This window comes from Roseivivax sp. CAU 1753 (genome assembly GCF_054482575.1).
Genome location: NZ_JBTLRF010000007.1, coordinates 1 through 55,655 on the forward strand (window position 1 = coordinate 1; position 55,655 = coordinate 55,655).

The 55,655-nt window shown below is 65.2% G+C and carries 52 protein-coding genes, 3 pseudogenes and 1 other annotated feature (1 of these 56 running past the window's edge); of the genes and pseudogenes, 30 read left to right on the plus strand and 25 right to left on the minus strand.

The genetic code is table 11. The annotated features are described in order from the left end of the window. A pseudogene (locus ACXYMN_RS14645) lies at nt 1–397 on the minus strand (transposase); the annotation flags it as partial. Next, nucleotides 3–116 (minus strand) — a sequence feature (AL1L pseudoknot). (Overlaps the previous pseudogene by 114 nt.) Before the next feature lie 98 nt (nt 398–495). Next, a complete protein-coding gene (locus ACXYMN_RS14650) occupies nt 496–972 on the minus strand; it encodes a response regulator (RefSeq protein WP_459014467.1) in 477 nt (158 codons plus the stop codon). 154 nt (nt 973–1,126) lie between these two features. Between ACXYMN_RS14650 and ACXYMN_RS14655 the strand changes: the two are divergent. After that, nucleotides 1,127–1,935: pseudogene (locus ACXYMN_RS14655) on the plus strand (IS3 family transposase); the annotation flags it as partial. 234 nt (nt 1,936–2,169) lie between these two features. On the opposite strand, the gene ACXYMN_RS14660 reads toward ACXYMN_RS14655, so the two are convergent. Next, nucleotides 2,170–3,435 (minus strand): IS110 family RNA-guided transposase, encoded by a 1,266-nt coding sequence (locus ACXYMN_RS14660; protein WP_459014468.1) that lies wholly within the window; start codon nt 3,433–3,435, stop codon nt 2,170–2,172. A 136-nt stretch (nt 3,436–3,571) separates the two neighbouring features. On the opposite strand from ACXYMN_RS14660, the pseudogene ACXYMN_RS14665 reads away from it, so the two are divergent. Beyond that, nucleotides 3,572–3,870, plus strand: a pseudogene (locus tag ACXYMN_RS14665) (integrase core domain-containing protein); the annotation flags it as partial. A gap of 82 nt (nt 3,871–3,952) precedes the next feature. On the opposite strand, the gene ACXYMN_RS14670 reads toward ACXYMN_RS14665, so the two are convergent. Beyond that, on the minus strand, nt 3,953–4,132 hold the full coding sequence (locus ACXYMN_RS14670) for a hypothetical protein (RefSeq protein WP_459014469.1): 180 nt from the start codon (nt 4,130–4,132) through the stop codon (nt 3,953–3,955). 756 nt (nt 4,133–4,888) lie between these two features. Between ACXYMN_RS14670 and ACXYMN_RS14675 the strand changes: the two genes are divergently transcribed. Genes ACXYMN_RS14675 through ACXYMN_RS14685 form a run of 3 tightly spaced genes read left to right on the plus strand, consistent with a single transcriptional unit; the run spans nt 4,889 to nt 9,279 of the window. After that, entirely contained in the window at nt 4,889–5,446 is a 558-nt protein-coding gene (locus ACXYMN_RS14675; protein WP_459014470.1) for a PAS domain-containing protein, read from the plus strand. A 19-nt stretch (nt 5,447–5,465) separates the two neighbouring features. Then, nucleotides 5,466–8,915, plus strand: coding sequence for a chemotaxis protein CheB (locus ACXYMN_RS14680; protein WP_459014471.1), 3,450 nt, complete (start codon nt 5,466–5,468; stop codon nt 8,913–8,915). Further along, complete coding sequence (locus tag ACXYMN_RS14685) at nt 8,899–9,279, plus strand: response regulator (protein WP_459014472.1); 381 nt, start codon at nt 8,899–8,901, stop codon at nt 9,277–9,279. The genes ACXYMN_RS14680 and ACXYMN_RS14685 overlap by 17 nt, the downstream gene beginning before the upstream one ends. 44 nt (nt 9,280–9,323) lie before the next feature. On the opposite strand, the gene ACXYMN_RS14690 is transcribed toward ACXYMN_RS14685, so the two are convergent. The 4 genes from ACXYMN_RS14690 to ACXYMN_RS14705 form a co-directional block, all read right to left on the minus strand. Further along, nucleotides 9,324–10,007, minus strand: a complete 684-nt coding sequence (locus ACXYMN_RS14690) for a GntR family transcriptional regulator (protein WP_459014473.1) — start codon at nt 10,005–10,007, stop codon at nt 9,324–9,326. A 208-nt stretch (nt 10,008–10,215) separates the two neighbouring features. Then, nucleotides 10,216–11,022, minus strand: a complete 807-nt coding sequence (locus ACXYMN_RS14695; RefSeq protein ID WP_459014474.1) for a 3-hydroxybutyrate dehydrogenase — start codon at nt 11,020–11,022, stop codon at nt 10,216–10,218. Then, on the minus strand, nt 11,019–12,536 hold the full coding sequence (locus tag ACXYMN_RS14700) for a class I adenylate-forming enzyme family protein (protein ID WP_459014475.1): 1,518 nt from the start codon (nt 12,534–12,536) through the stop codon (nt 11,019–11,021). Before ACXYMN_RS14700 ends, ACXYMN_RS14695 begins: the two co-directional genes overlap by 4 nt. Beyond that, nucleotides 12,533–13,702 carry an acetyl-CoA acetyltransferase gene (locus ACXYMN_RS14705; RefSeq protein ID WP_459014476.1) on the minus strand — a complete coding sequence of 390 codons (1,170 nt, stop codon included), beginning with the start codon at nt 13,700–13,702 and terminating at the stop codon, nt 12,533–12,535. The genes ACXYMN_RS14700 and ACXYMN_RS14705 overlap by 4 nt, the downstream gene beginning before the upstream one ends. A gap of 91 nt (nt 13,703–13,793) precedes the next feature. Here ACXYMN_RS14705 and ACXYMN_RS14710 point away from each other — a divergent pair, with 91 nt between their 5' ends. Further along, entirely contained in the window at nt 13,794–14,339 is a 546-nt protein-coding gene (locus ACXYMN_RS14710; protein WP_459014477.1) for a helix-turn-helix transcriptional regulator, read from the plus strand. Nucleotides 14,340–14,359: 20 nt separating this feature from the next. Here ACXYMN_RS14710 and ACXYMN_RS14715 read toward each other — a convergent pair whose 3' ends face one another. The 6 genes from ACXYMN_RS14715 to ACXYMN_RS14740 are packed head-to-tail and all read right to left on the minus strand — an operon-like array spanning nt 14,360 to nt 21,623. Then, on the minus strand, nt 14,360–15,076 hold the full coding sequence (locus ACXYMN_RS14715; RefSeq protein ID WP_459014478.1) for a GntR family transcriptional regulator: 717 nt from the start codon (nt 15,074–15,076) through the stop codon (nt 14,360–14,362). Beyond that, nucleotides 15,073–16,362, minus strand: coding sequence for a TRAP transporter large permease (locus ACXYMN_RS14720; protein WP_459014479.1), 1,290 nt, complete (start codon nt 16,360–16,362; stop codon nt 15,073–15,075). The genes ACXYMN_RS14715 and ACXYMN_RS14720 overlap by 4 nt, the downstream gene beginning before the upstream one ends. After that, a complete protein-coding gene (locus ACXYMN_RS14725) occupies nt 16,355–16,876 on the minus strand; it encodes a TRAP transporter small permease subunit (protein WP_459014480.1) in 522 nt (173 codons plus the stop codon). The genes ACXYMN_RS14720 and ACXYMN_RS14725 overlap by 8 nt, the downstream gene beginning before the upstream one ends. A gap of 42 nt (nt 16,877–16,918) precedes the next feature. Continuing rightward, nucleotides 16,919–17,905 carry a TRAP transporter substrate-binding protein gene (locus ACXYMN_RS14730; RefSeq protein WP_459014481.1) on the minus strand — a complete coding sequence of 329 codons (987 nt, stop codon included), beginning with the start codon at nt 17,903–17,905 and terminating at the stop codon, nt 16,919–16,921. After that, complete coding sequence (locus ACXYMN_RS14735) at nt 17,902–19,557, minus strand: hydantoinase B/oxoprolinase family protein (protein ID WP_459014482.1); 1,656 nt, start codon at nt 19,555–19,557, stop codon at nt 17,902–17,904. The genes ACXYMN_RS14730 and ACXYMN_RS14735 overlap by 4 nt, the downstream gene beginning before the upstream one ends. Next, the gene (locus ACXYMN_RS14740; protein ID WP_459014483.1) at nt 19,554–21,623 is read right to left on the minus strand and encodes a hydantoinase/oxoprolinase family protein; all 2,070 of its coding nucleotides are present in this window, start codon (nt 21,621–21,623) and stop codon (nt 19,554–19,556) included. Before ACXYMN_RS14740 ends, ACXYMN_RS14735 begins: the two co-directional genes overlap by 4 nt. A gap of 170 nt (nt 21,624–21,793) precedes the next feature. Between ACXYMN_RS14740 and ACXYMN_RS14745 the strand changes: the two genes are divergently transcribed. From ACXYMN_RS14745 to ACXYMN_RS14785, 9 genes are all read left to right on the plus strand, one after another. Next, nucleotides 21,794–22,564 carry a hypothetical protein gene (locus tag ACXYMN_RS14745; protein WP_459014484.1) on the plus strand — a complete coding sequence of 257 codons (771 nt, stop codon included), beginning with the start codon at nt 21,794–21,796 and terminating at the stop codon, nt 22,562–22,564. A gap of 260 nt (nt 22,565–22,824) precedes the next feature. Then, a complete protein-coding gene (locus ACXYMN_RS14750; RefSeq protein WP_459014485.1) occupies nt 22,825–23,823 on the plus strand; it encodes a formate dehydrogenase subunit gamma in 999 nt (332 codons plus the stop codon). Further along, complete coding sequence (locus tag ACXYMN_RS14755; RefSeq protein ID WP_459014486.1) at nt 23,810–24,460, plus strand: hypothetical protein; 651 nt, start codon at nt 23,810–23,812, stop codon at nt 24,458–24,460. Before ACXYMN_RS14750 ends, ACXYMN_RS14755 begins: the two co-directional genes overlap by 14 nt. Before the next feature lie 10 nt (nt 24,461–24,470). Further along, nucleotides 24,471–25,787: a (Fe-S)-binding protein gene (locus ACXYMN_RS14760; protein ID WP_459014487.1), complete on the plus strand. Its 1,317-nt coding sequence runs from the start codon at nt 24,471–24,473 to the stop codon at nt 25,785–25,787. Nucleotides 25,788–25,874: 87 nt separating this feature from the next. Then, a complete protein-coding gene (locus ACXYMN_RS14765; protein WP_459014488.1) occupies nt 25,875–26,864 on the plus strand; it encodes a permease in 990 nt (329 codons plus the stop codon). A gap of 22 nt (nt 26,865–26,886) precedes the next feature. After that, nucleotides 26,887–27,114, plus strand: a complete 228-nt coding sequence (locus ACXYMN_RS14770) for a thioredoxin family protein (RefSeq protein ID WP_459014489.1) — start codon at nt 26,887–26,889, stop codon at nt 27,112–27,114. Continuing rightward, on the plus strand, nt 27,114–28,031 hold the full coding sequence (locus tag ACXYMN_RS14775) for an MBL fold metallo-hydrolase (protein ID WP_459014490.1): 918 nt from the start codon (nt 27,114–27,116) through the stop codon (nt 28,029–28,031). Before ACXYMN_RS14770 ends, ACXYMN_RS14775 begins: the two co-directional genes overlap by 1 nt. Before the next feature lie 116 nt (nt 28,032–28,147). Continuing rightward, a complete protein-coding gene (locus ACXYMN_RS14780) occupies nt 28,148–28,492 on the plus strand; it encodes a hypothetical protein (RefSeq protein ID WP_459014491.1) in 345 nt (114 codons plus the stop codon). Continuing rightward, nucleotides 28,485–29,114 (plus strand): DedA family protein, encoded by a 630-nt coding sequence (locus ACXYMN_RS14785; RefSeq protein ID WP_459014492.1) that lies wholly within the window; start codon nt 28,485–28,487, stop codon nt 29,112–29,114. Before ACXYMN_RS14780 ends, ACXYMN_RS14785 begins: the two co-directional genes overlap by 8 nt. 118 nt (nt 29,115–29,232) lie before the next feature. Here the strand turns inward: ACXYMN_RS14785 and ACXYMN_RS14790 are convergent, their stop codons facing one another. Next, the gene (locus ACXYMN_RS14790) at nt 29,233–30,414 is read right to left on the minus strand and encodes a calcium-binding protein (RefSeq protein ID WP_459014493.1); all 1,182 of its coding nucleotides are present in this window, start codon (nt 30,412–30,414) and stop codon (nt 29,233–29,235) included. Nucleotides 30,415–30,635: 221 nt separating this feature from the next. On the opposite strand from ACXYMN_RS14790, the gene ACXYMN_RS14795 reads away from it, so the two are divergent. Together ACXYMN_RS14795 and ACXYMN_RS14800 are read left to right on the plus strand one after the other, a co-directional pair. Then, nucleotides 30,636–30,986, plus strand: a complete 351-nt coding sequence (locus ACXYMN_RS14795) for an MbcA/ParS/Xre antitoxin family protein (RefSeq protein ID WP_459014494.1) — start codon at nt 30,636–30,638, stop codon at nt 30,984–30,986. Beyond that, nucleotides 30,986–31,498: an RES family NAD+ phosphorylase gene (locus ACXYMN_RS14800; RefSeq protein ID WP_459014495.1), complete on the plus strand. Its 513-nt coding sequence runs from the start codon at nt 30,986–30,988 to the stop codon at nt 31,496–31,498. The genes ACXYMN_RS14795 and ACXYMN_RS14800 overlap by 1 nt, the downstream gene beginning before the upstream one ends. A gap of 62 nt (nt 31,499–31,560) precedes the next feature. Here ACXYMN_RS14800 and urtE read toward each other — a convergent pair whose 3' ends face one another. The 5 genes from urtE to urtA all read right to left on the minus strand — a co-directional run bounded on the left by urtE (nt 31,561) and on the right by urtA (nt 37,527). Continuing rightward, complete coding sequence (gene urtE, locus ACXYMN_RS14805) at nt 31,561–32,256, minus strand: urea ABC transporter ATP-binding subunit UrtE (protein WP_459014496.1); 696 nt, start codon at nt 32,254–32,256, stop codon at nt 31,561–31,563. Between the two features lie 3 nt (nt 32,257–32,259). After that, nucleotides 32,260–33,000, minus strand: a complete 741-nt coding sequence (gene urtD / locus ACXYMN_RS14810) for an urea ABC transporter ATP-binding protein UrtD (protein ID WP_459014497.1) — start codon at nt 32,998–33,000, stop codon at nt 32,260–32,262. Next, a complete protein-coding gene (urtC, locus tag ACXYMN_RS14815) occupies nt 32,997–34,226 on the minus strand; it encodes an urea ABC transporter permease subunit UrtC (RefSeq protein ID WP_459014498.1) in 1,230 nt (409 codons plus the stop codon). Before urtC ends, urtD begins: the two co-directional genes overlap by 4 nt. A gap of 3 nt (nt 34,227–34,229) precedes the next feature. Further along, the gene (urtB, locus tag ACXYMN_RS14820) at nt 34,230–36,185 is read right to left on the minus strand and encodes an urea ABC transporter permease subunit UrtB (protein ID WP_459014499.1); all 1,956 of its coding nucleotides are present in this window, start codon (nt 36,183–36,185) and stop codon (nt 34,230–34,232) included. A gap of 61 nt (nt 36,186–36,246) precedes the next feature. After that, entirely contained in the window at nt 36,247–37,527 is a 1,281-nt protein-coding gene (urtA, locus tag ACXYMN_RS14825) for an urea ABC transporter substrate-binding protein (protein ID WP_459014500.1), read from the minus strand. A 379-nt stretch (nt 37,528–37,906) separates the two neighbouring features. Between urtA and ACXYMN_RS14830 the strand changes: the two genes are divergently transcribed. From ACXYMN_RS14830 to ACXYMN_RS14880, 11 genes are all read left to right on the plus strand, one after another. After that, entirely contained in the window at nt 37,907–38,755 is an 849-nt protein-coding gene (locus ACXYMN_RS14830; RefSeq protein WP_459014501.1) for an urease accessory protein UreD, read from the plus strand. A gap of 1 nt (nt 38,756) precedes the next feature. Next, a complete protein-coding gene (locus tag ACXYMN_RS14835; protein WP_459014502.1) occupies nt 38,757–39,059 on the plus strand; it encodes an urease subunit gamma in 303 nt (100 codons plus the stop codon). Between the two features lie 12 nt (nt 39,060–39,071). Then, complete coding sequence (locus ACXYMN_RS14840; protein ID WP_459014503.1) at nt 39,072–39,284, plus strand: hypothetical protein; 213 nt, start codon at nt 39,072–39,074, stop codon at nt 39,282–39,284. Then, entirely contained in the window at nt 39,281–39,589 is a 309-nt protein-coding gene (locus tag ACXYMN_RS14845; protein ID WP_459014504.1) for an urease subunit beta, read from the plus strand. The genes ACXYMN_RS14840 and ACXYMN_RS14845 overlap by 4 nt, the downstream gene beginning before the upstream one ends. Nucleotides 39,590–39,642: 53 nt before the next feature. Next, nucleotides 39,643–41,355: an urease subunit alpha gene (gene ureC, locus ACXYMN_RS14850; protein WP_459014505.1), complete on the plus strand. Its 1,713-nt coding sequence runs from the start codon at nt 39,643–39,645 to the stop codon at nt 41,353–41,355. Between the two features lie 67 nt (nt 41,356–41,422). Further along, nucleotides 41,423–41,875 (plus strand): urease accessory protein UreE, encoded by a 453-nt coding sequence (locus ACXYMN_RS14855; protein WP_459014506.1) that lies wholly within the window; start codon nt 41,423–41,425, stop codon nt 41,873–41,875. Continuing rightward, nucleotides 41,859–42,515: an urease accessory protein UreF gene (locus tag ACXYMN_RS14860; RefSeq protein WP_459014507.1), complete on the plus strand. Its 657-nt coding sequence runs from the start codon at nt 41,859–41,861 to the stop codon at nt 42,513–42,515. Before ACXYMN_RS14855 ends, ACXYMN_RS14860 begins: the two co-directional genes overlap by 17 nt. Then, nucleotides 42,512–43,171, plus strand: a complete 660-nt coding sequence (gene ureG / locus ACXYMN_RS14865) for an urease accessory protein UreG (RefSeq protein ID WP_459014508.1) — start codon at nt 42,512–42,514, stop codon at nt 43,169–43,171. Before ACXYMN_RS14860 ends, ureG begins: the two co-directional genes overlap by 4 nt. Before the next feature lie 1,227 nt (nt 43,172–44,398). After that, a complete protein-coding gene (locus ACXYMN_RS14870) occupies nt 44,399–44,995 on the plus strand; it encodes a TetR/AcrR family transcriptional regulator (RefSeq protein WP_459014509.1) in 597 nt (198 codons plus the stop codon). Continuing rightward, a complete protein-coding gene (locus ACXYMN_RS14875) occupies nt 44,992–46,077 on the plus strand; it encodes an efflux RND transporter periplasmic adaptor subunit (protein WP_459014510.1) in 1,086 nt (361 codons plus the stop codon). Before ACXYMN_RS14870 ends, ACXYMN_RS14875 begins: the two co-directional genes overlap by 4 nt. A 4-nt stretch (nt 46,078–46,081) precedes the next feature. Next, nucleotides 46,082–49,162, plus strand: a complete 3,081-nt coding sequence (locus ACXYMN_RS14880; protein WP_459014511.1) for an efflux RND transporter permease subunit — start codon at nt 46,082–46,084, stop codon at nt 49,160–49,162. On the opposite strand, the gene ACXYMN_RS14885 is transcribed toward ACXYMN_RS14880, so the two are convergent. The 5 genes from ACXYMN_RS14885 to ACXYMN_RS14905 form a co-directional block, all read right to left on the minus strand. Beyond that, on the minus strand, nt 49,144–49,329 hold the full coding sequence (locus ACXYMN_RS14885; RefSeq protein WP_459014512.1) for a DUF2783 domain-containing protein: 186 nt from the start codon (nt 49,327–49,329) through the stop codon (nt 49,144–49,146). The genes ACXYMN_RS14880 and ACXYMN_RS14885 overlap by 19 nt on opposite strands. Next, nucleotides 49,320–50,936 (minus strand): FAD-dependent oxidoreductase, encoded by a 1,617-nt coding sequence (locus ACXYMN_RS14890; RefSeq protein ID WP_459014513.1) that lies wholly within the window; start codon nt 50,934–50,936, stop codon nt 49,320–49,322. Before ACXYMN_RS14890 ends, ACXYMN_RS14885 begins: the two co-directional genes overlap by 10 nt. 60 nt (nt 50,937–50,996) lie before the next feature. Further along, on the minus strand, nt 50,997–51,947 hold the full coding sequence (locus ACXYMN_RS14895) for an MBL fold metallo-hydrolase (RefSeq protein WP_459014514.1): 951 nt from the start codon (nt 51,945–51,947) through the stop codon (nt 50,997–50,999). Nucleotides 51,948–52,138: 191 nt separating this feature from the next. Continuing rightward, nucleotides 52,139–52,537 (minus strand): RidA family protein, encoded by a 399-nt coding sequence (locus ACXYMN_RS14900; protein ID WP_459014515.1) that lies wholly within the window; start codon nt 52,535–52,537, stop codon nt 52,139–52,141. After that, on the minus strand, nt 52,534–52,953 hold the full coding sequence (locus ACXYMN_RS14905) for an acyl-CoA thioesterase (RefSeq protein WP_459014516.1): 420 nt from the start codon (nt 52,951–52,953) through the stop codon (nt 52,534–52,536). The genes ACXYMN_RS14900 and ACXYMN_RS14905 overlap by 4 nt, the downstream gene beginning before the upstream one ends. 164 nt (nt 52,954–53,117) lie before the next feature. Between ACXYMN_RS14905 and ACXYMN_RS14910 the strand changes: the two genes are divergently transcribed. Both ACXYMN_RS14910 and ACXYMN_RS14915 read left to right on the plus strand, forming a co-directional pair. After that, complete coding sequence (locus ACXYMN_RS14910) at nt 53,118–55,406, plus strand: bifunctional salicylyl-CoA 5-hydroxylase/oxidoreductase (protein ID WP_459014517.1); 2,289 nt, start codon at nt 53,118–53,120, stop codon at nt 55,404–55,406. Beyond that, on the plus strand, nt 55,403–55,655 hold the 5' portion of the coding sequence (locus tag ACXYMN_RS14915; protein WP_459014518.1) for an SDR family NAD(P)-dependent oxidoreductase. It continues 497 nt past the right edge of the window; only the first 253 of its 750 coding nucleotides appear in the window; the start codon lies at nt 55,403–55,405; the stop codon falls past the right edge of the window. The genes ACXYMN_RS14910 and ACXYMN_RS14915 overlap by 4 nt, the downstream gene beginning before the upstream one ends.

Consider the following 55,655-nt stretch of genomic DNA (forward strand, 5'->3'; position numbering starts at 1 on the left):
GATGGGGCAATCGGCAGATGCTTGCAGATCGGCTCAACCCCGATATCCCTATTCTCTTCGATAAAGGCGATCATGTCCTGGACCGGCGGTCGAGCTCCGCCTGAGCAAAATATGCAGACGCCTATCGCAGGATCTCATTGGCCTGCTTCAGCTCGCGGTTCTCGCGTTCCAGCGCCTTCATCTTCTCGGCCACCTCGGTCGTGATGCCGGTTCGATCGCCACGATCCACCTCAGCCTTCTTGACCCATTCGTTCAGTGTTTGCGGCGCACAGCCGATCTTCGAGGAAATCGACAGGATCGCCGACCAGCGGCTCTCATGCTGTCCTTGATTGTCCAGAACCAGGCGAACGGCACGCTCGCGCACTTCGGGGGAATACTTGTTCGTTGTCTTGCTCATGATGCTCCATCCTACTCAGGAGTTGGAGCCTCCGGCAAACCCGGCGCGGTTCAAACCGAGGATTTTTCAGGGGAGCAGGTCAGTCCGTTTGGCATTATTCAGAGGAACACAGGAAGATCCTTATATTGAAACGGTTTTGGATAACCATCCTCTGTAAGGCTTGCCTGCATCGACATACATTTACGGCTTCGCATCGTGATAATTCGTCGGCAATCGGCCAGCTCTATTCTTGTTACAACCTCCTGTCCATCGAATGGCTTTACGATATAATCTGTAGCGCCTGCTACTATCGCACGCTCCATATGCAACCTGTGATCCAATCGTGAAATCATGATAATCGGCGTATCCTTATAATCGGGAATATTTCGAATTCTTCTGCACAATTCAACTCCGTCAAAGTTGGGCATGTACATGTCGAGTAGAAAGCACGAAAATGATTCCACTCCTTCGGATAAAATCCTGATAGCATCAGAACCAGACGTGGTGAACTCAAAATTGCTATAGACAGATCCAGCAAGCGCCAAGTCGAGCAGGTCCTTCATTAGCGGATCATCATCAACGGCCAGAATTTTCATACTTTTCTCACTAAGGCAGTCATTCTGTGTTCACAGTTAATACTATGAAATTGTCTTTGTTGTGTTCATACTGTGAACAATTTGTCTTTTGACCTGCTCCCCTGAAAAGTCCTCGGTTTGAGGTTAGCCTGTTCTCTGAACGAGGAGACAGACGATGAAGAGATCACTTTTCAGCGAAGCGCAGATCATTGGCATTTTGAAGGAGCTTCAGGCGGGCATGAGCGCGCCAGATCTGTGCCGGAAGCATGGGATCAGTGATGCGACCTTCTACAACTGGCGCCGCAAGTATGGCGGCATGGAAGTCGCCGATGCCAAGCGGCTGAAGGCGCTGGAACCCGAGAATGCGAAGCTGAAGAAGATGCTGGTCGAGCAGTTGATGGACGTTGCCACGTTGAAAGAGATGCTTGGAAAAAACTTCTGTGGCTCGGTTCGAGGAGGAAGGCTGTGGACTGGGCCATGAAGGAAAAGAGCTACTCGCAGAGGCGGGCCTGTGCCCTGGCCGGGATCGATCCGCGCGTCTACCGGCGTGCATCGAAGCGCCCTGCGGACACGGAACTTCGGTTCAGGATGAAGGAGCTGGCATCGGAGCGACGGCGGTTCGGGTATTGGCGCCTGCACATCTCGCTGAAGTGCGAGGGATGGCAAGTGAACTGGAAGAAGCTGTACCGGCTCTACCGCGAAGAATGGTTAACCGTTCGTAAACGGGGCGGACGCAAGCGCGCAGTCGGTACGCGAACTCTTATGGCGATCCCGCAGGGCCCGAACCAGCGCTGGTCGCTCGATTTCGTGTCGGACGCGCTGGAAGACGGGCGGCGGTTCCGGGTGCTGAATGTGATCGATGACTTCAGCCGGGAATGCCTGGCCGCCATCGTGGACACATCAATTGGCGGTGCGCGTGTCGCTCGTGAGTTGGATCGCATTGCCGAGTTACGCGGTTACCCGTGCATGGTAGTCTCGGACAACGTCCTATGTCGGGGAAATCTGGCTGCTTTGGTCAGCAGGTCATGGGACATCCGGAGCACCGGACGCCCTCTAACGGTTGCCCAGACGGGCTCTGCCGTCAAGAAATGATCTCTTCCATAGCAAACACAGGGTACGCGCGCTGGCGGCCCTCACCGTCCTTAATACGAGATCCCAAATCCCAAGCAGAAGGCCCGAACATTATCTACGAGGTCAGCAAGCTGCTTCCACGGCTCATCAGAGAGAGGTCCTTCCGCCTGGGCTCACCCCCTCGAAAAAGGGGCGATAGGGTGCGCCATGTTTGACCACGGCGTGTACGGTGCGCGCCATCTTGGCCGCGATCGCGGTGTAGGCCTTGCGGCGCAGATGGGCGTTGTGTCGGTCCTTCGAGATGTAGCGTTCGAACTTGTCCCGGAAGCTGTTGGTCCGCTTGAGAACGGCGGTTTGGCCGGCCATCCAGAGCGTGCGCCGCAATCGGGCATTGCCATACTTCGAGATGCGGCTTTGGCCACGGAACATGCCGGACTGCATTGTGGCGAGGTCCATTCCGCAGAACTTCAGGAACTGCCGGTGATGGCGAAACCGACGCAGGTCACCGGCCTCGGCCAGGATGGTCATGGCGTTGATCGGACCGATCCCGGGAATGGTCGTCAGCAGCTGATAGTCGGGCAGATTCGACAACAACTCGACGGCCCGTGCCTCGATCACATCCCGCTGTCCGATCAGGCTGCGACCTTCGGCCAGTACCAGGCGGAACATGCGGATGGCATCGGAGTCGGAATGCACTGGCAGTCCGACTGAACTGACCGCAGTGGCGTAAATATCTGAAAGCAGATGCTCTTTGGAAACCTTGCGGCCAACGACCTCCCAAGCATCAGCTATAAAAGCCTCCTGGCTCATGACCGTGGTCATATGTGGCGATGGATACTTCTCGAGGAACGCCAGGAACCAATCGGTCCGCGAGCTTCGATGAAATCGCTCGGCCTCGAGAAAGTACAGCGGTAGGTGCGGTAGGTAATGCGTCAGGATGCGGTGCCACAACTCGGTCTTCGAGCGCGAAACGATCTCGTGGGTTTTAAAGAGCTCCTGGATGTCCGCGGTCCCGGTCACGAGCGGATCATGGAAGAACTGTACGGCCCCGATCTCCATCATGTGCAGAATGACCTGGGCGTCCTTGGGATCATTCTTGTCCCAGCTGTTGTGCAGAGCCTCGCGCGTTCGGGCCAAGCCAACGGAAGAGACAAGCTTCAGGTCGAAACCGGCCTGGCCGAGATGATGAGCCAAAGCACGGTGATAATTGCCGGTCGCCTCAAACCCGATCCGTACCGGCAGTTCATAGCTGGCGAGAGCGATGGCCAAGCGCTGAAAATCTTCCAGCGTGTTCGTAATCGTTATGCGGCGACGGCGCTTCTTGCCGGGAATGCCAATAAACACTTCGTGCCGGTGTTTTGAAATGTCGATGGCGACCAGCACGGTCGAAGCAGTAGAATGGGTGGCGGTCATAGCCGGTCTCCTCAGCAGTGTGGTTATGCAAAACCACTGTTGAGACCTAAGACCCGGTTATGGCCACCCGCTGCGCAATTTGGAGGCTGCGCGCGTGGCCATAACCTGTCGGCAGCCCTTCTTCCCGACGTGCTACGGCACGGAGCTGACTTCGAACGCGATGCTGAAATGGCAGGAAGACCGCCAAGTCAGCTGGCACTACATCGCCCGGGAAAGCCCGTGCAGAACGGCTTGGTCGAGAACTTCAACGGGCGGATGCGGGAGGAATGCCTGAACGAACACCTGTTCCCGTCTCTGCGCCATGCCTGCCGAATGATTGCGGCATGGCGCGCCGACTACAATCACCACCGCCCACATTCGAGCCTCGACGGGCTCACTCCGTGGGAGTATCACCAACGGTCAAGAGAGGACCAAACCCTGAACAGAGCTAACTGAAAAACGCGGACTCACAGGGGAGCAGGTCAGCACTGCTGGCCGATCGACAGATCCGGGTGGCCAGCCTCGATCATGCCGCGCCTCACTTCCCGCCCCAGGGCTTCAGCTTTCGTTCCAAAAAAGAGTTGGCCACCGCCAGCTCCCCGAGCTTGGCGTGGAGCTCCTTCACCTGCTCCTCGTCAATCTCCGGCTTCTTGCGGCCCCCGCGCTCAAACACACCGGACGCACCTTCAAGCAGGGCCCGCTCCCATTGATGGATCATCGTCGCCTCTCAGTGTTTGCTAAGCAAACACCTGCCGGTAACAGATGCATCCCGAACCGGCTCGCCAGCTCGGCGACCGCCTCTCCGCCTTTCAGGGCTTCCAGCGCGACCTTGGCCTTGAACTCAGGCGCGTGCTGCTTCCGTTTCGACATCTCTGATCTTCTTCTCGTCGAAGATCAGCAGACTGAAAATCGTAGCTTACGTCAGTGGCCGAATTTCCGGGGGTAGCTCACGGTGGTCAATTATGCCGAGCGGTACCGCGATGGGAAGCGCGTTTCGACTGCACCGGTCGAAGCGAGCGTCAACAGGCTTGTCGCCAAGCGATTTGTGAAAAAACAACAAATGCGATCGTGACGCACCGGGGCACATTACCTGCTGAAGGCTTGGGCATCTGTGCTGACCAGAGATCTAACTGAACGAACGAAATATTAAGCGCCGAAGCAGCCTATTCCGGGCAACATTGCGAGCTTCATCAGCCCTACACCACCTTTGCTCAGGGCAGCATAACCCCACGGTTTTGAACGGGCCCCAAGTCCACGGTGAAAATCCTCCCGCCAGAAAGGGTAAAGGTGGACGACTTTTACGCCTCCCGCAGCAGGTTCATCCCGCCGCTACCGTGGCCGACTTTCTCACCACCGTTCTCATCAAGCCAAGTGCAACGTACCTACCACTGGCCTCTCGACAACGGCGCAGCCTTGTCGATCCGGCGGGGGTCACTACCTTGTGCGGGTCGATCCGATCCAGCGAGGAAACCAGATGTCATCGCCGCCGCCCGAGTTGCCGAGAAGCCTCGTGGACTACCTCGAACGGACCGGCGTGGCGTTGTCGGTATCGGCACGTCACGACGATGCGCCCCTGGTCATGGTCAACGACGCGTTCTGCAAACTCACCGGGTATGCGCGCAACGAGGCGGTCGGGCGCAATTGCCGCTTCCTGCAGGGGGCCGATACGCGGCCCGAGGAGCGGCAAGCGATGCGCGCGTTCATGGACGATCCCGACGCGGACAGCGGGCGCTTTCCGGTCCTGAATTATCGCAAGGACGGCACCGCGTTTCAGAACTTCGTCTTCATGACACGTCTCAGGACCCGTTTGGGACAGACGCAGTTCATCCTCGGGTCGCAGTTTGACATGACGACCGTGATGCGGCGGGCGCGGATCGGCGACAATGACGGCGCACTGAACCGTGCCTTGATGGACATGGACCAGATCGGCCGCGAGTTTGGACTGGCTATGGTGGGATCGGCCAAGATAATCTCGGATTCGGTCGCGATGCTCGCGAAACTTTCACTAAACGATGGCGACGCGCGCCGCTGATACCGAACCGGATTGATCGATGAAAGACAAGAACGACAGCGCCGCGGCGCCCGGCGCAGAAACCCGCGAGCGTCTGTGCATTGTTGGGATCGGGGCGTCGGCGGGCGGGCTCGAGGCGATCCGCGAGATGCTCAGCACGGCAACCGCCAAGAGCAACCTTGCCTATGTGGTCGTGCAACACCTCGATCCGAACCACGAAAGCCTGCTGGCCGAACTGCTGGGCCGCCATACCGAACTGAACGTGCTGCAGGTCAGCGGCGGCGAGAAGATCGAGGCCGACAACGTCTATATCATCCCGCCCGGTCACGGCCTGTCTGTCACGGACGGCACGCTGCAGCTGACCGATTTTGCCCAGCCGCGCGGGTTGCGGCGCCCCATCGACGACTTCTTCGAAAGCCTGGCCCTCGATCAGGGGCGGTTCGCGGCCTGTGTCATCCTGTCGGGCACCGGGGCGGATGGCAGCGCGGGGCTGCGCGCGATTAAAGAGCATGGCGGGCTGTGCCTGGTGCAATCGCCCGAAACCGCGAAATACGATGGCATGCCAACCTCGGCGCAAAGCACCGGGCTGGTCGATTTCGTGCGCTCGCCCGACCGGATCATCAGCGCGATCCAGCAGTTCTACGCCCATTCGCTCAGCGACAAGGTCGACGAAAAGCTGACGCGCACGGTCGAACAGATGATCCAGGACATCTGCGCCGTGGTCCGCACCACCGTCGGGCATGACTTTTCGGGCTACAAGAAATCGACCCTCGTGCGCCGGGTGCAGCGCCGGATCCAGGTGCTCGATCTGCCGGATGCCAATGCCTATCTGCGCTGCATCAAGGCCGATCCCGACGAATGCGAGATCCTGTTCCGGGAACTTCTGATCAACGTGACCCGGTTCTTTCGCGATACTGAACAATTCGAGATGCTGCGCGACGAAGCCATCAGGCCCCTGGTGCGCAATGCCGACAACAAGGACGAGATCCGCGTCTGGGTGCCGGGCTGTTCCAGCGGCGAAGAGGCCTATTCCATCGCGATGATGTTCGCGCATGAGGTGCGGCTGCAGCGGCGCGCGGTGAATATCCAGATCTTCGCCACCGATATCGACGAACAGATGCTGCGCATCGCGCGCGACGGCGTCTATCCGCAATCCGCGCTTGCCGACATTCCCGAGGGCATGCGCGACCTTTACACGGTGGCGCGCGATGGCAAGTTCCGGGTGTCGAACACGATCCGCGACATGGTGCGCTTCTCGATCCACAGCATCGTGCGCGATCCGCCCTTTTCCAACATCGACCTGCTGTCCTGTCGGAACCTGCTGATCTATTTCGGCGACAAGCTGCAGAAATCGGCGTTTCCGACCTTTCACTACGCCATCCGGCCCGGCGGCACGCTGTTTCTCGGCCCGTCCGAAACGGTCGGCCGCTTCGAGCATCTGTTCGCCCCGATCGAGCCGGGCGCACGGGTGTTCCGGCGCAACAACGCCCGACCGGAGTATCCGCAGCACCTGCGCGGGCAGATCTTTACCGAAACAGCCGTACCGCGCCGCCCGGCCCGGGATCAGGACGAAGCGACCCGCGTCGGCTGGAGCGACGCGGGCGTCGCCGAACGGGTGCTCGAGCGCTATGCGCCCCCGACGCTGCAGGTTTCGACCAAGGGCGACATCCTGAAATCCACCGGCAAGCTGGGCAAATACCTCGATCTTGCGCCGGGCCAGTCGCAGAGCCAGACCGCCGCCGCGGTTGCCCGTCCCGGCGCCCGTGAGGCGATCTCGGCGATCATCCGGCAGGTGGCGCAGTCGCGTCGGCGGTCGATCACCCGCGATCTGACCGCGCAATCCGAGTTCGGGCGACAGCCGTTCGACCTGATCGCCGACCCGCTGAACGACGGCACCCTGCTTTTGGTGTTTCGCGACCGCGACCGCTTCGAGGCGCTGGATGACGCCGATTTCGAGGAAGTGGACCCGTCCGACAGCCATGTCCAAAGCCTTGAGGACGAGCTGCGCACGACCCGCGCCCGGCTGCATGTCACCGTCGAGGAACTGGAGACCGCGAACGAGGAGCTGAAAAGCTCGAACGAAGAAATGATGTCGATGAACGAAGAGCTTCAATCGACAAACGAGGAACTGTCGACCGTCAATGACGAGCTGAAGGGCAAGGTCGACGAACTGTCCGTCGCCAATGCCGACCTGTCGAACTTCTTTGCCTCGACCGCGCTGCCGTTGCTGGTGGTGGACGCAAGGATGAACATCCGCAATTTCACCGACGCGATCGAGGTGATCTACCGGTTCCGCAATGCCGACCGCGGGCGTCCATTGCCAGAGGTCACCAGCACGCTGCACCGCGATCAGGAAGTGCTTGCCGCGATAGAGAAGGTTGTCGCCACCGGAGACCCCCATCACATGCGGGTCCGCGACCGGGTCGAGGGCCGCACCTGGGCGCTGGTGGTGACGCCCTACCGAATGCGCGACGGCGCGGTGGACGGCGCGACACTTGTCTTTACCGAAGTGACCGAAGCGCTGCGGCTGGAAGACGCGCTCAAGCACGAAGGCGAACGGCTGCGCCTGGCCCTCGATGTGGCGGAACAGGGCATCTGGGAATTCAACTACGACAGCAGCACGCTGGTGCTGGACGACATGGGCTGCCGCCTGATGGGTATCGAGGATGCGACCCTGTCGATCAGGGGTTTGCTGGCCGCGATTGCGCCGCATGATCGCGCCGCGGTCGAGACCGCGTTGCGGATGGAGGATGACAGCCCGCCGGGGCAGATCGACCTGACGCTTCAGCTGGCGGGCGATCCGGCGCATGCCCGATCCGTGCAGATCGTCGGACGACGGCTGGACGGCAACCGGACCTCGCGCGTGCTGGGTGTGATCTTCGACGTCACCGAGGAACAGGAATCCAAGCGCATCCGCGAGATGATGCTTCGCGAGATGAACCACCGGGTCAAGAACATGTTCTCGATCATTTCGGGCATGATCCGGATCGCCGGGCGCCAGACCTCGTCGGTCGACGAACTGGTGCGGGGGATCAGCGACCGGATCACCGCGCTGGCCCGGTCGCACGATCTGACCCAGCGTGCGCCCTCGTCGCAGCAACTGGCGCTGAAGGACGCGGTCGCGGCGTCGCTGGAACCTTACAGCGCGACGACCGCGATCTTCATCGACGGGCCGCCGGTGCCGGTCAGCAGCCAGGACCTGACGGCGCTGTCGCTGCTGTTGCACGAATGGGCCACCAACGCCGCCAAGTATGGCGTGCTCGGACCGGTCGAAGGGCGGCTCGAGGTGACCTGGGAACGGCTGGACGAAAATAAGGTCCGTTTGTCGTGGAACGAAATCTATCTTGGCCACGTTGAGCCGCATGAAGGCCAATCCGGCTTTGGTTCGACCCTGGTCCAGCTGTCCGCGTCGCAGCTTCAAGGCGACGTGACCGTCGATACGGATGGGCAGCAGAGAAGGACAATACTCACCTATGTGCCGCAAAGCTGACACCGCCACCACACCCCGAAAAGTGCTGGTCTGCGAAGACGAGCCGATCGTCGCCCTGGATCTGCAGATGCTGATCGAGGGCTTCGGCTATGACGTGCTCGGCCCCTTTGCCAGCGTGCGTCAGGCGCTTGACGCGCTGGACGGCCAGTCCCCCGATGCCGCGGTGCTGGACGTGCGCCTGCGCGACGGAGAGGTCTTTCCCGTCGCCAACAAGTTGCGCGACATGGGGGTGGGTCTGGTGTTTCACTCGGGCCACGCGATGGACGAGGATTTCACCTCGAACTATCCCGACGCGCGGTGCTGCCACAAGCCGCTGGTGACCACCAAGCTGCAAGAGGCGCTGGCGCAGATCGTGCCCGCTTAGGATCGGACATCCGCCATCCGCCCGGACCGGCCGGCGCGGTCGGGTCAGACCAGCCGCGCCAGGGTTTCCGCCGCGGCGCTGGCAAGGTGACGGCGCAGGCCGTCTTCTGCTCCTTGCGGATCCCGCGCCAGGATCGCGGCTACGATGACCGCATGCTCCTGGTTCGAGCGCGCCATCCGTTCGATATTCTGCAGTTGCGACTTGCGAAACGGCGCCAGCTTGTGCCGCTGCATGTTGCCAAGCGTCACCAGATCGGCGTTCTGCGTGCCGTCGAAGATCAGGGAGTGAAAGCGGGCATTGGCCTCTTCGTACCCGGCGACCGCCCCCTGACCGCTGAGATCGCTCATCTCGCGGTGCACCGCCTCAAGTTCGGCCCGCCGGTCGTCAGGCATCCGCAGCGCCGCAAAGCGACCGCACAGGGCCTCGATCTCGGCCATGGCCTCGAACATCTGGGCAATCCGTTCGCGGGTGAACTCGGCCACCACGACGCCGCGATAGGGCTGCCGTTCCGCAAGACTGCGCGCGACAAGCTGATGCAGCGCCTCGCGGACCGGGGTGCGCGAAACACCGAAGCGCTGTGTCAGGGCCTGTTCGTCAAGCTTCGCCCCGGGCGCGATCTGCCCGGTGACGATCTCGCTCTCGAGCGTTGCAGCAACAGAGGCGCTGCGCACCTCGCGACGGACCGTCGGGTCCGCCGAACCGGATTTTGGCGTTGGTGCGTCTCTCATCGCCCCGAGGTTACAGCGGCAGGGGCGATTCCAAAACAGTAAACGCGCAAGGGCGGGTCTGCTATTGTGAACGCCGCGGCCGGCTTTGGTCAACCTTGCCGGGCTTGCACCGATCCTCAAAAAGCACATGCGAAGCCGAGATCACCCGCCTTGCTTAACCTCGCACTGCTGTTCCCCATCCGGCGCGGGGCTGTGTCATCGGCCCCGGCTACTGGGCGGTCCAGCCGCCGTCGACGGGGATGGCGGTGCCGGTGACGTTGTGCATCGCCCGCTGGCAGAGAAAGACCGCGATCGCGCCGATTTCGGCTGGGTCCGAGGTGCGCAGGCTGGGCTGTTTTTCGGCCAGAAGGCTGGCGATCCCGGCGTCGCGGTCGCCGCCATGCCGGGCCGCGCGCGCGGCGACCTGCGGTTCGATGATCGCGGTTTCGGTCCAGCCGGGGCAGATGCAGTTGACCGTCACACCGCCGGTGTCCTTGCGTCCCTCGGCGGCGTATTCAAGCGCGGCGACCTTGCTCATCCCCACGAGGCCGTGCTTGGCCGCGACGTAGGGTGCCTTGGCCGCCGACGCCACGAGGCCGTGGACCGAGGCGATGTTGATCACCCGTCCGTAGCCGCGGTCCGCCATGCCGGGCAGGCAAAGCCGCATGGTGTCGAAGGCCGCCGAGAGGTTGACGGCGAGGATCGTATCCCAGATTTCGCGCGTGGCGTCCTTGAGCGGCGCGGTGCGCTGGATGCCTGCGTTGTTGACCAGGATGTCGACAGGATGCCAGGCTTGGACCGCCGCCACCATGTCGGCGATCTCGGACGGGTCGCGCAGATCGCCATCGAAAAACCGCACATCCGCAGCACCCGCCGCCGCCACCGCCGCGCAGGCGGCATCCCGTTCGGCGGCGTTTGCCAGACCGTGCAGCGCCACCGTCGCACCCGCGCGGGCAAGCCCGGTCGCAATCGCCAGTCCGATGCCCTGAACCGAGCCGGTCACAAGCGCCGTGCGCCCTGCAAGATCTGTCGTCATCCTTCGTCTCCCCTGGGTTTCAGTCGGTTGCGCAGCTCGGTTTTCAGGACCTTGCCGTAGTTGTTCTTCGGCAGTTCGGCGACGAAGACATAGTCTTTGGGCCGCTTGAACCGCGCGATATGATCGAGGCAGTACCGGTCAAGCGTTGCCGCCTCGGCGCGGGCACCCGCCACGGGCACCACGAAGGCCACGATCGCCTCTCCCCATTCGGCATCGGGACGGCCCGTCACCGCCACCTCGTGCACCGCGGGATGGGTCAGCAAAACCTCTTCGACCTCGCGCGGGTAGATGTTGGTGCCGCCCGAAATGATGACATCCTTGGACCGGTCGTGCAGCGTCAGGTATCCGTCCGCATCGAGGGTGCCGATGTCGCCGGTGCGCAACCAGCCGTCCACCAGCGTCTCGGCGCTGGCGTGCTCCTGGCCCCAATAGCCCAACATCACCGGCAGCCCCTGCACCAGGATCTCGCCGGTTTCGCCCAATGCAAGCGCCGCACCGAAGGCGTCGGCGACCCTGATCCGAACCGCCGATTGCGCCCGCCCGACCGAAGACAGCCGTTGCCGCCAGCGCGGGTGGTCGCGGTCGGCCACCTCGGCCCGGGACAGCGCCGAGATCGCCATCGGGCATTCGCCCTGACCGTAGATCTGCACGAAGCGCGGGCCCATGGCATCGACGGCGTCGACGATGTCGGCGGTGTACATCGGGCCGCCGCCGTAGACGATGGTCTTGATCCCCGCGCCGGTCGCACCCGTGGCGCGGGCCGCGTCGATCAGGCGGCGCACCATGGTCGGTGCGGCAAACATCGAGACATTGCCCAGCCGCGCCGAGAGGTCCAGCACCTCGTCCGCGTCAAACCCGCCCGAGGCGGGTACCACGTGGCGCGCGCCGCGCATCACGTGCATGAAGTTGTAGATCCCCGCGCCATGCGACATCGGCGCGGCGTAGAGGATGGCATCGGCCTCCTCGACCGCGTCGACATCGACGAAATAGCCCAGGGCCATCGCGGTCAGATTGGCCGCGCTCAGCATCACGCCCTTGGGCTTGCCGGTGGTGCCCGAGGTGTAGAACAGCCAGATCATGTCGGCAGCACGCGTCGGATGCGGTGCGGCCAGCGGCGCGGCCCGGATCAGTGCCGCGAAGGCATCCGTCCCGAAGGCCAGCGTCGGCACGCCCAGATCGATGCCATGCCCGGCGCTGACAAAGGCAAGCCTGGCACCGGCGTTGTCGATGATCCAGCCCGCCTCGCGCGGGTGCAGCTTGGCGTTGATCGGGACCGCCACCGCGCCCGCGAACCAGATGCCGTAGAGCGCTTCGAGGTACTGCGTCGCATTGGCGGCAAAGAGGGCGACGCGGTCCCCGGGCAGGATGCCGTGCTGCCCCCGCAACGCTCCGCCGATGGCGGCTGCGCGCCGCGCGAAGGTGGCGTAATCGGCAACGACGCGGTCGCCCTCGAGCAGCGCGGGATTGTCCGGCACGCGCGCGGCACTGCGCAGCAGCCATTCTGCCGGGTTCATCGCGCACCTGCCTTGTTTTCGAGGATCGAGACGTAGTTTGCCACGCCAGAGCCGCCCATGTTGAACACGCAGCCCAGTTCCGCATCCGGAAGCTGCATCGCGTCGGCCTGACCGGCCACCTGCCGCGCGGCCAGAACGTGCATCGACACGCCGGTGGCACCGACAGGATGGCCCTTGGCCTTCAGCCCGCCCGACAGGTTCACCGGCAGGGCGCCATCGGCAAACACCGTGCCCTCGGCCAATGCCCGCGCGCCCTGCCCGCGCGGGACAAGGCCCATCGCCTCGTAGCTCATCAGTTCGGCGATGGTGAAGCAGTCGTGCACCTCTGCGAAATCGAGGTCGTCGACGGTGATCCCGGCCTCTTCATAGGCGCGCCGGAAGGCTTCGGTCGGGCCTGCGAATTCCAGCAGGTCGCGGCGCGACATCGGCAGGAAATCGTTGACCTGCACGGCGGCCCGAAAGCCCACCGCCTGCGGGAAATCGGCCGCCATGTCGTCGGCGACCAGCACCAGGGCTGCCGCGCCGTCGGATATCAGCGAACAATCGGTCATCCGCAGCGGGGCGGCGATCATCGGGTTCCGGTCGCTGACCGTGTTGCAGAAGTCAAAGCCGATATCCTTGCGCAGATGCGCCAGCGGATTGTCGAGGGCGTTGCGGTGGTTCTTCGCGGCGATCTGCGCCAGCGCCGCCGAGCGATCGCCATGGGCCTGGAAATAGGCCTCGGCGAAGCGGGCAAAGATCCGGGGGAAGGACATGCCGTCCTCTTCGGCGGCATAGCCTGCCTGCATCAGCGCGTCGGTCACGCCGTCGGTGTCCATCGCGGTCATCTTCTCGACGCCGATCACCACGGCCACGCGGGCGGCCCCGGCGCGGATCGCGTTGCGCGCCGCGTGGATCGCAGCCGAACCGCTGGCGCAGGCATTTTCGACCCGCGTTGCCGGTGTGAAGCGCAGCGCGTCATCGGTTTGCAGCGCAAGCGATGCGGCAAAGCCGTCGCGCACCATCCCGGCGTTGAAATGCCCCAGCCAGATGCCATCGACCGCCCCGGCGTCGATGCCTGCGTGATCGAGCGCCTCGCGCGCCGCCGCGGTGATCAGCGTTTCGAGTGTCTCGGCCTCGAGACGTCCGAACCTCGTGTGGCCCCAGCCGACGATTCGCGCATCCATGATGGTGTCTCCCTGCGATGGTCTGCCAACAGGATAGACCGTTGGGCGGGGGGCTTACCATTCGTGGAACTACGTGGTTCTCTGCGCGGTCATGGAGACCGGGACATCCATCGCTTTCGACGCCGCGCCGATCGGGCTGCTGATTTCGCGCGACCGCGTGATCGAGGCCTGCAACCGCGCCTGCGGCGACGTCTTCGGCTATCCCCCCGCGGCGCTGGCCGGTCGTTCGCTGGCCCTGCTTTACCCGTCGCGCGACGAGTTCCGGCGCATCGGCGAGATCGGCCTCGAGCGGATGCGCAAGAGCGGTGTCTATCTGGGCGAGCGGATCATGCGGCGGCGCAACGCAGAGCTGTTCTGGTGCCGGGTGCGCGGTCAGTCCCTGACCCCCGAGGCGCCCTTTGCCCATGCGGTCTGGAGCATGGAAGACATCTCGGACAGTCGCCCCATCGTGCAACTGTCGCGCCGCGAGCGGCAGGTGGCGATGCTGTTGACCGAGGGTCATACCAGCAAGGAGATCGCCCGCCTGCTGGGGATTTCGCACCGCACGGTCGAAGCCCACAGGTCCAGCCTCAACCGCAAGCTCAACGTCCGCAACTCGGCCGAATGCGTCGCCCGCCTGTCGGGACTGCCGGACTGATCGCAGGCGGGCGGGCGGGCCTAGGCGATCCTGACGTCGCTGCGGACCTGGAACCGCGCCGGATCGAAGGTCGCGACGGAGACCTCAATCAGAATGCCGTCCGCGTCGAAAAGCTGCGCATCGATCTGCAGCGCCGGGGCGCCTTCGGGCACGCCGATGATCTCTGCGTCCCCGCGCGAACAGGGCACCGCGCTGACCGACTGGACGACGCGCGCGACCCTGTTGCCGAAGGTGTCCTCGATCAGTTGAAACACCGACCCGGGGGCCTGGCCGACAAGGGTCTCGATGGCGGCGAACCGTGCGGGCACGTAGACCCGATTGGCGCTGAAGGGGCGCGCCTCGCCGCGCAGCTTGCGGGTGGCGCTGACCTCGAGCCAATAGCCCGTCTCGCTGGTCAGGCCGGTCAGTTGCGCGACATCTTCGGTGGGCACGCTGCGGGTTCCCAGAATGGTGAACTCGGTGTCGCGCCCGAGGCTCAGCAGCTCGTCGATGCCCTGCGTGGCCATGTGGAACTGGCGTTTCGGCGTCGCCGATATGATCTCGGTCCCGGCGCGCTTGCGGCGGCTGAGAACGCCCGCGGCCTCCAGCTCTGCGAAGGCCAGGCGCAGGGTCGAGCGGCTGACACCCAGGGTCGCCGCGTATTCCGCCTCGGGCGGCAGGCGGTCGCCGATCTTCAGCGCGCCGTCGCGGATCTTGGCCAGGATATCGTCGGCCAATTGCGCGTAAAGCGGCGTCATCGCAGCGTTCCCGGCAGCCAGAGCGCAAGCCCCGGGAACAGCGCCAGCAGGACCGCGAAAACCACCAGCAGGCCGAAGAACGGCAGCGCTGCGCGGGCGATGGTGCCGATGCTTTCACCGGTCTGCGACTGGATGACAAAGAGGTTGAAGCCGATGGGCGGCGTGATCTGGCTGATCTCGACCGCGACGACGACAAAAATGCCGAACCACAACGGATCATAGCCCGCCGCGATGATCAGCGGCAGCGTGATGGGCAGCGTCATGACGATGATCGAAGTGCCGTCGAGAAACATGCCCAGCAGCGCGTAAAACGCCAGAAGCACGAGGATCAGCGCGAAGGGTGCCAGACCCAGCCCGGCGATCTGCCCGGCGATGGCCTTGGGGATGCCCAGAAAGCCGAAGGCGGAATTGAGCAGCGCCGCGCCGATGATGATCAGCCCGATCATCGCCGAGGTGCGCACCGCGCGACGGCCCGCGCGGATCATCGCGGCCATCGAGAAGCGGCCCATGACGACCGCGATCACCACCGCACCCAGAACGCCGACCGCGGCAAGCTCGGTCACGCTGGCGATGCCGGTATACAAGGCCCCCATGATCGCCACGATCAGACCCGCCACCGGACCGATGTCGCGCAGCCCGCGCAGCCGGTCGCCCCGGGTCGGCGGATCGGGCCGGGGCTGGGTGCCGCTCAGCGTCTGGTGCAGGGCGATAAAGACCATGTAGAGCGCGGCCAGCGAGAGCCCGGGGATCACGCCCGCGATGAACAGCTCGAGGATGGATTGCTCGGCGATCACGCCATAAATGATCATGATGATCGAGGGCGGGATCAGGAAACCCAGCGTCCCTGCCCCGGCAAGCGAGCCCATCGCAAGCTGTCGGTCATAGCCCCGCGCCTGCAGTTCGGGCAGGCTGACCTTGCCGACGATGGCCGTGGTGGCCGCCGACGACCCCGACACCGCCGCAAACAGCGTCGATCCGACCACGTTGACATGCAGCAAGCCGCCCGGAAGCCGCCCGACCCAGGGGGCCAGCCCGGAAAACAGCGCCCGGCCCAGACCCGCCGCGACGAGGATCTCGCTCATCAGGATGAACAACGGCAGCGACAACAGCGGCGACGGGATCATCGCGCCCCAGATCACCCCGCTCGAGAGGATGTCCATGGGAATGTTCGGCTTGAACACCGACAACAGGATGTAGCCGGTGGCGAACAGCGACAGGCCGATCCAGACCGACCCCGCCAGAAGCCCGACGAACAGCAGAATGGCGACAAGCGATATCTCAAGCATCGGCAGGCTCCGCATCCGCCGTCCGGTCTTCGGCATCCCGGCCCGTGGCGCGGCGCAGGGCGCGGGCGGCCAGATCGAGCCAGAGCTGCCCCATCCCCCAAAGCACCAGAGCCTGCGGAATCCACAGCGGCGTCTTGCTGACGCTGGTGGCAAGGATCTGGCGCTCGAACGAAGTGCCGACCTTGGTCCACATCGCCCCGACGATCAGCGCGACGATGCCAAGCGCCACCAGATTGGCCGACACATCCAGCCACTTGCGCGCGACCCCGGGCAGCCGTTCGGTGACCAGCGTGATACGGACATGCACCGCCGCGCGGATCGCGGGCCCCGCCGCCAGCGCGAAGATCGCGGCCATGGCGTATTGGCTGAATTCCCAGGTGAACGAAAAGCTTTGCGCCTGCGCCCGGGCGACCACCTCGACGAGCATCAGGGCGCAATAGCCGAAGATCAGCGCCACGGCGGCGCTCTCGGCCAGACGCGACAGGCGGTCAATGAGGGACAGAAGCTTTTCCATGCGCGAAAGGGCCGCCGGGGCGATGCCCGGCAGCCCGTGGCCTTACTTGCCGACGTCGGCGGCATAGGCATCGACCACAGCCTTGGCCTCGGGCACCTTGGTGAAGAAGTCCGCCCACATGGCCTTGCCCGCCTCGGCCATGCTGGCCCGAAGGCTGTCATCCGCGGTTGAAATGGTCATGCCGTTCTCGACAAGGATCGCGGTCTTGGCTTCGTCCTCGGCGGCAGAGACCGCCCAGAAGTCCGGCTCCATCTTGTCGGCCAGCGCCTCGATCGTCGCACGCTCCGCATCGGTCAGGGCGTTCCAGGCATCGAGGTTCACCGTGACCGCATCGGGCGACATCGACCAGTTGAGCGGGTTGAAGTGGCTGGTGAACTGGTAAAGCTTGGAATTGGCCCCCGTCGATGTCGAGGTCGCGGCCCCGTCCACGGTGCCCGCGGCGACAGCGGCGGCCAACTCTCCGAAAGGCAATTCGACCGGTGCCGCGCCAAGCCGTTCGAGAAACTCGAACGAGGTCGCGTTGAAGGCGCGGATCCGCAGGCCCGCGATGTCATCGGCGCTGACAACGGCGTCCTTGGTGTAGATGCCGGGCGACGGCCAGGGCACGTAATACAGTACCTTCTGGTTATGTTCGGCGAAGATCGCGTCATAGGTCGGCCCCGCCGCCGCAAGCCAGGCCTTCATCTCGTCCTGGCCCTGGATCAGATAGGGCAGCGTGTCGATCCCCAGGAAGGGCGCGTCGCCCGCCTGCAGAAACAGCAGCATGTCCGCCATCTGGACGATGCCGTTCTCGACCGAAGACAGCTTTTCCGTCGCCCCCACGCCCAGCTCGCCCGACGGGTGCACGGTGATGTCGACCGCGCCGTCGGTTGCGTCGCGCACCGCGTCGGCAAAGGCCACCGCGCTTTCGACGTGGAAACTGTTGGCGCCCCATGCGGTGCTGAGATCCCATTGCGCCTGGGCGGCGGCCATGCCCGAGCTGAGCGCGAAGGCGGTTCCCGCCGCGAAGATGGTCCTGGCAAAGGTCATGATGTCTTCCTCCCGTGTTTGCTGGTTGTATAGAGTGTTTCTGCGGCCTCGTCCGAGACCATTCCGTGTGCGAGATCGCGGGCCAGCGCCTGCGGTGCGCGCTCTGCCGGGTCGCCGAACCCGCCGCCGCCGGGCGTTTGCAGGATCAGCCGTTCGCCGGCGGGCACCCGGTAGATGCCCTTGTCGACGATTTTGGTGCCGTCGGTGATCGCCACCTGCCCCGCCGCACCGGTATGTCCGCCGCAGCGCCCCGCCGGTCCCGAGGACAGCCGTTCGAACGCCGCGGCCGACAGCGACAGGTCCTCGCCGATGCGCGATCCGATCTCGATGCGCTGGCCGAGGCCGCCGCGGAACCGCCCTGCCCCGCCGGTATCGGTGGCGAATTCCTTGCAATGGTAGACAAGCGGTGCTGCGACCTCGGCGGCCTCGACCGGCACCGCGCCCACGCCGGACGGAAAGGCCGTGGTCGACAGCCCGTCCAGATCAGGCCGCGCGCCCATCCCGCCAAGGGCCACGTTGAGCGACGTGAAGGCGGTCGGTCCGGCCCCCGACAGCGACACCGTCCAGAGCGCGCCCGAGCTTTCGGCCAGAACCTCGCCCGGCAGCGCCTGTTCGAGGCAGCCAAGCATCAGGTCCGGCAAGGCCTGCCCGATCACGTGCCGCGCGGTCACCGGGCTGGGCCGTTCGGCGCTGACCACCAGACCCGGCGGCGCGGTTATGGCGATGGCGTCGAGCGAGGCCTGGTTGTTCGGCACCTCGGGGGTCAGCAGCGCGCGGATACCGAAGGCGGCATAGGCGGCAGAGTAGTTCAGCGGGCAGTTGATTCCCCGCGCCACCACCGGGGACGACCCCGATAGGTCCACGTCGATCCGCCCGTCGCCGATCACCATGGTGGCGCACAGCGTGATCGGGGCGTCGTAGCCATCGAGCGTCAGGCGATTGCGATAGGTGCCCTGCGGTGCTCGTGCCAGCGCCCGCCGCGTGCCTCGGGCGGAGCTCTCGAAGATGAACCGGGATATGCCCAAAAGGTCCGTCAGCGCGTATTCCGCCATCAGGTCCGCAAGCCGCGCGACGCCGGTATCGTTGCAGGTCAGCAGCGACAGGATATCGCCGCGCGCCTCGTGCGGGACGCGGGAATTGGCGGTCACGATGCCCAGCAGATCCTCGTTCAAGCTCTGGCCCCGGCGCAGGTGCATGACCGGGAATGTCACGCCTTCCTCGAAGACCGATCCCGCCTCTGCCGACCAGCCGCGTCCGCCGATGTCGACGATATGGCTGGTCGAGGCGAGGTAGCCCACGATCCGGCCCCCGACGAAGGCCGGGGTAACCACCACGAAATCGAAGATGTGGCCCGCGCCGATCCAGGGATCGTTGGTGACCAGCGCATCGCCCGGCACAAGCGTGTCGGCGGGAACGCGGTCGAGCATGGCGCGCACCGAGGCCGCCATGGTGTTCACATGCCCCGGCGTGCCCGTCACGGCCTGTGCCAGCATCTGGCCATCGGCGTTGAACACCCCCGCCGACAGGTCGCCCGCCTCGCGCACGATGGCCCCGAAGGCCGCGCGCATCAACGCGTTGGCCTGTTCCTCGCAGACCGAGATCAGCCGGTTCCAGAGCACGTTCCGCGCCACGATGTCGACCGCGTCCGTCATGGTGCCTCCCGGTTCAGCATGAGATGCCCCTGCGGCAGGCAGCGCAGGCTCCATCCGGGGCGGACAAGGGTCGTGGTCTGCGCCTCGGGCACCACGGCGGGACCCGCGACCGCGTCATGGCCCAGCCTGTCGCGCGGGATTTCGCGATACGCAAGCGCCGCGCGGGCATTGAGGTCATAGATCCGCCGCGTCGCGGTGCCCGCGTCACATGACCCGGGCGCGGGCGGCCTTGAAGCGGGGTCCAGGCGGTCCTCGCGCGCGGTGACGCTGATCGAGACCAGTTCGACCGGGATATCGGCCAGGGTGAAGCCCACCAGCGCCCGATACCGGTCCTGAAACCTGTCGCCGAGGGTGGCGAAGGCCTGTGCGGGCGTCGCATCGGTCGGCAAGGGCAGCGACACCTCCAGCCCCTGCCCCCGGTAGCGCAGCTCGGCCCTGATCTCGCGCGTGATCCGGTGCGCGGGCACCGTTGCCGCGACCACGGCCACCACCGCGTCGACGGCCTGCCGGACGCGATCGGCCAGGGCGTCCCGGTCCACGTCGTCCAGCACCTCGACCACCGACAGCGCCTGTTCGAATGCCACCGGCGAGCGCAGGAACCCCACCGCAGAGCCGACCCCGGCGTTGGCGGGCACGATGATCCGGCGGATGCCGAGCTTCTCGGCGATGCGCGCGGCGTGCAACCCGCCGCCACCGCCCGACACGAGGATATCGAAGCTTGACACGTCAAGGCCCAGCTCGACGCCGTGGACTCGGGCGGCATTGGCCATCGTCTCGTCCGCAAGCTCGATGATCCCGGCGGCGGCGGGGGCGACGTCGTCAAGGCCCAGCGGGATCTGGATGTCGCGCGCGATCACCGCGGGGGCGCGGTCCGGGGCAAGTTCGATAATGCCGCCCGCGAAGTTCCGCGCCGAAAGGTTGCCGACGGCGATATGCGCATCGGTGATGGTGGGCGCATCGCCGCCGCGATCGTATGCCGCCGGGCCGGGGTCGGACCCCGCGCTGCGCGGCCCCACCCGCAAACGCCCGAGCGTGTCGATCTGCGCGATCGAACCGCCGCCCGCACCGATCTCGACCAACTCGACGGTCGGCACCTTCACCGGCAGGCCGCTGCCCTTGGTGTCCCGCCATGCGCGCGCCACCTCGAAGCGACGGCTGGTCCTGGGCGTGCCATTCTCGATGAAGCAGATCTTGGCCGTGGTCCCGCCGATATCGATCGACAGCGTCCGGTCCGAGCCGACTTCGCGCGCCACATGCGCGGCCAGCGCCACGCCGCCCGCGGGCCCCCCCTCGACCAGCCGGATCGGAAAGCGGATGGCCTGATCGACGGTGGTCAGCGCGCCGTCCGACAGCATCATCAGGAACGAACCGTCAAAGCCCCGCGTCTTCAGCCCCGCCAACAGCCGCCCGACATAGCGGGTCATCAGCGGGCGCACATAGGCATTGGCGCAGACCGTCGAGAACCGTTCGAATTCGCGGATCTCGCCCGCGACGTCCGAACTGAGGCAGATCGTGACCGCGTCGTCCAGCCGCATGCGCAGCCGGTCTGCGACGGCCTGTTCATGCGTCGCCGCCTTGTAGGAATGCAGGAACCCGATGGCGATGGCCTCGACGCCCGCCGCGGTCAGATGCGCGGCAAGCGCGTCGATCTCGGCGGCGTCCGGTGCTTTCAGGACCGTCCCGTCCGCCAGCATCCGTTCGCCAAGACCGAAGCGCAGCGGGCGCGGCACCAGAGGCTCGGGCATTTCAAGATCGAGCGCGTATTGATCGAAGCGCTTTTCATAGCGCATCTCGAGCACGTCCCGGAAGCCCGCGGTGGTGACGAAAGCGGTCTTCGCACCGCGCCGCTCGATCAGGGCATTGGTGGCCAGGGTGGTGCCGTGCACGACGCTCGAAACCGCCGACAAGGGCAGAGACATCCGCGCCAAAAGCCGGTCCACCCCGTCGAGCGCGGCGGTTTCCGGACTTTGCGGGCTGGTCAGGACTTTCACCGACGCCAGCCCATCCGCCGTCTCGGCGACGACGTCGGTGAAGGTGCCGCCAATGTCGATCGCGATACGAACCATAAAAAATTAGTACGTACTATTTAAGGACCTGTCAACGGTGCAGGCACCGAAGCACCGGGCGTCCCCGGGCGCGCCTTGATGGATATCAATGCAGCCACCGCGCAGCGCCCTAGGGTTTTCACTCTGTCATGACCCAGGACAATTTTGACCTGAACCAGGAGGGTAGATCGATGCCATTGAAATCCCTGTTCCTCGCGCTGGCCCTTGCCCTGACAACCACGGTTGTCCCGCCGGGTGCTGCACGGGCCGAAAGCTTCGTCGGCTCGAATGTCGACAGCCGGGTGCTGATCGGGTTGAGCGTCAATTCCGACGGCGTGCAGGCGCTGATGCCCGAAGGCTGGACGTCAATCGCCTTTCCGCAAGGGCCATTGAAAGGGTCGAACCTGCTGTTTGCCCTGATCGACGGGGTTCTGGAAATGGACGCCGAGGGCACGCCGCTCAATCCCGCCAGTCGGCGCGCAGCCGTGTTCGTGGGTCTGGCCAAGCAGGACGGTGGTGACGCGGTGCGCATGTACGTGCTGCGGATCCTGACGACGGTGCCGGACCGCAACCCCTACGGCGTCGCGACGGGCGCCGATATCGCGCGGACGCAATCCCTGGCCGGGCCCGCCGATGCGGGACGGCTCAGTTCGGACATGTGGCGCATTACATCGCCCGAGGGCGGCACCTTGTCGTTCACGCTTGATTACACCACCGGCAAGCGCAGCTGGAGCCCTGGCGAGCTGTTTCCCTATTCCGCGGCCAACCCCGATTTCTCACGCATCTACCGGTATGAACAGATGGTCGATCTGGTGGCCAGCACGGCTGTCGGCAAGCCGTCCAGCGGTGAATTCCAACTGTCCAACAGCATCGCGGAGCTGGCCGCGATCTTCGACGGTTCCGAGCAGATCATCGCGGTCATGGATGTCCCGGTCTATGTGCGCGACGTGTTTCTGCCCTAGGCCGCGCGGCACCGGCGGGACCGGACACTGACGCGCGGGTCGGCAAAGGCGGTCGGGCGGCGCGGACGGCGATTGATTTGCATCAACGCTGCCGGTCCGGACAGAGGCTAGAGGTTGCGCAGTCCGAAATTTGTCATGGGGCGTCATGGGGCGCGAGGGAACTGTCGGTCGCGCCGGGCCCAAGCGCCTGCGGGCCGCGTGGTTCATGCTTTCAGGTTGAAATTCTACTGATGTTTTCAAGGTTTGCAGGTCTTTCGAGAGTGGCGGCAGCGATCCTTCTGGTCACGGTCGGCATGCTGTGTGCCGCGCCCGGGCCGGGGCAGGCGCAAGGAACGGCGGCCCCGTATCCGTCAGAATCCGGCCCCGAAAACACGCTGGGCGATCAAAGCGACAGCGATATCTGGCGCGCTATCCGGCAAGGTGCGGGTGGCATTCCCGGCAGCAGCGCGGTCGTGGACGGGGTCCTGATCAATGCCGAAGGTGTCTGGTGGTCGGAATTGCGCCGCCCGGATGGACCGCTGATCCGGTATGGCGGCTTTGGCATTGCCGCGATCCTGGTGGCCGTCGCGCTGTTCTACCTGATCCGCGGACGGTTGCGCATAGAAGGAGGCCGGTCGGGACGCATGGTCGCGCGCTTCTCGCTGGTGCAGCGCGTGGTGCATTGGGTCATTGCGTCGCTGTTCCTGCTGCTTGGCGTGACGGGGCTGCTGCTGTTGTTCGGGCGCGCCCTGCTGATCCCGCTGGTCGGCAAGGCGGCCTTCGGTGTGATCGCGACCGCGTCGATGCAGGCGCACAACCTGTTCGGGCCCATCTTCATCCTGTCGCTCGTCGCCCTGTTCGTCTTTTTCGTTCGCGGCAATGTGCCGTCGCGGCGCGACATCCCCTGGATCGTCCGGGCCGGCGGCCTGTTCGGGGGGCACGCCAGTTCGGGGCGCTACAACGCCGGCGAAAAGGCGTGGTTCTGGACCGCGACGCTGGCCGGGATCGCCCTGTCCGCCTCGGGTATCGTGCTGAGCTTTCCGGACGATCTGGGCACCCACGATCTGCTGCATCGGGCAGAGCTTCTGCATGCCATCGCCGCCTTTGTCTTCATCGGTTTCGGGATCGGGCACATCTATCTGGGCACCATCGGAACCGAAGGCGCGATCGAGGGCATGGTGACCGGCGATGTTGATGAGAACTGGGCGCGATCGCATCACGATCTTTGGCTGGCCGATCTGAAGGCCCAGTCCGCGAGGCCGACCCATGACCGCGATTGAGTTTCTGGAGGGTCCGCTCTGGACCGTTTCCGTCGGCATCTTCGTGGTGTTCGGGTTGTGGCGTCTGTTCGTGATCCTGACATCCGGTCGGTCGCCGACCCAGGCGCGGCCTGTCGGGTCTCCGGGTCTCGGCGCGGTGCGCGCGATCTTCGGGCATTTCCTGCCCCGGCGGGCCTTTCTGGGCCAGGGGCGGGTCTGGTTCGTCACCATCGCCGGATATGCCTTTCACCTCGGCCTCTTTGCGCTGCTGTTCTTCGCGGCCCCCCATGTGGCCTTTCTGCGCGACACCTTCCTGGGGTTCGACTGGCCCGCGCTGCCACGCTGGGGCTTTATCGTTGCCGCGCAGTTTGCCTTCGCGGGATTGCTGGCACTCTGGATCCGGCGCGTTGTCGATCCGGTTGTCCGGCTGATCTCGCGGCCCGATGATCATATCGCCGCCGGGCTGACATTTCTGGTGATGCTGACCGGCTGCATGGCTCTGGGCGAGCAGAGCGTCACCCTGAGGGCGCTTCATCTGGGGTCGGTCGAGGCATGGCTGATCTATTTCCCGTTCAGCAGCCTGATGCACACGTTCACCTGGCCCCTGTCGCGCGGCTTTACCGGGGCGCTGGCCGGTCGTCGCGGAACCCGCATGTAGGAACGCCGCAATGACCACCGAGACCAAGCCCGATACCCCGAAACGCTACGATGCCCAGGGCGATGTGCCCGATGCGGTACGGGTTGCCAGCGCGATGGAGGGGTTCCTGTCTGAATTCGGCCCCCGCGCCGCAAGCTACATGAATGCCTGCGTGCGCTGCGGCTTGTGCGCCGAGGCCTGCCATTTCCATCTTGCAACGGGCGAGGCCAAGTACACCCCGATCCACAAGATCAAACCCTTCGAGAAGGCCTATGCCCAGATGCAGGGCCCGTTCAGTTGGATCAAGCGGGCGGTCGGCATCGCCCCGCAGGTCCACATCGACGAATTGCAGGAATGGGAAGAGCTGATCTACGATTCCTGCACGCTCTGCGGGCGCTGCACATTGGCCTGCCCGATGGGGATCGACATCGCGGAACTTGTCAAGGAGGCGCGCCACGGCATGTTCCAGGCCGGGCTGCTGCCCGATCGTCTGGCGCAGATCGCCGGCAACGCAAAAACCAAACACAGCCCCTTCGGCAACCCCGAGGATTTCGTCAGGGCCATCCATGCCATCGAGGCCGAGTTCTCGATCACCCTGCCGCTGGACAGACCCAAGGCCGATCTGCTGCTGACCCTGGCCCCGGGGGATCTCGATGAGCACCACAATTCGGTGGTCGGTCTGGCCCGCATCCTCGACAGTCTCGGGATTGACTGGACGCTGTCGTCGGTTGCCTTCGAGGCCACCAATTTCGGCTACCTGTCCGGCGATACCGAGCTGCAGGGAGAGCTGACCTGCCGTCTGGTCGACAAGGCCCGCGAGATCGGCGCCAAGACCATCCTGCTGCCCGAATGCGGCCATGCCTGGGGGGTGCTGCGCTGGGAAGCCGCGCGTTGGTATGGCGCGCCGATCGACGATATCCGGATCATGCACACGCTCGAGCTGATGGCCGAACAGGTTCAGATGGGCAACATCCGCCTGCGTCCGGTGGGCGAGACCGCGACCTTCCACGACCCGTGCCAGCAGATCCGGCGCGGCGGGCTGGGATGGGCACCGCGGGTCATCCTCAAGGCGTTGGGGATGGAACTGCGCGAGCTTGAAAACGCCGGGAATACATCGTTCTGCTGCGGTGGAGGCGGCGGTGTTCTGGCCAATACCCGCGCTGCGCCGCTGCGCCTGCAGGCCTTCGACATCAAGCGCCGGGAAGTCGAGGCCACCGGTGCGGAGCACTTCGTCACCAGCTGCGGTCAGTGCCGCCTGCAATTCGACCGCAGCCGCAAGGAGACTGACTGGGACAAGGAGGCGGAGAGCCTTCTGGAACTGGTCTCTGCAAACATGATCGTCGATTGACGGCACCATCCGGGTCCGCGTCACGGGCCAATCGCGGGGTATCGGCGGGCCGAGGCTGGCCGATATCCCGGTACCGAAGGAATACACATGTCCATTTTCGGCTGGATCAACGATCAGCTTCTGCGGATGCAATGGCTTTCGGACCTGGTGACAGCAGGCGTGTCGGCGGTCGGTCTCGATCCCGCGTCGCGGTTGGGCGGATCGGTGCACTTTTTCGTCTATGACGTGGTCAAGATCTTCATTCTGCTGTCAGTGCTGATCTTCACCATCTCCTGGGCGCAAAGCTATTTTCCGCCCGAACGGACCCGCCGGATCCTCGGCGGGCGCTCGGGTGTCGGGGCCAACACGCTTGCCGCGCTGCTTGGTACGATCACGCCGTTCTGTTCCTGCTCCTCGATCCCGATCTTCATCGGCTTCACCGCCGCCGGGCTGCCGCTTGCGATCACCTTCTCCTTCCTGATCTCGTCGCCGCTGGTCGATCTGGCATCGGTCATCCTGCTGGCATCGATATTCAACTGGTCGATTGCCCTGGCCTATGTGTTCGTCGGACTGGTGATCGCGGTGGTGGGGGGCACGCTGATCGGACGCGCCGGGATGGAAGACCAGGTCGCCGCCTTCGTCCGCGACGTCCCGGTTCAGGACACCGATCATGCCATGACCGGTGCCGACCGCCTGACCTATGCCCGCGATCAGCTGACCGAGATCGTGCACCGCGTCTGGCCCTATATCCTGATCGGGGTCGGCATCGGCGCGGCCATCCACAACTGGGTTCCCGAAGACATCATCACCGCGCTTCTGGGTCAGGACAACTGGTGGTCGGTCCCGGTGGCGACACTGGTCGGCGTGCCGATGTATGCCGACATATTCGGCACCCTGCCCATCGCCGAGGCGCTGGTGGGCAAGGGTGTGGGGCTGGGCACGGTGCTGGCCTTCATGATGGCGGTGACCGCCCTGTCCCTGCCCTCGATCATCATGCTCAAGCGCGTGATAAAGCTGCCCCTGCTGATCCTGTTCCTCGCGGTCGTGACCTTCGGCATCCTGGGAATGGGGTTTGTCTTCAACGCAATCACCCCCTAGTTTATCTGAAAGGAACGTCACCATGATCATCAAAATCCTTGGTTCGGGCTGCAAGAAATGCGTGGCGCTTGGCGACAACGCCAGGGCGGCGGCAACAAGCGCCGGAAAAGAAGCAGAAATCGTCAAGGTCACCGACATGGCCGAGATCGCGGGCTATGGCGTGATGTCCACCCCGGGGCTTGTGATCGACGAAAAGCTCGTCTCTTCGGGCAAGGTGCTGAGCGCGGAAGACATCGGAAAGCTGCTGTGATGCGGTTGCGCTGGCTGACACCCGCCGCCGTCGCCTGCCTGCTGACCGGCACCGCATCGGCGCAAACGCTCGAGGTTCAGCCGGTCACGGATGGCGTCTGGGCCATCGTCGGCGAGATGGAGCAGCGCAGCCCCGAGAACCTGGCCAACAACGCCACCTTCGGGCTTGTCGAGACCGCGCAGGGTGCCGTGCTGATCGATCCGGGCGGGTCGTGGCACGGGGCAGAGGCGCTGGCGGCGGTCATCCGTACCCTGACCGCGCAGCCCGTGGTTGTCGTGATCAATACCGGCGGGCAGGATCATCGCTGGCTCGGGAACGGCTATTGGCAGGCAGCGGGCGCAACGGTGATCGCCTCTGACGCCGCGGTCGCGGATCAGCGCGCGCGCGGCTCGATGCAGTTGTCGGGATTGGCCAGCCTGCTGGGCGATGCGCTGGACGGGACCGAGCCGCACCATGCCGACGTCACCTTCGCCGACCGGCACGACTTCAGCCTTGGCGGCGTCGCCTTCGAGGTGATCCACCCCGGTGCCGCGCACACGCCCGGCGACAGTTTTGTCTGGCTGCCCGAGACGCAGACCGTCTTTACCGGCGACATCGTCTATGTCGACCGTATTCTGGGCGTCGGCGACCAAAGCTCGATCCGCGACTGGCCCGGCGCGTTCGAGGCGATCGCGGCGCTGGACCCCGTCCATGTGGTGCCGGGCCATGGCGGGGCCACAACGCTGAAGCACGCCCGCGCGGACACCTATGATTATCTGATCAATCTGCGCGAGGCAGTCGCCGCGCTGATCGAGGACGGCGGCGACATCATGGACGCGCCGAAGGTGGACCAGTCCGCATTCGACTATCTGGAGCAGTTCGACAGCCTCGCCGGTCGCAACGCGCAGACCGCGTATCAGCAGATGGAATGGGAATGACCCACAAGGCCCCATCGCATCCTGAGGTGGGTCGGCGCGGGCGGTTTCCCCGGCATGTCACGGGCCTGTCGGTGCCTGCCGCCCCCCGGCGCAACGTGCCGGAAGGGCAGTAACGCATGCGCCAGTTCATCAGAAACCACGCCCTTCTCAGCACCGGGTTCGCCGTGTCGCTGGCGGTCACGCTGGTCTTTCTGGTCCGGCTGATCGTGTCGACGGTGGTCTGGTCCGACCCTGATCTGATCCGGCAACCGATCGCCGGATGGATGACGCCGCGCTATGTGGCCAAGTCATGGCAGGTGCCGCCGGATACCGTCGCCACCGCGCTGGGGCTCGACAAGGACCGCACCGGGCGGCGCCTGACGCTGGAGGAAATCGCCGCTGCGCAGGGCCGCAGCCTGGACGCGCTGCGCCTGACGCTCGAGGCCGCGCTGCAGGCCAGCCGGGACGACACCGATGACTGAGACGCTGTTCGCCTACGTCTCGAGCTATGGACTGCCGGTCATCGCGATCTCTGCCTTCCTGTCCTGCCTGGCCGTGCCGATCCCGACCTTTGCCGTCATGCTGACCGGCGGTGCCTTTGCCGCCTCCGGTGATCTGGTGCTCTGGCAGGTGCTGACGACGGCCTACCTCGCCGCGGTGCTTGGCGATCAATCGGGGTTTCACATCGGGCGCTGGGGCGGTCACGCGGCCGTCGGTGCTTTCGGGCGGTCTCCGAAGAAGGCGGCGCTGATCGGTCGGGCGAACGATGCGGTGGCGCGCTGGGGCGGTTCCGCCGTGTTCTTTTCGACATGGCTTTTTGCGCCGCTTGGGCCTTGGGTGAACCTCGTGGCCGGAGCGGCGGGCATGGCGCGGCTGCGGTTCTTCGTCTGGGACGCGCTCGGCGAGGCGATCTGGGTTTCCGCCTATGTGGGGCTCGGTTTTCTGTTCGGATCGCGGCTTCCGGAACTGGTCGAGCTTGTGGGCGACTGGGCCGGTCTGATTTCCTCGGGCGGCATCAGCCTGTTGCTGGGTGTGCTTCTGGTCAGGGCCGCGATCCGCCACCGCAGACGCGCAGCCAGGGCACGTCAGTCTCGTACCGGTTGACCCGGCACAGGGGCAAGGTGCCGCCCGCCACGGCACGGAGGGGACCGCCGTGCCGTGCAGCGCGAACCGGGTGACGCCATGGGCTGTGGGCCGACCCGGTTCGTCTGTCCCCGGCGGCTTACAGGCTTCCCTCGGCCCCGAAAGTAGCGAAGCCGGAAAAGTCCCCGCCCCAGGTTTCGAACGCGCCCCCCGGTGCCCCGACCATCGTGGCGTCGGAAACATTTTCCATCGTGATGATCAGATACGGATCGCCCCCCAGCGGCGTGCCCAGCGTGCCGCCCTCACCACCTGTATCAAACAGCGCCGCGGTCTCTTCCACGCCCGCATCCGAAAACAAGAGCTGGTCGATATCGATCTCGTCCGCGGACACGCCCTTGAGGTAGACCTGCGCATCGCCCGCCTGAATCTGCACGCCCTGCTTGGTCTCGCGCCACATGAAGTCGTCGATGGTGCCGTTTTCCAGATCCGCCAGCGTCTCGCCCGCGAAATCCCCGGGCAGGGCGCTGTCGAACTCGGAAAAGACCAGGATATCGTCCGGGTCGAAATCGTTGACACGGGTCTGCACGTTCGGGCTGCCGCTGGCGGTGGTGGAAAACGTGTCGAAGATGAAGATATCGCTGCCGTTGCCGCCCTTGGCCACGTCCTGCCCGGAAGTGAAGATCAGCACGTCGTTGCCGTTGCCGCCATCGGCGCTGTCATTGCCGGTGCCGAGGATCAGCAAATCGTTGTCGTTGCCCCCGACAAGCTTGTCGTTATCCGCGCCGCCGATCAGCAGATCGTTGCCCTTGCCGCCCTTGAACTGGTCGTTGCCGTCGCCGCCACTGGCCGCGTCGTCGCCACCGCCGAGGTTGAACCGGTCGCCGAACTCGGATCCGGTTATCCAGTCGTCGGCATTGCCGCCCTTCATGTCGATGCGGCTGTCGCCCAGAAGCGCCTCATAGGTCGCGGGCGTGAAGGTACCGGTGTCGGTTTCCGCGTTATAGTCCAACACTTCGATCCAGCTTTCTCCGCCCAGCGACACCGGCTGCGAAAAGCTGGCCGTTACTTCGATTTCAAGCCCTTTTGGCGTCGGTGTCCCAAGCTGGAAGCCGGTGGCATGCAACTGGCCATCGATCGTGATATAGTCGATGCGCAGTTCGGTGCCCATGCCGGAGGTGGAAAACAGTGCAGTGCCCTCGGGGGCCGTAAGTTCGGTGCCCATACCGGAGGTGGAAAATAAACCCTGCTCCAGCGCGTCGAACAGTTCGGCGATATTGGCACCATCCTTGCCGCGGACGGAAATGGTCAATGTATTGGGCATAACAAACCCTCCTTTGAAAACAGGTCCACAATCTACCCGATCGCCGGAATTTCGCCAAAACCTTTAATGATTTGCGGTTCCGGTGCGGGCAGCAGGGTGTCTTGCCGATCTGCGCCCATTCGAGGGACAGCGTGAACCGCACCGGGCAATCCGTCCCCGGGACCTTGTAATTCAGCGAAAATAACGCTATATACCGTGATAATCACTGATGGAGCCGCACCATGCATATCACGAATTTCGCAGAAGGCGGTCAGTTCGAGCCGCGAAAGATCGCCGCCGCGCTGCGCACCTCGGCAGAGGAGATCGCCCTGACGGTCGGTCTTGGCAAGGACGCCCTGCAGCGACGGACGCGCATCAACTCGGACAAGACACAGCGCCGCCTGCGCGAACTGGTCGAAGTGCTCAACAAGGTCGAACCGCGTTTCGGTTCGGATCTGATGGCCTATGCCTGGTACCGATCGGAACCCCTGCCCGGCTTTGACGGTCGCACCGCGATGCAGCTTGTGCAGGAAGGCAAGGCGCAGCAGGTACTCGAATATATCGACGCGGTCGATGCAGGCGTCTTCGCCTGATGCCGCTGACGGACGGGCGCTTTGCGGGGCATCTTTACCGGGCGCTGAACCCGGTCTATGCCCGCGCGCCGCTGTCCGGTCGCGGCGCAGAGCTTTATGGCGGGCGGTTCAACGCCAGGGGAACGCCCGCGCTTTACACCGCGCTTGATCCGGGCGGCGCGCTGCGAGAAGCCAACCAGGCGGGCAGCCTGCAACCGACCGTTCTGGTGTCCTACACCGCCGATCTGGGGCCGGTTTTCGACACCCGGAACGGCCAAGAGCTTGCGCGGCGTGGCATGTCGGAGCACGCGTTGGCCGATCCGGGCTGGCGCATGAAGATGCTCGACGGTCAAACCGTTCCGACGCAGGATTTCGCGGGCAGCCTGATCGCTGACGGTTTTGCGGGCCTTCTGATCCGAAGCTATGCCAAAGGCGCGTCCGAAACCGATCTGAACATCGTTCTGTGGCAATGGGCAGGCCCGCGCTGTGATCTGGCGGTTGTAGACGACGAAAAACGCTTGTCGCGGTTGTAGACAAGCCCCGGGATCGGCCGCTTTTCGACCCGCCCTGCCCCGGTGGCCATGGCGTGTGCGGATCAGACCGAGACGCCGCCCAGCACGTCCTCTCTTGTCAGGGTGTCATGGGTGCCCTGCATGACGATCTCGCCCCGGCGCAACACGATGAAGCGGTCGGCAAGCTCGTAGGCGAAATCGAAATACTGCTCGACCAGCACGATGGCCATGGTGTTGGTCGACCGCAGATGCCGGATCACCCTGCCGATCTGCTGGATGATGTTGGGCTGGATGCCCTCGGTCGGTTCGTCCAGCAGCAAAAGCCGGGGCTTGGTGATCAGCGCGCGCGCAATCGCCAGTTGCTGCTGCTGACCGCCCGAAAGGTCGCCCCCCCGCCGCGACCGCATGTCCTTCAGCACCGGGAACAGCTCGAAGATCTCGTCGGGGATGAACTTCTCGGCCTTGGGCAGACAGGCAAAGCCGGTCTCGAGGTTTTCCTGAACGGTCATGAGCGGGAACACCTCCCGGCCCTGCGGCACATAGGCGATGCCCTTGTGCGCAAGGCTGTAGGCCGACAATGCCCCCAGATCCTCGCCGTCGAGGGTGACGGTTCCCGCCGAACGCGGATGCGTGCCCGAGATCGCCTTGATCAGGCTGGTCTTGCCGACGCCATTGGTGCCCATGATGCAGGTCACCTCGCCCTTGGCGGCGTCCATGGTGATGCCGCTGAGGATTTTCGAATGGCCGTAATGCAGGTCCAGATCCTTGATGTGCAGCATTGTCTATCGTCCCAGGTAGACGTCGATGACGTCCTGATTTGCGGTCACGTGATCGAGGCTGCCTTCGGCCAGCACCGACCCTTCATGCAGCACGGTGACCCGGCAATTCAGCCGGCGCACGAACTCCATATCATGCTCGACGACGACCACCGCACGGGTCTTGGCCGCTTCGAGCAGGATGTCGGTGGTGTGCTCGCGCTCCATCGGGGTCATTCCGGCGGCGGGTTCGTCCACCAGCAGAAGCCGGGGTTCCTGCGCCAGCAGCATGCCGATCTCGAGCCATTGCTTCTGGCCATGGCTCAACTCGCCGGACTTGCGCGTCAGCGCGTCCAGCAGTCCGATGCGTTGGGCCAGTTCGGCGACGGCATCCAGATCCGCGCCCGAGGGCCGATAGAACAGCACCGCCAGCCAGCCGCGCGGCTTTTTCAGCGCCATCAGCAGGTTTTCCTGCACCGTCTGATCCTCGAACACCGTAGGTTTCTGGAACTTGCGCCCGATCCCGGCCTGCGCGATGGCGGCCTCGCTCATCTTCAGCAGCGACACCGATTTCTCGCCCCAGATGACCCGGCCCGTGTCGGGGCGGGTCTTGCCGGTGACAATGTCCATGAAGGTGGTCTTTCCGGCCCCGTTGGGACCGATGACCGCCCGCAGCTCAGCCGCGCCGATCTGGAACGACAGGTTGTTGATGGCGCGGAACCCGTCGAACGAGACCGAGACGCCCGATACCTCGAGAAGCGTGCTCATTGGCTGGCCTCCTGTTCGCGCAACGCGCCGTTGTCCGGCCCCAGATCGGCCCCGTGGCGGTCGGGCGCGCGCCGCAGGGTCCACAGGTCGATCAGCCCGCCGATGCCTTTCGGCGCGAACAGGGTGACCAGCACGAAGGACAGGCCCAGCAGCACCAGCCACCAGTCGACCCACTTGATGGTGTAGACCCCAAGCGGAATATCCGGTGCCTGGCCGCCGGTGAACCAGGTGCTGAGCAGGCTGACGAAGGCCGCGCCGATCACCGCGCCGTAAAGCCGCCCGCGCCCGCCGATGGCCACCCAGACCGCCAGGTAGATCGAGGCGATGGGGGCAATCTCGGCGGGGTTGATGATGCCGGCTTGCGGATAATAAAGCGCCCCCGCGATCGCCGCGATGCAGGCGGTCAGGGTGAAGATCGCCAGCTTGTACGTCTCGACCGAATAGCCCAGGAAGCGGACCCGCGCCTCGTTGTCGCGGATACCCCGGATGACCGATCCGAACTTGCCCGAGACGACCCAGGCCGACAGCGCGTAGCCAAGACCCAGCGCCAGCGCCGAGGCCCAGAAGAACCACAGCGACACCGCATCCTGCGACGCGGTCACGCCGGGCAGGTTCTGCAGGCCCGAAAGGCCGTTGTTGCCGCGCAAGCCGCTGTCGTTCTGGAACAGGTACAGCGCCAGCGCCAGGGTCATCGCCTGCGTCAGGATCGACAGGTAGACACCGGTGACACGGCTGCGGAACGCCAGCCAGCCGAACACCAGCGCCAGCACCCCCGGCACCAGTACCACCAGCGCCAACTGCAGAAAGAGGCTGTCGGCAAAGCTCCAGACCACGGGAAACTCGCTGGAGCCGACAACGCCGAAGATCTGGTTGCCGATGGCATCGACGATCTCGGCATCGGTGGGCGGGATCTCGGCCTGGGACAGCGCCTCGACCACGATCAGCCGGGTACGTTCGTACATCAGCCACATGCCGATCATGTAGCCGCCCAGTCCGAAGAACGCGAAATGGCCCAGCGACAGGATGCCGGTGAAACCCCAGACGAGGTCCATCGCGATGGCGACGAGGCACAGGCACAGGGTCTTGCCCAGGGTCTTGACGAAACTGGTCGAGACAAGGCCGATGCCGAACCCTTCGGACAACACCGTCACGCAGAGCGTGAACAGGGCCAGCAGCGCGAGGAAGATCAGCACCGAAGGATTTTTGGCAATAAAGCTACGTTGCATGGATCAATCCGCCGCCGCGCGACCCTTGAGGGCGATGATGCCCCGTGGCCGGAACTGAATGAAGATGATGATGAAGACGATCATGTAGGTCTGCGCCGCCAGCGTGTTCGACGGGTTCAGCCACTCGATCCCCTTTTGCAGGAAGCCGATCATCGCCGCACCGGCCAGTGTGCCCCAGATATTTCCGACGCCGCCGACCACCACGGTCATGAAGCTTTGCACGATGTAGTCCGACCCCAGCTCGGAGGTGACCTTGGCGAACAATCCGATGGCCACGCCCGCGACCCCGGCAATGCCCGACCCCAAACCGAAGGTCAGCATGTTCACCCGCCCCGGATTGATCCCCATCGACGCCGCCATGCGCGGGTTCTGCGTCACCGCGCGGGTTTCCAGACCCAGTCGCGTGCGCTTCATGATGAACAGGAATACGCCCAGAAAGATCAGCGCCAGGATGAAGATCGCGATGCGGATATAGCTGATCGACACCACGTCGTTCAGCGCCAGCGCCCCGTCGAGCCAGCCCGGCGAGGTCAGCGGACGCGCCTGCGTGCCGAAGATGGTCTTGGCCAGCTGTTGCAGGGCGATGGAGATGCCGAAGGTCGCCAGCAGGGTTTCCAGCGGACGGGCATAGAGCCAGCGGATCACCAGCCGCTCCATCGCGACCCCGGCGGCGAAGGTGACCGCGAAGGCCGCCGGGATCGCCACGATGATCGACAGGGTGTGATCGGGAATGATCTGCTGCACCACGTAGCCGGTATAGGCCCCCATCATGATGAACTCGCCATGGGCCATGTTGATCACGCCCATGACGCCGAAGGTAATCGCCAGCCCGATCGCCGCGAGAAAGTAGATCGACGCCAGCGACAGCGCATCCAGCGCCAGATCCAGCGCCTGGTTGAGCCCGACCTTGAGGTTGATGGTCGCCAGCGCGGCCAGCGCCGCATCCGTCACCTCGGTCGATGGCTCGGCATAGGTGTCGTAGAAGACATGCCGCGCGAGGATCTCGCGGGCCTGATCGTCATCCACCAGCGCGGGCACCGCGCCACTGGCGACCAGGGCCCTAAACGCGGTGCGCCGGGCGCTGTCAGTGTCCATCTGCACCAGCGGCACGCCGCCGACCCGGCCCCCGTCGATATGCTGCGCAAGAATGCCGGGAAGCGCGCTGGCCGACACGCGCGGCGGGGCCATGCCGGCGTCGACCAGAAGGGCGAACGCCTCGGCTTCGGAAAAGCCGTCCGCGCCGGGGGTCAGGATCGCGGCAAGGTTGCCAGGGCCAGGCTCGGATCCCGCGGCGGCATGTCGGGTGGTGGCCACCAGCGGGTTCAGCGTGGCGCGGGCATCGACGCCAAGATCGCCCGACATGTGCTTGATCGCGTCGATCCGGGCGTCGGTTTCGGGGTCGAAACTGATCGTCAGCAATCGCTCCAGCCGCTCTTTCTGCGCCCTCAGGTCCGGGTCCGGCTCGTCCGCGATCGACGCCCGCAACGGGTCCAGCAGATCCGCGCCCGGATCGCGCTCGATCGAGGTCAGGGCATCGCGGCGCTTGGCGGGATCGGGGTCCAGCAACTGAAAGCGGACCAGCGCCGAGGCGATCATCGCGCGGATCCCGCTATTGGGCTTGAGCTGGTCCAGCGCGTCCTTGGGAAAGGTTCCCACGGACTGCCCGGTGTCGAAATCCGTCAGCCGATAGGTGCCGCCGCCCGCGTCCTCGGCGCGGAAGAACAGCCCGTCCGACAGGCGGACCCACATGTCCTTTTCGGCCCATGTCTCGAGCACCGCCTGGGTCTGCGGCAGGCCGCTTTCGGCGATGGCATCAATGGCCGGACCGATGGACTTGCGGCTGCTTTCGACGATGACCTCGCGATGCGCCTGCAGCACGGACTGCATGCCGTCTTCCTGCGCCGATGCCGCCAGGGACCACCAGAGCACGGCAAGGCCCGCAAGGAAAAGCTGTTTCATATCAGGGGATTCCGTCGGATCGGGAGAGGGCCATGGCAGACCCCCTCCGCGTTTTCAGGGCTCAGTAGTTCGACAGGGTCTGAACGCAGGTCTTGGTTTCGGTGTTGTACATGCCGCAGCCAAGATCCTTCCAATCCGACGTCAGCACCGCCGATTCCGGCAGGAAATCGGTCCAGGCATCGCCCGGCACTTCCGCGGTCTGGCTGATGATGTCGAACTGGCCGTCATCCTGGATCTCGCCGATCAGCACCGGCTTGGACAGGTGATGGTTCGGCAGCATCACCGCGGTGCCACCGGTCAGGTTCGGGAATTCCTGCCCGTACATCGCCGCGCGCACCGCGTCGACATCGGTGGTGCCCGCCTCGGTCGCGGCGTTCACCCACATGTTGAAGCCGATGTAATGCGCCTCCATCGGGTCGTTGGTGACCCGGTCCTCGCCCATCGTTGCCTTCCAGGTCTTCACGAATTCCGCGTTCGCGTCGGCTTCGGCGGACTGGAAGTAGTTCCATGCCGCAAGGTGGCCGACAAGGTTGGCGGTATCGAGACCGGACAGCTCTTCCTCGCCGACCGAGAAGGCCACAACCGGGATATCGTCGGCAGAGATGTCGGCGGCGGCGAGTTCCTTGTAAAAGCCGATATTGGCGTCGCCATTGATCGTCGAGATCACGCCGACCTTCTTGCCATCCGCACCAAGCGCCACCACATCGGCGACGATCTTCGACCAGTCCGAATGGCCGAACGGCGTGTAGTTCACGAAGATGTCGCTGTCGGCGATGCCCTTGCTCTTGAGATAGCTCTCAAGGATGTTGTTGGTGGTCCGGGGATAGACATAGTCGGTGCCGAGCAGGGCAAACTTTTCGACGCCCAGTTCCTCGAGGAAGTAATCCGTCGCCGGGATCGCCTGCTGGTTCGGCGCGGCCCCGGTATAAAAGACGTTCTTCGACGATTCCTCGCCCTCGTATTGCACCGGATAGAACAGCAGGCCGTTCAGCTCCTCGATCACCGGCAGCACCGACTTGCGGCTGACCGATGTCCAGTTGCCGAAGATCACGTCGACATCGTGCACGGTCAGAAGCTCGCGCGCCTTTTCCGCGAACAGCGGCCAGTCCGACGCCGGATCGACGACCACCGCCTCAAGCTCCTTGCCCAGCAGGCCGCCCTTGGCGTTCTGCTGGTCGATCAGCATCAGCATGGTGTCTTTCAGCGTGGTCTCCGAGATGGCCATTGTCCCCGAGAGCGAATGCAGGATGCCGACCTTGATGGTGTCTTCGGCAGACAGGGCGGCACTTGCCAGCGCGGCGAACAGGGCAGACCCGGCAAGCGTGGATTTAACGAATTTCATAACGTTCTCCTGGCGGGTCCACGGGCCGGAAGCTCTTGCAAATACATGCAACTTTTCCTTACCTGATCCCGCAACTTCGTGTTGCAACCCGTGTGACGGCCGGTTCGAGGTCCAGTCGTTTGGCCGTCACACACCCCTTCCAAAGCTCAGACAGCGTGTCCCCGGAAGGTGTGCAGATCGTTTCTGCAACGCAGCGTGTTGGCAAATCGGGCACTGACGGTTTTCATGGTTTCGCCGGGCTCTGCCCAATTTTTAATCAAAATCGCGCACAATCGCCCGGAAATAAGTCATTGAGGCAGGGCCAGGCCGCGAATTTGCCGATTTTGGTGGCCGATCCGGGGGGCCGCGCAAAAAACGGGATCAGTCCAAAGCATCCAGGATGACCCCGATCAACCAGCACGTCCCCATAACCCCGACCCACGGCATTGCGGCGCAACCGCGCGCGCGGGGCCGGGTGACGCTTGCCGCCAAGCATGCCCGCGGGCGTACCGTGCTCGGGACGCTGTATCAGGACGGGTCGGCCCGGTGCCTGCTGCCGCGCCGCGCCGGACCGGGCCTTGAGGCGGTCCTGCTGAACACGGCGGGCGGCATCACCGGTGGCGATGCTTTTGACTATGCGGCCACCGCGCGCGACGGCACGGATCTGACCGTCACGACGCAGGCCTGCGAACGGGCCTACAAGGCGCAGCCCGGTCTGACCGGGCGCGTGCGCAATACGCTTCGCGTCGGGGCCGGGGCGCGGATCAACTGGCTGCCGCAGGAAACCATCCTGTTCAACGGCGCGGCGCTGGACCGGAACCTGTCGATCGACATGGCGCAGGACGCGACGCTGCTCATGGTCGAGCCGCTGGTCTTCGGGCGCACCGCCATGGGCGAAACGCTGACCGACGCGAGCTTGCACGACCGGATCGAGATCCGGCGCGCGGGGGTGCCGCTTTTTACCGATGCCATGCGCCTTGAAGGCGATATCGCCGCGCATCTGGCGCGTCCCTTCGTCGCCGCCGGGGCCTGCGCGATGGCTGCGCTTGTCTACGTCGCGACCGATGCCGAGGGCCAGTTGCCCGCCATTCGCCGCATGCTGCCAGAGGCGGCGGGGGCCACGCTGATCGCCCCGGATGTGCTGGTCCTGCGCATGCTGGCGCCGGACAGCTACGGCCTGCGAACATCCCTGCTGCCGGTGCTGACCCATCTCAACGGGGCCGACCTGCCCCGATGCTGGAAGATCTGACATGAACCTGACCCCCCGAGAAAAAGACAAGCTGCTGATCGCCATGGCCGCCGAGGTCGCCCGCAAGCGGCTGGCGCGCGGCGTCAAGCTCAACCACCCCGAGGCCATTGCCCTGATCACCGACACGGTCGTCGAGGGTGCCCGCGACGGGCGGTCGGTCGCCGACCTGATGCAGGCCGGGGCCGAGGTCGTCACCGTCGACCAATGCATGAGCGGCATCGCCGAGATGATCCACGACGTGCAGGTCGAGGCCACGTTTCCCGACGGCACGAAACTTGTCACCGTCCACAATCCGATCCGCTGAAGGAGCCACAAGATGAAACCCGTTCTGATCGCCCTTGCCGCAACCTTGGCCCATCCGGCCCTTGCCCATACCGGCCCGGCACTGCACCACCACGCGGGCGATGGATCCGCCCTGCCCCTGCTGATGCTGCTGTTGCTCGGGCTGGTCCTGGCCGGGGGCGCTGCCGTCATCCACGGCTGTGTCGGGGCGGGGGCGGGGACGCGGGCGGGGGCACGGGCCAAATGATCCCGGGCGAGGTTCTTGCCGCAAAGGGCGATCTGACCCTGAACGCGGGACGCCCCGTCACCACGCTGATGGTGGCCAATACCGGCGACCGGCCGGTGCAGGTGGGCAGCCACTACCACTTCGCCGAAACCAATGCCGCGCTGGATTTCGATCGCGACGCCGCGCGCGGCCAGCGGCTCGACATCGCCGCGGGCACCGCTGTGCGGTTTGAGCCGGGTCAGCGCCGCGACGTGTCGCTGGTGCCGATCTCAGGCGCGCGGCGGGTTTACGGTTTCAATCAGAAGGTCATGGGCGCGCTCGACTGAGCCGCCCCGCCGGGGCGCAGCCCCCGGCCCACGATCCGACCCAGGAGAACGCCATGCCCGCCACCATCAACCGCGCCGATTATGCCGCGATGTTCGGCCCCACCACCGGCGACCGGGTGCGACTGGCCGACACCGACCTGATCATCGAGGTCGAGCGCGACCTGACCGGCCCTTACGGCGAAGAGGTCAAGTTCGGCGGCGGCAAGGTCATCCGCGACGGCATGGGCCAATCCCAGGTGTCGCGGGCGCAGGGGGCCGTCGATACGGTCATCACCAACGCGCTGATCGTCGATCATTCCGGCATCTACAAGGCCGATGTGGGCCTGAAGGACGGGCGCATCGCCCGGATCGGCAAGGCGGGCAATCCCGACACGCAGCCCGGCGTCGACATCGTCATCGGCCCCGGCACCGAGGTGATCGCGGGCGAGGGCCGGATCCTGACCGCGGGCGGCTTCGACAGCCATATCCACTTCATCTGCCCGCAACAGATGGAAGACGCGCTGCATTCCGGCCTGACCACCATGCTCGGCGGCGGCACCGGCCCCGCACATGGCACGCTGGCCACCACCTGCACCCCCGGCCCGTGGCACATTGGGCGCATGTTGCAGGCGGCGGATGCGTTTCCGATGAACCTCGCCTTCGCGGGCAAGGGCAATGCGTCGCTGCCCGCCGCGCTCGAGGAACAGGTGCTTGGCGGGGCCTGCGCCTTGAAGCTGCACGAGGATTGGGGGACAACACCGGCGGCGATCGATTGCTGCCTCTCGGTGGCTGACGCCTTCGACGTGCAGGTGATGATCCACACCGACACGCTGAACGAATCGGGCTTTGTCGAAAATACCGTCGCGGCGATGAAAGGCCGCACCATCCACGCCTTCCACACCGAGGGCGCGGGCGGCGGCCATGCGCCGGACATCATCAGGATCTGCGGCGAGGAACACGTCCTGCCGTCGTCCACCAACCCGACGCGGCCCTTCACCGTGAACACGCTTGAAGAACACCTCGACATGTTGATGGTCTGCCACCACCTCGACAAGTCGATCCCCGAGGACGTGGCCTTCGCCGAAAGCCGCATCCGCCGCGAAACCATCGCCGCCGAGGATATCCTGCACGACATGGGCGCGTTCTCGATCATCGCGTCCGACAGTCAGGCCATGGGGCGCGTCGGCGAGGTGCTGATCCGAACCTGGCAGACCGCCGACAAGATGAAGAAGCAACGCGGGCGTCTGCCCGAGGAAACCGGCGCAAATGACAACTTCCGCGTCCGCCGCTACATCGCGAAATACACCATCAACCCCGCCATCGCGCATGGGATAAGCCACGAGATCGGCAGCATCGCCGAAGGCAAGCGCGCTGACCTGGTGCTCTGGAACCCCGCGTTCTTCGGCGTGAAGCCCGAGATGGTGCTGCTGGGCGGCACCATCGCGATGGCGCAGATGGGCGATCCCAACGCGTCGATCCCGACGCCGCAACCGGTCTATTCCCGCCCGATGTTCGGGGCGTACGGTCGCGCCGTCGAACACGGGTCGGTCACCTTCGTCAGCGCCGCCGCGCAGGATGCGGGCATCGGCCACACGCTAGGATTGGCGAAACAGACCGTCGCGGTGACGAACACCCGCAATATCGGCAAGTCGGACCTCGTCCTCAACGACGCCACCCCGAGGATCGAGGTGGACCCGGAAACCTACGAGGTGCGCGCCGACGGCGAATTGCTGACCTGCCAGCCCGCCGAGGTCCTGCCGATGGCGCAACGCTATTTCATGTTCTGACGCGCCCCCTGCCCTGCCCAGCCCTGCCCCGTCACGCCAAGCGTCCGACCAACTCCGGAGACACCCGATGCAGACCCTCACGCGCATTTCCCGCACCTATCGCGATCACAGCCACGCACCCGCGGCCGCGCGCATATCGCTGACCTACGAGGGTCGGTTCCTGCGCCGCAAGATGCTGATCACCGATGAAGGCGAGACCTTTCTGGTCGACCTTGCGCAGACCACGTCCCTTGCCCATGGTGGCGTGCTGGTGCTGGAAGATGGCCGCGAAGTCGTCGTCAACGCCGCACCCGAAGAGCTGCTGGAGGTGACCGGCCCGGATCTGCCGCGCATCGCCTGGCATATCGGCAACCGCCACACGCCCTGCCAGATCGGCCCCGACCGGCTTCTGGTGCAACGCGACCATGTCATCCGCGACATGCTGGGAAAGATCGGTGCGACAACCCGCGAGGTGACAGAGCCGTTTACGCCCGAAGGCGGCGCATATGGACATGGAAGAACACATGGCCACGCCCACTGACACGGATGTCCTGACGCTGGTCCAATGGTTTTCGCCGGCGTTCCCGGTCGGGGCCTTTGCCTATTCGCACGGGCTCGAATGGGCGATCACATCCGGCGATGTGGTGGGCGTTGACGCGGTGTCCGGCTGGATTGCCGACGTGCTGGAGCATGGCGCGGGCTGGAACGATTGCCTGTTCCTGGTCGCGGGCTATGCCGCTGAAAGCCCGGACGCGCTGACCGCGCTGGACGCGGAATGCTGTGCCCTTGCCGCCTCGGCGGAACGCCTGCTTGAGACGCGCATGCAAGGCCGCGCCTTCTGCCGGATCTTCGCGGATGTCTGGCCACATGGCGACCCCGGGGCCTTGGCCTATCCCGTGGCGGTCGGGCACGCCGCCAGATGCGAAGCCCTGCCGCCGCACCTGACCACGCAGATGTATCTGCAAGGCGTCCTGGCCAACCTCGTCTCTGCCGCCACGCGCCTCGGGGCGATCGGCCAGACCGACGGACAGCGGCTGATCCGCGATCTGACGCCGCTGGCCCTGAAGGTTGCCAGCCGGGCGCAGGATGCGGGGCCCGCGGCGATGTCCTCCACCGCTTTTCTGTCCGATATCGCGTCGATGAAACACGAAACCCAATATTCAAGGATGTTCCGCACATGACCGATATGAATGGACCCCTGCGGGTCGGCATCGGGGGGCCCGTCGGGGCCGGAAAGACCACGCTGACGGCGGCGCTCTGCGAGGCGCTGCGCGACCGGCTGTCGGTGGGGGTCGTCACCAACGACATCTACACCCAGGAAGACGCCGAGGCCCTGATGCGGCTTCAGGTGCTGCCCCGGGACCGCATCATCGGCGTGGAAACCGGCGGCTGCCCGCACACCGCCATCCGCGAGGACGCGTCGATCAACCTGGCCGCCGTGGCAGAGCTGGTGACGCGGCATCCCGACATCGACGTCGTGCTGATCGAAAGCGGCGGCGACAACCTGTCGGCGACCTTCAGCCCCGAGCTGGCGGATGTCACCATCTACGTCATCGATGTGGCCGCGGGCGAGGAAATCCCCCGCAAGGGCGGCCCGGCCATCACACGATCCGATATTCTTGTCATCAACAAGACCGACCTCGCCCCACATGTGGGCGCATCGCTTGCGGTCATGGACCGGGACGCCAAGGTCATGCGGCGGGGACGGCCCTTCGTGTTCACCTCGCTGCGCGCGCGCGACGGGGTCCGCGACATCGTGGCCCTTCTGGCCGCCATCGGCGGCATCGATGCGGGCGATACCGCGACAAAGCCCAAGGCAGAAACGGCGGACGCCTAAGGTCCAATCGCAGGCCGTGGCCCGCGACGGTCCGGTCGCGCGCCCGGTCTTGGGTCAGAAGATATCAGCGGCTGGCCGCGCTCGGCGCGACGGCGGCGTTTGCACCGCCGACACGGCATGTCAGTCGGCGACGTTGGTCAGGTAGAGGCGGATTTGCGTCACATCTTCCAACGTTGCCGCCAACTGCTCCGCGCCCTGCCCTGTCGGTCATCGCGCTGCGCATTGGGACCTGTTGGATGACACCAAACGGTTGATTGCAGTGGCAAGTTTCCTAACGATTTCAGTTTGTTGGCCAATGCCGACCCGGATGATTCGATCGTCGACGGCATTCCTACCGGGCTTGTCGAACAGCCCGTCCACTAAACCCGTGAAGATTTGGATCTTCCGGCTTTTCAACCAAACACCGCCAACCCGGCCCACTTGGACCCCCGCGCAGGCGGCGGCCTCTGCCAGCGTGTCCCGCATCGGCACTCGACCGACCGATAGACCAGCGGCTTCTTTCTACCGCCTCACTGCCCTGTCCGGGTCGTCAAACTCGAAAATCTGCACCGTGGACATTGCGCTCGGTCATGCCGGCGCAGCCGTCCTGCGGTTAACAGCTACCAAAAGCGCCAAAACCATCGAAACCGGCGAAAACTGCCCTGCCTTGGCTTTCTGAGTCAAATGCCGAGGATAATCGAGCGCGTGATCGAGGAGTTCCGCCGCCGCATCGCAACCCGGACCGTGTTGCCTCGCGCCGAAATCGTGCCGATCTTGCCGCAAGCGGCGACTGCCGGGCGGTGGATGCGGAAGACCGATGGACGGGAACCCTAAGCTCAGCCTGTCGCTCAGATGGTCCTCTCATCGCGGCCTGAACGGAACCAATGGCAGACAGATGCCCGGTCCACATCGTTGAGGAATTCCCACCACATTCGAGACACGCCCTTTTCCGATAGACCCTACGACCTCTTCGCTGTGTTCTTCGTAGGGAATGGACGGCATCGTGTCTGGGACAAGGTCAAGTTACGTTGGTCAGGTCGCACATAAAAACAACGCGGTGGCGGCAGTTCTCGCGAACAGAATGGGCATTTGCGCCGCTATGCAATCCATGGTGCCGCGCTTCGGCTTACCCAGGCCATCCGAACGACCGGCGCTCTGCGTCGCCAGACTATGGACAGAACTTCGATCTTGCACGGATTTACCAGACAGCTTTCTTGACACCTGTCCAAATTCAGTCATATCCGCCTGATGGACACCCGTCGTCATCGCACCCGGCTGAAGTTGCAGGCCGCTCTTCGCGCGCTTCTGGCCGAGAAGCCGCTTGCCGAGATCTCGGTCGAGGAACTGGCGCGCCGGGCCGGGAAGACGCGGCAGACCTTCTACGCCAACTATCGCGATCTGGCGGAGATGCTGGACGAATATGTCACCGATCTGCTTGACCTGCTGGCCAGGCGCAGCGCCATGATCGACCCCGATTGCACCGGCGAAGACCGTCTTGCCGCCCACCGCGACAAGTTTGCCGGCATCTTCCGCGATATCGACCGGTCCGATCCGCGTCTCGCGGCGCTGCTGCAAGGCGTGCCGGGTCTGGCGCCGCAAGACCGCTTTGCCGAACTGCTTGACGATCTGCTCAGGCGCAACCCCTCGAACCCCTATGCCCACGATCCGGATCTGCGCCGCGTGGCCGCCCGGTTCTACAGCGGGGCCTTCATCGGCGTGCTGAACGCCTGGCTGCAGACGCCGAACCCGATGCCGCCCGAGCGGCTGGCGCAGGCCTTCACGACACTCATCTTTCGCGGCTGGCCGGACGTCGCCCCGCTTTCCCTTTCGGAGACAGACACATGACGATTGCCCGCTTCCTGCCCCTTGTTGCCTGCCTCGCCCTCGTGACCGTGGGGTCGCGTGTCGCGCATGCGCAGGACGGCGCGGATGCCGCGCCCGACGCGGTTCTGCGCCCCGCCAAGCTGATGATGCTCGACCCCGAGCAGGCCATGCTCAAGCGCGAATTCTTTGGCCGGGTCACCGCGCGCGAAACCGTCGATCTGGCGTTTCAGGTCGGCGGCCAGATCGAACGCCTTGCGGTGACCGAGGGCGACACCTACCCGGCGGGCACCCTGCTGGCCGAGCTTGACCTTGCGCCGTTCCAGCGCAACGTGGCGCAGGCCCAGGTCAACCTGACCAAGGCGCAGCGCGACCTCGACCGGCTGAACGAACTGTCGCGCGCCAATGTCGCCGAGGTGCAGGTGCAGGATACCGAAACCCAGCGCGACCTTGCCGAGATCGCGCTCGAGACGGCGCGGGACCAGCTGGCCGATGCGACGCTGAAGGCCCCGTTCGACGCGCTGGTGGTGCGGCGACTGGTGCGCACCTATTCGACCGTCACGGCGGGCACGCCGGTGATCCGCATCTCGGACATGTCCGAGGTCCGGGTCGATATCGACGTCCCCGAGATCCTGTTCCGCCGGGCGCAATCCAACGCCGACGTGACCTTCCTTGCCTCGCTGCCGGAAAGCCCCACGGCCTACCCCCTCGATGTGCGCGAGTTCGAGGCCGAGACCGCCGACGTCGCCCAGACCTTCCGGGTCACGCTGGCCTTTCGCGACCGGCCCGACGCCTTCGTGCTACCCGGTGCCTCCGTCACGGTGACCGCCGAGGCGCGGCGCGGCGACGAGATGCAGGTGGTGCTGCCGGAAACCGCGCTGGTCTACGCGCCCGACCGCAGCACCAATGTCATGGTGTTCGAGCCGTCCGGCGACGATCCCGATGTCGGCACCGTGCGGCAGACCCCGGTCGAAATCGCGATCCGCGACGACGGGCGCGTGATCCTGCTTGATGGGCCCGGCGCCAGCACGGAAATCGTCCGCGCCGGTGCGGCCATGCTGCGCGACGGCCAGCGCGTGCGCCGCTTTACCAGCATCGGGGAATGACATCATGGGCAAGGGCATAGCGCAGGGCGCGATCGACCGGTCGTTGCTGACATGGATGCTGATGATCGGTTGCCTTCTGGGCGGGCTCTGGGGCTTTGCCGCGATGGGGCGGCTCGAGGATCCGGCCTTCACCATCAAGACCGCGGTGGTCTTCACCGAATACCCCGGCGCGTCGGCGGCGCAGGTCGCGACCGAGGTCAGCGAACCCTTGGAATCCGCCATCCAGCAGATGTCCGAGATCAAGTTCATCACCTCGTCCAACAAGCCCGGCGTCAGCCGCATCACGGTCGAGATCGAAAGCACCTATGACGGCACCGAGTTGCCGCAGATCTGGGACAAGCTGCGCAAACGGGTGCAGGACGCGCAGGGCCGACTGCCCGCCAACGCCAATGCGAGCCTCGTCAACGACAGCTTCGGCGATGTCTACGGCATCTTCTACGGCGTCACCGCGCCGGGCTTCACCGATGCCGAAAGGCACGACATGGCGGAATATCTGCGCCGTCAGTTGCTGACCGTGCAGGGGGTGGCCGACGTCGCCATCGCGGGCCTGCCCGAGGAAAACATCTTCGTCGAGCCGGACACCGCCGTGCTGACCAACCTCGGCCTGCCGCCTGCCGCGATCCTGCAGGCGATCTCGGAATCCGACAGCGTGGCGGACGCGGGCTCTGTCTCGATGGCGGGGCAGGAAATCCGCATCGCCGCCCCCGAAGGGTCGGGCACGGTCGACGAGATCCGCAGCCTGACCATCGGTGTCAATGGCGAGGTGATCGAGATCACAGACATCGCCCGCGTCTACCGCGCCCGCGTGGCGGACCCCGCGATGATCATCCGTTTCAACGGGGCCGAGGCCTTTACCCTCGGCGTGTCCGGCAAGGAGGGAGAGAACATCGTCGATGTCGGGCGCGGCGTCGATGCCAAGCTCGACCAGTTGCAGTCCAACATTCCCATCGGCGTCACCCTGCACCCGATCTACCAGCAGCACGTGGTGGTCGACGAGGCGTCGTCGGCCTTTCTGGTGAACCTGGCGCTGTCGGTGGCCATCGTGGTGGCGGTGCTGGCGGTGTTCATGGGCTGGCGGGCGGCGGTCGTGGTGGGCACGACGCTGCTCCTGACCGTGGTCGGCACGCTGTTCTTCATGGCGCTGGCCGACCTGCAGATGCAGCGCATCTCGCTCGGGGCGCTGATCATCGCCATGGGCATGCTGGTCGACAACGCCATCGTCGTGGCCGAGGGCATGCAGGGCGACATGGAGCAGGGCAAATCCTCGCGCGAAGCGGCGACCGACGTGGCGGGCAAGACCCAGATCCCGCTTCTGGGGGCGACGGTGATCGGCATCATGGCCTTTGCCGGGATCGGCCTGTCACCGGATGCCACCGGCGAGTTCCTGTTCTCGCTCTTTGCGGTGATCGGCATCTCGCTCTTGTTGTCCTGGGTGCTGGCGATCACGGCAACGCCGCTTCTGGGGCATTACATCTTCCGGCAGGGCGACGGTTCAAGCGGCGATCCTTACGGCGGGCCGGTGTTCCGGGCCTATGGCGCGGTGCTGCGCGGCGCATTGCGCTTTCGCTGGCTGGTGGTCGTGGCGCTGCTGGCGGTGACAGTGGTCTGCTACTGGGGCTTCGGTCAGGTCAAGCAGCAGTTCTTTCCCGACAGCAACACGCCGCTGTTCTACGTGCATTACAAGCTGCCGCAGGGCGCCAGCATCAACACCACCGCCAGCGACATGGCCCAGCTCGAAGACTGGCTGAACGGCCGCGACGACGTGGTGTCGGTGGCGACCTTCGTGGGCGGCGGGGCCACGCGCTTCATGCTGACCTATGGCCCGGAAGAGGCGCTGCCGACCTATGGCCACCTCGTGATCCGCACCGAAACCCTGGGCGATATCCCACCCTTGCGCGCCGACCTCGAGGCGTTCGGGCGCGCGACCCTGCCCGAGGGCGAGTTCCGGACCGAGCGGCTGGCCTTCGGCCCGGGCGGCGGCGCCCCTATCGCTGCGCGTTTTTCGGGCAACGACCCGGACGTGCTGCGCGCGCTGGCGCAAGAGGCCACGGACATCATGCTGCGGACCACCGACCAGGTGCAGGACCTGCGCACCGACTGGCGCGAACGCGAACTGGTGCTGCGCCCGGCCTATGCCGAGGACCGTGCCCAGACCGCCGGGGTCACCCGCGCGGATCTGGCCGCCACCTTCCGCACCGCCACAGACGGCACCACCGCGGGCGTGTTTCGCGAAGGCGACCGGCAAATCCCGATCACGGTGCGCATGCCCGGTGTTGCCGAACCGGGCGCGGCGCATCTGATCGACCAGATCGTCTATTCCAGTGCCGCGGGCGATTACATCCCGGTCGAGCAGATCATGGACGGGTTTTCCTACGGCATCGAAGACACGCTCTACCAGCGCCGCGACCGGGTGCCGACGATCACCGTCGAGGCCGGGGTGCCCGCCGGTGTCAATGCCTCTGCGGTGTTCACCGAACTGCGCGGCCCGATCGAGGCGATGGCGCTGCCCGAAGGCTACGCGCTGGAATGGGGCGGCGAATACGAAAGCTCGACCGACGCGCAGGCCAGCCTTGGCGGCCAGTTGCCGGTGTCGCTTCTGATCATGGTGCTGATCTCGATCCTGCTGTTCGGCAAGCTGCGGCAACCGCTGATCGTCTGGCTTCTGGTGCCGATGGCGGTCAATGGCGTGGCGCTTGGCCTGCTGGGCACCGGCCTGCCGTTTTCCTTCACCGCCCTGTTGGGCCTGTTGTCGCTGTCGGGGATGCTGCTCAAGAACGGCATCGTCCTGGTCGAGGAGATCGACCTGACCCGCGCCGAGGGCGTGCCGTTCCGCGATGCCATCGTGCAGGCCTCGACCTCGCGTCTGCGTCCCGTGGTGCTGGCGGCGGGAACGACGATCCTCGGGATGATCCCGCTTTTGTGGGATGCGTTCTTCGCCTCCATGGCGGTGACCATCATGGGGGGGCTGGGCTTTGCGTCGATCCTGACGCTGATCGCGGCGCCGGTGTTCTATTCGCTGATGTTCCCCAAGGCCTGGAAGACCAACAGCGCCGAACTGCCCGCGGCTCAGGCCTCGGCGGCCTGAAACGCGGCGCGCAGCACGTCCATGTCGCCGACCTGGTTCATCAGGATCAGGATCAGCCGCGCGTTGAAGGCGTGGCTTTCCTCGGGCGTCTTGCCCTCGTGATGCTCCAGCAGCAGCGCATAAGCATCGTCGGGCTGCGCGAGGTTCGGCTCTGTGGTCAGGCGCATGTGCTGGCCCCCTTTCCCATCGCGCGGTCAAGCGCGGTTTTCACGGCATCCGCATCATAGGCGGGCCAGCGCGCCGCGACGTGCTGGTCCGGGCGCAGCAGATAGACCGCCCCGGGCGCGTCGCCCAGATAGCGCGCGCGCACCTCGGGCGCGCCCGCCGGATCGACCCTCAGCACGTCGATGCCCGCGTCGTCGGGCACATCGACACCAACCGCCAGCACCTGGAACCGGTCGCCCAGCCGGTCGAGCAGAAATCCGTCGCCAAGCGGCGCATCCGGGCACGGGCTGCCGGGGCGGGTGCGATCCGGGCCACCGGGCAGCGCATCGGGCGTGTTCAGCGGTGAGCCATCATAGACGCGCGGCACCGACAGGCGGCCGGAATTGACCAGCGGTCGCGCGAAGGCATGGCGCCCCGCGAGGTGCAGCACCGCATCGCGGAACATCCGGCTGACCTCGGTCTTGGGTGTCAGGAAATCCGTCGCCCGCGTCGAGTTGAGGATGTTTTCGTCCGCCGCCGCGATGCGTTCGTCGTCATAGCTGTCGAGCAGCGCATCGGGGGCCGCGCCCGCAATCACCGCCGCCAGCTTCCAGCCCAGATTGTCGGCATCCTGCAGCCCTGAATTGGCGCCGCGCGCGCCGAAGGGCGACACCTGATGCGCGCTGTCGCCGGCAAACAGCACGCGACCATGGCGGAACCGGTCCATCCGGCGGCACTGGAAGGTGTAGATCGAGGTCCATTCCAGCTCATACTCCACATCCGCGCCCAGCATCGCATCGACGCGGGCGCGGATGTTCTCGGGGCGCAGTTCGGCCTCGCGGTCAATGTTCCAGCCCAGCTGAAAGTCGATGCGCCATATGTCGTCGGGCTGCCTGTGCAACAGCGCCGAAGCCCCGGACTTGAACCACGGCTCGAACCAGAACCAGCGCTCGGTCGGGAAATCCGCCTGCATCTTCACATCGGCGATCAGGAAATTGTCCTCGAAGACGCGCCCGTCGAAGCCCAGCCCCAGCATGTCGCGCAAGGGTGACCGCGCGCCGTCGCAGCCGATCAGCCAATCGGCGGTCAGGCTATAGTCGCCCTCGGGCGTCTCGATGCGCAGCGTGACGCCATCGTCGCGCGCCTCGACGCCCGCGACCCGGTTCTTGCCGCGCACCTCGATCGGTGCGCCGTTGGCCCGCGCGGTGTCGATCGCCTCGAACAGGAACTTCTCCATGTAGGGTTGCTGCAGGTTGATGAAGGCCGGAAAGCGGTGTCCTGCCTCGGGCAGAAGGTTGAACGAAAACAGCTCGTCGCGGTCGTGGAACACGCGCCCCACCTGCCAGACCACCCCCTTGTCGAGCATCGCCTGCCCGGCCCCCATCCGCGCCGCGATCTCGAGCGAGCGTTTGGCGAAACAGATCGCCCGGCTGCCTTGCCCCACGCCCTCGTGATCGTCGAGCACCACGACCGGCACGCCCTTGCGCCCGAGATCAAGCGCGCAGGCCAGCCCGATGGGCCCGCCGCCGACCACAATGACCGGATGATGCGCGGGCGTGTCCGCGTCCTGATCGGGATGGCGCGCATAGGGGTACAGCCGGAAGGCCAGTCGATATCGGTCTTGCAGCATGTGGTCCTCCCTCTCCGCCCGTGACCCAGGATTTTTTGTCAAAAATCCTCGGCGCCCGGCCTATCCCTGCAGCGCGTCCCACATCTCGCGGTCGCGCTCGGCGGTCCAGATGCGCGGCGTGTCGATGCCCTGCGCCTCGTCATAGGCACGCGCCACGTTGAACGGCAGGCAATGCTCGTAGATGGCGTAATCGGCGAACTTCGGGTCGCATTCCGCGCGCACCGCGTCCCACGCTTCTTTCAGGCTACCGCCCCGCGCCGCGACCTTGGCGGCGGGCCGGTAGGTGCTGTCAACGAAATCGCGGGTGCTTTCGATGGCGGTGTTGACCATCTCCTGCCCCATCAGCGCGTCGCCGCGCCCGGGTGCGATGGCATCGACGCCGTAAGCCTTGATCTCGTCCAGCGTGTATCCCCAGTCGCCGAAATGTCCGTCGCCGCAATAGCAGGCCGAGTGGTATTCGACGATATCGCCGGTGAACATGACGTTCTGGTCGGGCACGTGGATGACCGCGTCGCCGGCCGTATGGGCCCGGCCCAGGTGCATGATGTCGACGCGGCGCTTGCCGAGATAGACGCTCATGCGGTCGCTGAAGGTGGTGGTGGGCCAGGTCAGGCCGGGGATCGATTCGTGCCCCTCGAACAGGCGCGGGAAACGGCCGAATTCGCTGTCCCAGTCTTCCTGGCCGCGCTCTGCGACCATGGCGCGGGCGGTGTCGGACATGATGATCTGCGATGCGCCATAGGCCGACGCCCCCAGCACCCGCACCGCATGATAATGCGTCAGCGCGAGGTGGCTGATCGGCTTGTCGGTCACTTCGCGGACCTTCTCGATGACCTTGTTGGCCAGGCGCGGGGTTGCCTGCGCCTCGACGATCATCACCGAATCGTCGCCGATGATGACGCCCGAGTTGGGATCGCCCTCGGCGGTAAAGGCCCACAGGCCCTCGCCGACCTCGGTGAAACTGATGGTCTTCTCGCTCATGTCGCCTGCAGAGGCGAATGCCTTGGCCATGGGGCTCTCCTGTCAGATCTGCTGGGTGGTCCTTGCAACGTCCGGACGGGCCGGGCGTGCCGGACGCGCCTCGGGAATGTTCGTCAGGTTTGCGGTCGCAGTCAATGCGGGCGGCGGCAAACAACGCGACCCGCGCCGGGCAACGCGCCGGGCAACGCGCCGGGCAACGCGCCGATGCCTTGCCGTACGGCTCAGGCGGGCAACACCGCCGTCGCCTCGATCTCGACGCGGGCGGCATCCTCGATCAGCCCCGCGACCACGACCATGGTCATCGCCGGAAAGTGGTAGCCCATCACCTCGCGGTAGGCGGCCCCGACCTCTTTCTGGCGGGCCAGGTATTCCTGCTTGTCGGTGACATACCAGGTCAGCCGCGTGATATGCGCGACCTCGCCCCCCGCCGCATGCACCACATCGACGATGTTGCGCAGCGCCTGGACCATCTGGCCGATGAAGTCATCCGTCTCGAAGACCTGCTGCGCGGTCCAGCCGATCTGGCCGCCGACGAAGAGCACCCGGCCCTCGGCCAGCACGCCGTTGGCATAGCCTTTGGCGGGTTTCCAGCCTTCGGGGTGAACGGTGATGGTGCTCATGCGGCATCCTCCATGAAATGGGCCAGCATTGCCCGTTTGTCCTCTGGCCAGCGGACCGACCGCATCCTGTCGAGATCGACATAGACCAGCGTGAAATGCGCCGTCAGCCGCGCCTGCACGTCGCACTGCGCGCGCAGCACCGCATCCAGGCTGGCCCCGCCGATCCGGGTGACCGCAAGCGTCCAGTCCAGCACATCGCCCAACCGCGAGGCGGCGTGAAACTCGGTTGCGATGCGGCCCATCGGCACGCCGGTGCGGTCCCGCACGTGCATCTGCGCGAAGGGCCAGTCCAGCGCATCGCGAAACATCGTTTCGACCACTTCGTTGATCATCTCGAAATAGCGCGGGTAAAAGACGATGCCCGCCGGATCGCAGTGCTGAAACATCACCGCGTTGCGAAAGGTGTAGACCGCCATGATGACCCGCCCCGCCCGACCACAGGCCGCATGCCCGGCCCGCCATTCGCATCCGACAATCCCGCAGCGCGCCAAAAACTTCAAGCCTAAAGTTTTATACTTGAAATTTTCGCACCCCGGTGCATCATTCCCCTTTGACCGGGAACCTCAGGAAGGGTGACGCTATGAAGACCGTCTGTCTGGGTGGCGGGCCCGCCGGGCTCTACTTCGCGATCAGCCTCAAACTGCGCCAGCCCGACTCCGAGGTGGTGGTGATCGAACGCAACAAGGCCGACGACACCTTCGGCTGGGGCGTGGTGCTGTCGGACGAAACCCTCGACAACCTCGCAGAGAACGACGCGCCAAGCGCCACCGCGATCCGCGAACACTTCGCCTATTGGGACGATATCGCCGTCATCAAGGACGGCACGCGCATCACCTCGACCGGGCATGGCTTCTGCGGCATCGGGCGCAAGACCATGCTGCTCTTGTTGCAGGACCGCGCCCGCGAACTCGGCGTCGATCTGCGCTTTGAAACCGAGGTTGCCGATATCGACGCGCTGCGGCTTGAATATGACCTTGTGGTCGCCGCCGACGGGGTCAATTCGCGCACCCGCACGCTTTATGAAGACGCCTTCAAGCCCGAGATCGACACCCGCGCCTGCAAGTTCATCTGGCTGGGCACGCAGGCCAAGTTCGACGATGCCTTCACCTTCATCTTCGAGAAAACGCCGCATGGCTGGATCTGGGCGCATGCCTATCAGTTCGACGACGCCACCGCGACCTTCATTGTCGAATGTTCCGAGGCGACGTGGACGCGCGCGGGCTTCGACACCATGGATCAAGCCGAAACCATCGCCGCCTGTCAGGCGATCTTCGCGGCGCATCTGGACGGCCATGCGCTGATCTCGAACATGAAGCATCTGCGCGGCTCGGCCTGGCTCAACTTCAACCGGGTGCTCTGCGAAAAATGGCACCACGAAAATATCGTGCTTCTGGGCGATGCCTCGGCCACCGCGCATTTCTCGATCGGGTCGGGCACCAAGCTGGCGCTTGAATCCGCCATCGCGCTGGCGGATCTGGTGTCGACCAAGCCGACCCTGAAAGAGGCCTTCACAACCTATCAGGAAGACCGCCGCCTCGACGTGCTGCGCCTGCAATCGGCCGCGCGCAATTCGACCGAATGGTTCGAGGACGTGGAGCGGTATCTCGACCTCGATCCGGTGCAGTTCAACTATTCGCTGCTGACCCGGTCGCAACGCATCAGCCACGAGAACCTGCGCCTGCGCGACCCCAAGTGGCTGCGCGAGGCCGAAGAGTGGTTCCAGACGCAATCGGGGGCCAATGGCGTGCACCGCGCGCCGATGTTCGCGCCGTTCCAGTTGCGCGACATGCGGCTGGTCAACCGCGTCGTCGTCTCGCCGATGGCGCAGTACAAGGCGGTCGATGGCGCGCCTGCCGACTGGCACTTTGCCCATTACGCCGAACGCGCCAAGGGCGGCGCGGGGCTGGTCTATACGGAAATGACCTGCGTCTCGCCCGAGGGCCGCATCACGCCGGGATGCCCCGGGCTTTACGCGCCCGAACACGAGGCCGCGTGGAGGCGGCTTGTGGATTTTGTCCATGCCGAGACCGAGGCCAAGCTTTGCATGCAGATCGGCCATTCCGGGCGCAAGGGCTCGACCCAGCTGGGCTGGGAAGCGATGGACGCGCCCCTGAAAGACGGCAACTGGCCGATCTTGTCGGCCTCGGCGATCCCGTGGTCCGACGCCAACGCGACGCCCAAGGCGATGGACCGCGCCGACATGGACATGGTGCGCGATCAGTTCGTCGCCGCCACGGAAATGGCGGCGCGGGCGGGCTTCGACATGGTCGAGCTGCACGCCGCACACGGCTATCTGATCTCGTCCTTCATCTCGCCGATCTCGAACACCCGCACGGATGAATACGGCGGCAGCCTTGAGAATCGCCTGCGCTACCCGCTCGAGGTGTTCTGCGCCATGCGCGCCGTCTGGCCCGAGGCAAAGCCCATGTCGGTGCGCATCTCGGCGACCGACTGGGTCGGCGAGCGTGGCGTCGAGGGCGAAGAGGCGGTCGAGATCGCCAGCGCCTTCCGCGACGCGGGCGTCGATATCGTCGATGTGTCCGCCGGGCAGACCAGCGTCGAGGCGCGGCCCGTTTATGGCCGCATGTTCCAGACGCCCTTCTCGGACCGCATCCGCAACGAAAAGGGCATCCCGACCATGACGGTCGGCAATATCTACGAGCCGGACCACGTCAATTCGATCCTGATGGCGGGGCGCGCCGATCTGGTGGCGCTCGCCCGTCCGCATCTGGCCGATCCCTACTGGACGCTGCACGCGGCGGCAGCCCTTGGCGACGACCAGACCGCGTGGCCCCTGCCCTACCTGCCCGGACGAGACCAGATGCAGCGGCTCGCCGAACGCGGCGAAGGTCTGGGCATCCGCGCATGACGGATCTGTCGGGCAAGACCGCGCTGATCACCGGCGGCGGCACCGGGCTGGGCGCGGCGCTGGCGCTGGCTTTTGCCGAGGCGGGTGCGCAAGTCTGGATCGCGGGCCGCCGTGCCGCGCCGCTGAACGCCGTCGCCAAGGGGCACGACGCGATCCGCACGGTGACGGCGGATGTCACCGACGAAGCCTCGGTCGCCGCCATGTTCGACACGTCCGGTCCCTGCGATATCGTCATCGCCAATGCCGGGG

What these genes read in the sequence shown, in the direction of transcription:
- ACXYMN_RS14650 (WP_459014467.1), bottom strand. Translation starts at nt 972, where the DNA reads ATGAAAATTCTGGCCGTTGATGATGATCCGCTAATGAAGGACCTGCTC.
- ACXYMN_RS14660 (WP_459014468.1), bottom strand. Translation starts at nt 3,435, where the DNA reads ATGACCGCCACCCATTCTACTGCTTCGACCGTGCTGGTCGCCATCGAC.
- ACXYMN_RS14670 (WP_459014469.1), bottom strand. Translation starts at nt 4,132, where the DNA reads ATGATCCATCAATGGGAGCGGGCCCTGCTTGAAGGTGCGTCCGGTGTG.
- ACXYMN_RS14675 (WP_459014470.1), top strand. Translation starts at nt 4,889, where the DNA reads ATGTCATCGCCGCCGCCCGAGTTGCCGAGAAGCCTCGTGGACTACCTC.
- ACXYMN_RS14680 (WP_459014471.1), top strand. Translation starts at nt 5,466, where the DNA reads ATGAAAGACAAGAACGACAGCGCCGCGGCGCCCGGCGCAGAAACCCGC.
- ACXYMN_RS14685 (WP_459014472.1), top strand. Translation starts at nt 8,899, where the DNA reads ATGTGCCGCAAAGCTGACACCGCCACCACACCCCGAAAAGTGCTGGTC.
- ACXYMN_RS14690 (WP_459014473.1), bottom strand. Translation starts at nt 10,007, where the DNA reads ATGAGAGACGCACCAACGCCAAAATCCGGTTCGGCGGACCCGACGGTC.
- ACXYMN_RS14695 (WP_459014474.1), bottom strand. Translation starts at nt 11,022, where the DNA reads ATGACGACAGATCTTGCAGGGCGCACGGCGCTTGTGACCGGCTCGGTT.
- ACXYMN_RS14700 (WP_459014475.1), bottom strand. Translation starts at nt 12,536, where the DNA reads ATGAACCCGGCAGAATGGCTGCTGCGCAGTGCCGCGCGCGTGCCGGAC.
- ACXYMN_RS14705 (WP_459014476.1), bottom strand. Translation starts at nt 13,702, where the DNA reads ATGGATGCGCGAATCGTCGGCTGGGGCCACACGAGGTTCGGACGTCTC.
- ACXYMN_RS14710 (WP_459014477.1), top strand. Translation starts at nt 13,794, where the DNA reads ATGGAGACCGGGACATCCATCGCTTTCGACGCCGCGCCGATCGGGCTG.
- ACXYMN_RS14715 (WP_459014478.1), bottom strand. Translation starts at nt 15,076, where the DNA reads ATGACGCCGCTTTACGCGCAATTGGCCGACGATATCCTGGCCAAGATC.
- ACXYMN_RS14720 (WP_459014479.1), bottom strand. Translation starts at nt 16,362, where the DNA reads ATGCTTGAGATATCGCTTGTCGCCATTCTGCTGTTCGTCGGGCTTCTG.
- ACXYMN_RS14725 (WP_459014480.1), bottom strand. Translation starts at nt 16,876, where the DNA reads ATGGAAAAGCTTCTGTCCCTCATTGACCGCCTGTCGCGTCTGGCCGAG.
- ACXYMN_RS14730 (WP_459014481.1), bottom strand. Translation starts at nt 17,905, where the DNA reads ATGACCTTTGCCAGGACCATCTTCGCGGCGGGAACCGCCTTCGCGCTC.
- ACXYMN_RS14735 (WP_459014482.1), bottom strand. Translation starts at nt 19,557, where the DNA reads ATGACGGACGCGGTCGACATCGTGGCGCGGAACGTGCTCTGGAACCGG.
- ACXYMN_RS14740 (WP_459014483.1), bottom strand. Translation starts at nt 21,623, where the DNA reads ATGGTTCGTATCGCGATCGACATTGGCGGCACCTTCACCGACGTCGTC.
- ACXYMN_RS14745 (WP_459014484.1), top strand. Translation starts at nt 21,794, where the DNA reads ATGCCATTGAAATCCCTGTTCCTCGCGCTGGCCCTTGCCCTGACAACC.
- ACXYMN_RS14755 (WP_459014486.1), top strand. Translation starts at nt 23,810, where the DNA reads ATGACCGCGATTGAGTTTCTGGAGGGTCCGCTCTGGACCGTTTCCGTC.
- ACXYMN_RS14760 (WP_459014487.1), top strand. Translation starts at nt 24,471, where the DNA reads ATGACCACCGAGACCAAGCCCGATACCCCGAAACGCTACGATGCCCAG.
- ACXYMN_RS14765 (WP_459014488.1), top strand. Translation starts at nt 25,875, where the DNA reads ATGTCCATTTTCGGCTGGATCAACGATCAGCTTCTGCGGATGCAATGG.
- ACXYMN_RS14770 (WP_459014489.1), top strand. Translation starts at nt 26,887, where the DNA reads ATGATCATCAAAATCCTTGGTTCGGGCTGCAAGAAATGCGTGGCGCTT.
- ACXYMN_RS14775 (WP_459014490.1), top strand. Translation starts at nt 27,114, where the DNA reads ATGCGGTTGCGCTGGCTGACACCCGCCGCCGTCGCCTGCCTGCTGACC.
- ACXYMN_RS14780 (WP_459014491.1), top strand. Translation starts at nt 28,148, where the DNA reads ATGCGCCAGTTCATCAGAAACCACGCCCTTCTCAGCACCGGGTTCGCC.
- ACXYMN_RS14785 (WP_459014492.1), top strand. Translation starts at nt 28,485, where the DNA reads ATGACTGAGACGCTGTTCGCCTACGTCTCGAGCTATGGACTGCCGGTC.
- ACXYMN_RS14790 (WP_459014493.1), bottom strand. Translation starts at nt 30,414, where the DNA reads ATGCCCAATACATTGACCATTTCCGTCCGCGGCAAGGATGGTGCCAAT.
- ACXYMN_RS14795 (WP_459014494.1), top strand. Translation starts at nt 30,636, where the DNA reads ATGCATATCACGAATTTCGCAGAAGGCGGTCAGTTCGAGCCGCGAAAG.
- ACXYMN_RS14800 (WP_459014495.1), top strand. Translation starts at nt 30,986, where the DNA reads ATGCCGCTGACGGACGGGCGCTTTGCGGGGCATCTTTACCGGGCGCTG.
- urtE (WP_459014496.1), bottom strand. Translation starts at nt 32,256, where the DNA reads ATGCTGCACATCAAGGATCTGGACCTGCATTACGGCCATTCGAAAATC.
- urtD (WP_459014497.1), bottom strand. Translation starts at nt 33,000, where the DNA reads ATGAGCACGCTTCTCGAGGTATCGGGCGTCTCGGTCTCGTTCGACGGG.
- urtC (WP_459014498.1), bottom strand. Translation starts at nt 34,226, where the DNA reads ATGCAACGTAGCTTTATTGCCAAAAATCCTTCGGTGCTGATCTTCCTC.
- urtB (WP_459014499.1), bottom strand. Translation starts at nt 36,185, where the DNA reads ATGAAACAGCTTTTCCTTGCGGGCCTTGCCGTGCTCTGGTGGTCCCTG.
- urtA (WP_459014500.1), bottom strand. Translation starts at nt 37,527, where the DNA reads ATGAAATTCGTTAAATCCACGCTTGCCGGGTCTGCCCTGTTCGCCGCG.
- ACXYMN_RS14830 (WP_459014501.1), top strand. Translation starts at nt 37,907, where the DNA reads ATGACCCCGATCAACCAGCACGTCCCCATAACCCCGACCCACGGCATT.
- ACXYMN_RS14835 (WP_459014502.1), top strand. Translation starts at nt 38,757, where the DNA reads ATGAACCTGACCCCCCGAGAAAAAGACAAGCTGCTGATCGCCATGGCC.
- ACXYMN_RS14840 (WP_459014503.1), top strand. Translation starts at nt 39,072, where the DNA reads ATGAAACCCGTTCTGATCGCCCTTGCCGCAACCTTGGCCCATCCGGCC.
- ACXYMN_RS14845 (WP_459014504.1), top strand. Translation starts at nt 39,281, where the DNA reads ATGATCCCGGGCGAGGTTCTTGCCGCAAAGGGCGATCTGACCCTGAAC.
- ureC (WP_459014505.1), top strand. Translation starts at nt 39,643, where the DNA reads ATGCCCGCCACCATCAACCGCGCCGATTATGCCGCGATGTTCGGCCCC.
- ACXYMN_RS14855 (WP_459014506.1), top strand. Translation starts at nt 41,423, where the DNA reads ATGCAGACCCTCACGCGCATTTCCCGCACCTATCGCGATCACAGCCAC.
- ACXYMN_RS14860 (WP_459014507.1), top strand. Translation starts at nt 41,859, where the DNA reads ATGGCCACGCCCACTGACACGGATGTCCTGACGCTGGTCCAATGGTTT.
- ureG (WP_459014508.1), top strand. Translation starts at nt 42,512, where the DNA reads ATGACCGATATGAATGGACCCCTGCGGGTCGGCATCGGGGGGCCCGTC.
- ACXYMN_RS14870 (WP_459014509.1), top strand. Translation starts at nt 44,399, where the DNA reads ATGGACACCCGTCGTCATCGCACCCGGCTGAAGTTGCAGGCCGCTCTT.
- ACXYMN_RS14875 (WP_459014510.1), top strand. Translation starts at nt 44,992, where the DNA reads ATGACGATTGCCCGCTTCCTGCCCCTTGTTGCCTGCCTCGCCCTCGTG.
- ACXYMN_RS14880 (WP_459014511.1), top strand. Translation starts at nt 46,082, where the DNA reads ATGGGCAAGGGCATAGCGCAGGGCGCGATCGACCGGTCGTTGCTGACA.
- ACXYMN_RS14885 (WP_459014512.1), bottom strand. Translation starts at nt 49,329, where the DNA reads ATGCGCCTGACCACAGAGCCGAACCTCGCGCAGCCCGACGATGCTTAT.
- ACXYMN_RS14890 (WP_459014513.1), bottom strand. Translation starts at nt 50,936, where the DNA reads ATGCTGCAAGACCGATATCGACTGGCCTTCCGGCTGTACCCCTATGCG.
- ACXYMN_RS14895 (WP_459014514.1), bottom strand. Translation starts at nt 51,947, where the DNA reads ATGGCCAAGGCATTCGCCTCTGCAGGCGACATGAGCGAGAAGACCATC.
- ACXYMN_RS14900 (WP_459014515.1), bottom strand. Translation starts at nt 52,537, where the DNA reads ATGAGCACCATCACCGTTCACCCCGAAGGCTGGAAACCCGCCAAAGGC.
- ACXYMN_RS14905 (WP_459014516.1), bottom strand. Translation starts at nt 52,953, where the DNA reads ATGGCGGTCTACACCTTTCGCAACGCGGTGATGTTTCAGCACTGCGAT.
- ACXYMN_RS14910 (WP_459014517.1), top strand. Translation starts at nt 53,118, where the DNA reads ATGAAGACCGTCTGTCTGGGTGGCGGGCCCGCCGGGCTCTACTTCGCG.